Source organism: Bradyrhizobium sp. WYCCWR15520 (assembly GCF_056174665.1).
The window spans coordinates 1-57671 of record NZ_JBWBWM010000045.1 but is presented as its reverse complement, the minus strand read 5'-3'; the positions used below and the strand labels follow the sequence as shown (position 1 = coordinate 57671).

At 57.9% G+C, this 57671-nt stretch carries 44 protein-coding genes and 1 pseudogene; 20 read left to right on the top strand and 25 right to left on the bottom strand.

Features of this window, described 5'->3' with window-relative positions; translation table 11 throughout:
• Positions 1 to 340 precede the first annotated feature (340 nt).
• The 8 genes and pseudogenes from AC0QUY_RS35525 to AC0QUY_RS35490 form a co-directional block, all read right to left on the bottom strand.
• Positions 341 to 1018 carry a 2OG-Fe(II) oxygenase gene (locus tag AC0QUY_RS35525; RefSeq protein ID WP_161855476.1) on the bottom strand — a complete coding sequence of 226 codons (678 nt, stop codon included), beginning with the start codon at positions 1016 to 1018 and terminating at the stop codon, positions 341 to 343.
• 37 nt (positions 1019 to 1055) lie between these two features.
• Positions 1056 to 2234 carry a GFA family protein gene (locus tag AC0QUY_RS35520; RefSeq protein ID WP_161855477.1) on the bottom strand — a complete coding sequence of 393 codons (1179 nt, stop codon included), beginning with the start codon at positions 2232 to 2234 and terminating at the stop codon, positions 1056 to 1058.
• A gap of 584 nt (positions 2235 to 2818) precedes the next feature.
• Positions 2819 to 4120 carry an FAD-dependent oxidoreductase gene (locus AC0QUY_RS35515; protein ID WP_161855478.1) on the bottom strand — a complete coding sequence of 434 codons (1302 nt, stop codon included), beginning with the start codon at positions 4118 to 4120 and terminating at the stop codon, positions 2819 to 2821.
• Positions 4121 to 4597: 477 nt separating this feature from the next.
• Entirely contained in the window at positions 4598 to 5440 is an 843-nt protein-coding gene (locus tag AC0QUY_RS35510; RefSeq protein WP_475390655.1) for an electron transfer flavoprotein subunit beta/FixA family protein, read from the bottom strand.
• A 754-nt stretch (positions 5441 to 6194) separates the two neighbouring features.
• Complete coding sequence (gene nifA, locus AC0QUY_RS35505; protein WP_474417148.1) at positions 6195 to 7949, bottom strand: nif-specific transcriptional activator NifA; 1755 nt, start codon at positions 7947 to 7949, stop codon at positions 6195 to 6197.
• A 288-nt stretch (positions 7950 to 8237) separates the two neighbouring features.
• Positions 8238 to 9017: an SDR family NAD(P)-dependent oxidoreductase gene (locus AC0QUY_RS35500; RefSeq protein ID WP_246738771.1), complete on the bottom strand. Its 780-nt coding sequence runs from the start codon at positions 9015 to 9017 to the stop codon at positions 8238 to 8240.
• Between the two features lie 720 nt (positions 9018 to 9737).
• Positions 9738 to 11573, bottom strand: a complete 1836-nt coding sequence (locus AC0QUY_RS35495) for an NEL-type E3 ubiquitin ligase domain-containing protein (RefSeq protein ID WP_161855480.1) — start codon at positions 11571 to 11573, stop codon at positions 9738 to 9740.
• A 434-nt stretch (positions 11574 to 12007) separates the two neighbouring features.
• A pseudogene (locus tag AC0QUY_RS35490) lies at positions 12008 to 12260 on the bottom strand (IS66 family transposase); the annotation flags it as partial.
• 752 nt (positions 12261 to 13012) lie between these two features.
• Here AC0QUY_RS35490 and noeE point away from each other — a divergent pair.
• On the top strand, positions 13013 to 13966 hold the full coding sequence (gene noeE, locus AC0QUY_RS35485; RefSeq protein WP_475390652.1) for a nodulation protein NoeE: 954 nt from the start codon (positions 13013 to 13015) through the stop codon (positions 13964 to 13966).
• A 388-nt stretch (positions 13967 to 14354) separates the two neighbouring features.
• Here the strand turns inward: noeE and AC0QUY_RS35480 are convergent, their stop codons facing one another.
• The 9 genes from AC0QUY_RS35480 to AC0QUY_RS35440 form a co-directional block, all read right to left on the bottom strand.
• On the bottom strand, positions 14355 to 15470 hold the full coding sequence (locus AC0QUY_RS35480) for a nodulation protein NodZ (RefSeq protein ID WP_371419328.1): 1116 nt from the start codon (positions 15468 to 15470) through the stop codon (positions 14355 to 14357).
• Between the two features lie 262 nt (positions 15471 to 15732).
• Positions 15733 to 17778 (bottom strand): carbamoyltransferase family protein, encoded by a 2046-nt coding sequence (locus AC0QUY_RS35475; RefSeq protein ID WP_161856796.1) that lies wholly within the window; start codon positions 17776 to 17778, stop codon positions 15733 to 15735.
• 94 nt (positions 17779 to 17872) lie between these two features.
• Positions 17873 to 18661 (bottom strand): ABC transporter permease, encoded by a 789-nt coding sequence (locus tag AC0QUY_RS35470; protein ID WP_161855482.1) that lies wholly within the window; start codon positions 18659 to 18661, stop codon positions 17873 to 17875.
• A 3-nt stretch (positions 18662 to 18664) separates the two neighbouring features.
• On the bottom strand, positions 18665 to 19579 hold the full coding sequence (nodI, locus tag AC0QUY_RS35465; RefSeq protein ID WP_161855483.1) for a nodulation factor ABC transporter ATP-binding protein NodI: 915 nt from the start codon (positions 19577 to 19579) through the stop codon (positions 18665 to 18667).
• 9 nt (positions 19580 to 19588) lie between these two features.
• Complete coding sequence (gene nodU / locus AC0QUY_RS35460) at positions 19589 to 21298, bottom strand: nodulation protein NodU (protein WP_161855484.1); 1710 nt, start codon at positions 21296 to 21298, stop codon at positions 19589 to 19591.
• 9 nt (positions 21299 to 21307) lie between these two features.
• Positions 21308 to 21931 (bottom strand): nodulation methyltransferase NodS, encoded by a 624-nt coding sequence (gene nodS, locus AC0QUY_RS35455; RefSeq protein ID WP_161855485.1) that lies wholly within the window; start codon positions 21929 to 21931, stop codon positions 21308 to 21310.
• Between the two features lie 27 nt (positions 21932 to 21958).
• Positions 21959 to 23311 carry a chitooligosaccharide synthase NodC gene (gene nodC, locus AC0QUY_RS35450; RefSeq protein WP_161855486.1) on the bottom strand — a complete coding sequence of 451 codons (1353 nt, stop codon included), beginning with the start codon at positions 23309 to 23311 and terminating at the stop codon, positions 21959 to 21961.
• A 15-nt stretch (positions 23312 to 23326) separates the two neighbouring features.
• Positions 23327 to 23986 (bottom strand): chitooligosaccharide deacetylase NodB, encoded by a 660-nt coding sequence (gene nodB, locus AC0QUY_RS35445; RefSeq protein WP_161855487.1) that lies wholly within the window; start codon positions 23984 to 23986, stop codon positions 23327 to 23329.
• On the bottom strand, positions 23983 to 24615 hold the full coding sequence (locus AC0QUY_RS35440; protein ID WP_305764714.1) for a NodA family N-acyltransferase: 633 nt from the start codon (positions 24613 to 24615) through the stop codon (positions 23983 to 23985). The genes nodB and AC0QUY_RS35440 overlap by 4 nt, the downstream gene beginning before the upstream one ends.
• Before the next feature lie 825 nt (positions 24616 to 25440).
• Between AC0QUY_RS35440 and nodD1 the strand changes: the two genes are divergently transcribed.
• The 10 genes from nodD1 (at position 25441) to AC0QUY_RS35390 (ending at position 38257) form a co-directional block, all read left to right on the top strand.
• A complete protein-coding gene (gene nodD1, locus AC0QUY_RS35435) occupies positions 25441 to 26385 on the top strand; it encodes a transcriptional regulator NodD1 (RefSeq protein ID WP_161855488.1) in 945 nt (314 codons plus the stop codon).
• Positions 26386 to 27181: 796 nt separating this feature from the next.
• Positions 27182 to 28135, top strand: a complete 954-nt coding sequence (locus AC0QUY_RS35430) for a LysR family transcriptional regulator (RefSeq protein ID WP_161855489.1) — start codon at positions 27182 to 27184, stop codon at positions 28133 to 28135.
• A 596-nt stretch (positions 28136 to 28731) separates the two neighbouring features.
• Positions 28732 to 28941, top strand: coding sequence for a hypothetical protein (locus tag AC0QUY_RS35425; protein WP_161856798.1), 210 nt, complete (start codon positions 28732 to 28734; stop codon positions 28939 to 28941).
• Positions 28942 to 29086: 145 nt separating this feature from the next.
• On the top strand, positions 29087 to 29794 hold the full coding sequence (locus AC0QUY_RS35420) for a MerR family transcriptional regulator (protein WP_161855490.1): 708 nt from the start codon (positions 29087 to 29089) through the stop codon (positions 29792 to 29794).
• Positions 29795 to 30067: 273 nt separating this feature from the next.
• On the top strand, positions 30068 to 30286 hold the full coding sequence (locus AC0QUY_RS35415; protein WP_161855491.1) for a hypothetical protein: 219 nt from the start codon (positions 30068 to 30070) through the stop codon (positions 30284 to 30286).
• A 582-nt stretch (positions 30287 to 30868) separates the two neighbouring features.
• Positions 30869 to 31975 (top strand): branched-chain amino acid ABC transporter substrate-binding protein, encoded by a 1107-nt coding sequence (locus AC0QUY_RS35410; protein ID WP_161855492.1) that lies wholly within the window; start codon positions 30869 to 30871, stop codon positions 31973 to 31975.
• Between the two features lie 604 nt (positions 31976 to 32579).
• On the top strand, positions 32580 to 33689 hold the full coding sequence (gene hisC / locus AC0QUY_RS35405) for a histidinol-phosphate transaminase (protein ID WP_161855493.1): 1110 nt from the start codon (positions 32580 to 32582) through the stop codon (positions 33687 to 33689).
• Positions 33690 to 33942: 253 nt separating this feature from the next.
• A complete protein-coding gene (locus AC0QUY_RS35400) occupies positions 33943 to 35034 on the top strand; it encodes an LLM class flavin-dependent oxidoreductase (RefSeq protein WP_161855494.1) in 1092 nt (363 codons plus the stop codon).
• 192 nt (positions 35035 to 35226) lie between these two features.
• Positions 35227 to 35652, top strand: coding sequence for a hypothetical protein (locus AC0QUY_RS35395; RefSeq protein ID WP_065756050.1), 426 nt, complete (start codon positions 35227 to 35229; stop codon positions 35650 to 35652).
• A gap of 2413 nt (positions 35653 to 38065) precedes the next feature.
• Positions 38066 to 38257, top strand: a complete 192-nt coding sequence (locus AC0QUY_RS35390; protein WP_161856799.1) for a helix-turn-helix domain-containing protein — start codon at positions 38066 to 38068, stop codon at positions 38255 to 38257.
• A 494-nt stretch (positions 38258 to 38751) separates the two neighbouring features.
• Here AC0QUY_RS35390 and AC0QUY_RS35385 read toward each other — a convergent pair whose 3' ends face one another.
• On the bottom strand, positions 38752 to 38907 hold the full coding sequence (locus AC0QUY_RS35385; protein ID WP_371419329.1) for a helix-turn-helix domain-containing protein: 156 nt from the start codon (positions 38905 to 38907) through the stop codon (positions 38752 to 38754).
• A gap of 524 nt (positions 38908 to 39431) precedes the next feature.
• Here AC0QUY_RS35385 and AC0QUY_RS35380 point away from each other — a divergent pair.
• The 3 genes from AC0QUY_RS35380 (at position 39432) to AC0QUY_RS35370 (ending at position 41494) form a co-directional block, all read left to right on the top strand.
• Positions 39432 to 39680 (top strand): hypothetical protein, encoded by a 249-nt coding sequence (locus tag AC0QUY_RS35380; RefSeq protein WP_161855495.1) that lies wholly within the window; start codon positions 39432 to 39434, stop codon positions 39678 to 39680.
• Positions 39681 to 39690: 10 nt separating this feature from the next.
• The gene (locus AC0QUY_RS35375) at positions 39691 to 39813 is read left to right on the top strand and encodes a hypothetical protein (protein ID WP_256380288.1); all 123 of its coding nucleotides are present in this window, start codon (positions 39691 to 39693) and stop codon (positions 39811 to 39813) included.
• A 1465-nt stretch (positions 39814 to 41278) separates the two neighbouring features.
• Complete coding sequence (locus AC0QUY_RS35370) at positions 41279 to 41494, top strand: helix-turn-helix domain-containing protein (protein ID WP_161856800.1); 216 nt, start codon at positions 41279 to 41281, stop codon at positions 41492 to 41494.
• A gap of 374 nt (positions 41495 to 41868) precedes the next feature.
• On the opposite strand, the gene AC0QUY_RS35365 is transcribed toward AC0QUY_RS35370, so the two are convergent.
• A complete protein-coding gene (locus AC0QUY_RS35365; RefSeq protein ID WP_161855496.1) occupies positions 41869 to 43464 on the bottom strand; it encodes a hypothetical protein in 1596 nt (531 codons plus the stop codon).
• Positions 43465 to 43619: 155 nt separating this feature from the next.
• On the opposite strand from AC0QUY_RS35365, the gene AC0QUY_RS35360 reads away from it, so the two are divergent.
• Positions 43620 to 43790, top strand: a complete 171-nt coding sequence (locus AC0QUY_RS35360; RefSeq protein ID WP_161855497.1) for a hypothetical protein — start codon at positions 43620 to 43622, stop codon at positions 43788 to 43790.
• Here AC0QUY_RS35360 and AC0QUY_RS35355 read toward each other — a convergent pair.
• Genes AC0QUY_RS35355 through AC0QUY_RS35335 form a run of 5 tightly spaced genes read right to left on the bottom strand, consistent with a single transcriptional unit; the run spans position 43775 to position 50102 of the window.
• The gene (locus tag AC0QUY_RS35355; RefSeq protein ID WP_161855498.1) at positions 43775 to 44884 is read right to left on the bottom strand and encodes a hypothetical protein; all 1110 of its coding nucleotides are present in this window, start codon (positions 44882 to 44884) and stop codon (positions 43775 to 43777) included. The genes AC0QUY_RS35360 and AC0QUY_RS35355 overlap by 16 nt on opposite strands.
• Positions 44853 to 47021: an ATP-binding protein gene (locus AC0QUY_RS35350; protein ID WP_161855499.1), complete on the bottom strand. Its 2169-nt coding sequence runs from the start codon at positions 47019 to 47021 to the stop codon at positions 44853 to 44855. The genes AC0QUY_RS35355 and AC0QUY_RS35350 overlap by 32 nt, the downstream gene beginning before the upstream one ends.
• A complete protein-coding gene (locus AC0QUY_RS35345) occupies positions 47018 to 47641 on the bottom strand; it encodes a hypothetical protein (RefSeq protein WP_161855500.1) in 624 nt (207 codons plus the stop codon). Before AC0QUY_RS35345 ends, AC0QUY_RS35350 begins: the two co-directional genes overlap by 4 nt.
• Before the next feature lie 50 nt (positions 47642 to 47691).
• Positions 47692 to 48912, bottom strand: a complete 1221-nt coding sequence (locus AC0QUY_RS35340; protein ID WP_161855501.1) for a trypsin-like serine peptidase — start codon at positions 48910 to 48912, stop codon at positions 47692 to 47694.
• Positions 48909 to 50102, bottom strand: coding sequence for a trypsin-like peptidase domain-containing protein (locus tag AC0QUY_RS35335; protein ID WP_161855502.1), 1194 nt, complete (start codon positions 50100 to 50102; stop codon positions 48909 to 48911). The genes AC0QUY_RS35340 and AC0QUY_RS35335 overlap by 4 nt, the downstream gene beginning before the upstream one ends.
• A gap of 249 nt (positions 50103 to 50351) precedes the next feature.
• Here AC0QUY_RS35335 and AC0QUY_RS35330 point away from each other — a divergent pair, with 249 nt between their 5' ends.
• From AC0QUY_RS35330 to AC0QUY_RS35310, 5 genes are all read left to right on the top strand, one after another.
• Positions 50352 to 51773, top strand: a complete 1422-nt coding sequence (locus AC0QUY_RS35330) for a tyrosinase family protein (protein WP_161855503.1) — start codon at positions 50352 to 50354, stop codon at positions 51771 to 51773.
• 101 nt (positions 51774 to 51874) lie between these two features.
• Positions 51875 to 52618 carry a copper chaperone gene (locus AC0QUY_RS35325; RefSeq protein ID WP_475390650.1) on the top strand — a complete coding sequence of 248 codons (744 nt, stop codon included), beginning with the start codon at positions 51875 to 51877 and terminating at the stop codon, positions 52616 to 52618.
• A gap of 947 nt (positions 52619 to 53565) precedes the next feature.
• Positions 53566 to 55827, top strand: coding sequence for a DNA/RNA non-specific endonuclease (locus tag AC0QUY_RS35320; RefSeq protein ID WP_161855505.1), 2262 nt, complete (start codon positions 53566 to 53568; stop codon positions 55825 to 55827).
• 8 nt (positions 55828 to 55835) lie between these two features.
• Positions 55836 to 56111, top strand: coding sequence for a hypothetical protein (locus AC0QUY_RS35315; RefSeq protein WP_161855506.1), 276 nt, complete (start codon positions 55836 to 55838; stop codon positions 56109 to 56111).
• 26 nt (positions 56112 to 56137) lie between these two features.
• Positions 56138 to 57457 (top strand): metallophosphoesterase family protein, encoded by a 1320-nt coding sequence (locus tag AC0QUY_RS35310; RefSeq protein WP_161855507.1) that lies wholly within the window; start codon positions 56138 to 56140, stop codon positions 57455 to 57457.
• 13 nt (positions 57458 to 57470) lie between these two features.
• Here the strand turns inward: AC0QUY_RS35310 and AC0QUY_RS35305 are convergent.
• Positions 57471 to 57671: transposase (locus AC0QUY_RS35305; protein WP_474417046.1), on the bottom strand; the 201-nt coding region annotated here is incomplete at its 5' end.

The following is a 57671-nucleotide window of genomic DNA, read 5'->3' as shown; positions in this document are numbered from 1 at the left end:
ACGCTCGTAATGCGAGGTCGATGACGCGGGCTCCGGCGACCTTGACGGCACGCGATCACTGGGTCAGAGCGCTAGCATGCGCGCGAGCGTTGTCATTATTGCTCATCGTCATGCCCGGGCTTCTCCGGCAGGACGAGTTTGCCCGGCATACCGAACCAGCACAATCAACGAATGTGCGATAGCCCTGAGCGACAGGGCAATTGGTTGAGCCAGAACAAAGCCGTTCCGCTATGGCCACGGGCGACGACGAGAATATTTGTGGCCGATACGGCCGCATCCAGTTAGAGCATCCGGCCCGCATCAATATACCTCATCCCGACGCCATTGCAGGCCGTGACATCTAGCTAGCCGACCGCACGCGAGCGACATGGTCTTCGACTATCCGGCGGTTCGCACCCTCGTATTTTGAACAAAAGTAGACGAGTGACCGACGCTCCCCCGCGTGCACTTTCCTTACCTCATGCCAGAACCTACATGTTGTGATAAGCACAGTTCCTAAGTGTGGACGAAACACCTGCAGTTTGCGGTCGGTTGGATACACAACGAACTCACCGCCCTCGAACTCTGTCGTGAGCTGAACAATTACAGAATATTCGAAGTCGGGGTCGCTCTCAGCATCTAAATGGATACCAACAAAGGACCCAGGCGGCATGCGATGCATTTGGCATCGGCGAATCACGTACTCCGATGACGCTCCGAAGATCCTTCTGAGCGCAGAGACCCGCTCTTTTCTTTCCAGTAGTTCGATAATCTGCGCTGAAGCGGTACCATTCACGTTGCTGGGATTATGGCCGGCGTGATCTAGCCGTACTCGTTTCACAAAAACGTTGTGACAATCGCCGGCATCTCCCTTCCGAACCTGTTCTTCTGGAACATCGGACTGAAGCTGATCGATCCTGGTCAACTCGTCCTTGGTGAACAGCGTATCGGGGGCAATCAGGACCGTACCTCTATCTGCCAGCTCTGCACGGTATTCCGCGATGGCATCTTCTGAAAGCAGACCACGTTTATCACTCATTGTGCGCGCCTTTCCGATTCACTCAAATTCGCCTCCTCTAATCCGCGTGCAACGAACGGATCGCCAAATCCCAATTCTCGCCGTCGAAATCCTCTACTTCTATGCTTTCGATCGTCGTTTTATCTAGGCATCGAACATTTACGCTGAATCCTGACGGGTTCGACCGCGGTCGATAAAATGGCTTTACGCCACAAACCCGACAAAACGTATGCCGAGCGATGTGCTTATTGAACTGGTATGTAGTGAGGACGTTTTCGCCGCATTCAATCCTGAGCTTGTCATCGGCAACGAGCATGTGCACAAATCCTGACATTTGGCAGATCGAGCAATTGCACTTCACTGCAGAAATCTCTGCTGGCGCTCGTACGTAGAACTTGACAGATCCACAATGACAGCGGCCGCTGTGCTCCACCTCCGCCCCACTATTTCCGTGAGGCGAACAACTTCCGACTAGATTGCGGCACCACTCTAAGCTGAGACCATACGCCCGATCGAATTCATCCAAGAAACGGTTATTGCAGTCGGCAGGAACCAGTTCGCTAATGAGCCTGGTTGTCATTTCTCCGTGATATTTCTCCGCAGGATCCGCGCCGCCGACATGGGCCTGGAAATACTCAAGATCGTCAGCTCGAGCATCAAACGTCTTCACTAAAGTAGTCCACAGTGCCTGGATCATCTCCGCAGCATGTAGCTCGAAGGCGACCATGTGGGCGCAGCGGACTATGGCATCTCGCGACGACAAGCCATGACATAGCGCACGAAGGTACCGGCTCGTTCTGGTGCTGTAGTTAGGCTGTATTGCGCGGCCAAGTAGGCGCGACGCATCTCTTCTAAAGAGCTTTGAGTGGAAGTTTTCTGTCTCCAGAATACTGGGTAGGGCAGCGTTGCCGCCCTGGAGAACCCGACTGTGTCCTCCCGTTTCATCCCAACAGATAAAGTTTGCGACCACACTGGTCAGCTCAACGTCCTTCGGGAGCCCTCGATTGCGGTGCATTGCCTCGAATACGAGATCCTTTTGCGATCCCGCCTGCAGATATGGGAACGCCTGTGACATCGCGAAGTATTCAGGTAGTAGACTGGCAGCCTGATCTTTGGAGATTTCCGCAGCAAACGGATGGGCGCCATGCAGATCCCGGGCTCTGCGCGCCAAGTGCTCGCCGACCGGTATCTCTGAAGGTTGATCCAGGTTAGAAGAAGAAGGTTGGGATAGCGTCATTCGAGTTCGGGCATGCAGAGAGAGAGAGAGAGAGAGAGAGAGAGAGAGAGCTTTCTTGCGCTAGACCTCGGAGCGCAACCGATACAGATCTCCTCAGATCGAGAGACTCTCCATGTTGTCCTGCGGTGCGTCTCCGGTTGGAGACGCGAAGTCGGAAACCTGACAACGTGGCACTATCATTCCACCTCGTCGTCCGGACCCAGAGCCTTTTGCTCACCTCAAGCAAGGCCCGTACCAATTCTCGCGACGCGTCCGGTTGGAAACGGCCTGAGCGGAGTCCGAAAGCGCGCGGTTATGCCTTTTTCAAGCAAGGCTCACGCAATCACTTTCGCGGCGGGCCGTTGCTGGGAGACGGGCCGGATCGATTAATTGATTTGTGCGATTGATTCAAACCGATGCCATCGCCGGCATGGTTGAGTGATGGTTCGCCGATTTAGGCTTCGTAACGGCACTGATGGGGCCTCGTGGGGTCGCCCTTGATGTAGCTGTTTGCGACGCATAACGGGATATAGAACAGCTTGTCATTTAGTGCACCGAATGCTCGAAGTACATTTCCGGCGTCTCGCTCGAACTTGAGTGCTGATTCAGCGCCAGGCGCGCGGCAAGCGGAAGCCATCGCCGAAGAGTCCGGTCCACGACCACATATCACAAAAGGATTTTGAATCCGGCTTGCCCTCCGCCGCCTTGGGCCCGACGCCGATGCGTGCGAAGTTCACGATGGCCTTCGAGACGAGCTGCGGATAGCTGAGGAGAAAGTTCTCCGGCTGGGTATGGATCAGCGCGGGCATATACTTGTAGTTTTTCAGATCCTCATACGCTTCATTCAGCATCTTCTTGTACAGTAAAAGAGTACTCGACGTGCTGCGAGCACCGCGCGACTTCACACGGAAGATCGCTTCCGCGGCAATTCTTCCAGAAATAACCGCAAGGTTCAGACGTCCACAATCGCTGGTATTGTTGAGTTCGGCGGCATCCCCAACCACCACCCAGCCCTTGCCGTAGAGCTGGGGTATGGTGTTGTAGCCGCGTTTCGGAATGAGGTGCGCGGAATATTCCTTGAGCTCTGAGCCGTTAATTAGCGGCAGAATCGACGGATGACGTTTGAAGCGTTCGAGTAGCCCGTAAGGCGTTTCGCCCGTTCGCTGGAGGTCGGAGACGAGGCAGCCGATGCCGAGCGAGATGCACTCCCTATTCGCATAGATAAACCCCATGCCCGTCATGCCGCGCGAGATGGTGCCGGCGGCCTCGATGATGACCCCTTCGTCGCGCTTGAGATTGAATCGAGATTCGATGATCTCGCGCGGCAAGAGGTGCATTTCCTTGAGCTGCAGCGCAATCTGGTCGGGCGTCAACCGCTCGCGCAAGCCCGCGCGCGTCCCGAGCCAGCCATTGGCGCCCTCGGCGAGCACCACTACATCGGCGTGGATTATGCCATCCTGGCGGTCGGTACGCACACCAATGACGCGGCCGCGACAATTCTGCACCAACTCCGTGACTGTAGTCTGGTACAAGACCGTGGCACCGGCCTCCCTCACCTTCCGGGAGAACCATTTATCGAATAGGGCGCGGATGACGATATACTGGTTCGGTCGCTTGTCATTGCAGTCGTTGAAGCGGTAGCGCAGCCCGACATGGGAGCGGCTATCCAATAACCAAAAGCGCTGCTCGACAAGGCGGCGCTCGAGCGGCGCGCCCTCGCGGAAATCGGGGGCCAGCTGTTCCATGATGTCCCCATCGAGAATGGCAGCCCGCACGTTCTTTGATCCGGAATATTCGCCGCGCTCCAGCTGCAGGACCTTCATGCCACGCTTGGCCATGGTCAGCGCCGCCGCGTTGCCGGCCATTCCGGCGCCAACCACGATGGCATCGAACCTCTCTTCGATCATTGGCCTCTCCCCTGTTCAGTGGCGCATGTTCTCAAAACGTACGCTCGCTTTCGACGCGGTCGCGTGAGCGCGGCGAACATCGACGGCGGCACAAGATGGTGACTCCCAACAGCAGGATCTCCGCCTGATGGCTGTTGACGAGATCGGTCGGCGCCATGCTGTAGGACTCGTCGCGGTAATCTGCGAACACGTTGACGGCTGGGACAAGCTCGGCGGGCGTAGGAGTAAGAATTCGACCGCGGCGCTGCGTGTCGCCTCGGCCACGGGACCGACAACCGACGCGAGATCAATCTTCCGCTTCTCGGCGACCTTGCGGCCCGTGCCAGGAGATTGGATGCACCTGCCCGCACCCCTGTTCGAAACGACCCAGACATGCTTGTCCGCCTTATGCCCCGGCAGCGCCTTCTTGGCAGCGCGCCCTTTGCGCAAGAAACGCGGGAGCACTTATCAGATAGCTCATCGCCAAGCCCCTTCGGATCAGGCATCGCGAGCTAGCGCCGCAAGGTCGGCCTCTAGCTTGGGCTGGTGCTTGAAGATGGCGTCGATCAATGCTTGCGCCGGCTGCTCGGCGGCCTCTACCAGCATCGCCTTCTCAGCGCGCGCGGACGGCGCGAAGACACGCTTGACGACGGTTGGCGAGCCCTTGAGACCGCATTTGGAGATGTCCTCGACACCAGCTTCCTGGGCGCTCCATTTCACAATCGGCGCCCGGGCGGCACGCAATGCATCGTCCATGGCACCGCGGCGAATCTGGTTGGTTGCCTCGAGCATGGTGATGAGACACGGTAGCCTGGTGCGGAGCACCTGGACGCCACCTTCGGAGCGCCGTTCTGTTTCTATTGAGCGCGCAGCGAGATCCAGCGCCCTGATCTTTGCGACGTAGGTAAGCTGCAGCACACCGAGCCGCTTCGCGACGCCGGGCCCAACCTGCGCGGTGTCGCCGTCGATGGTCTGCTTACCGGTGAAGATAAGGTCCGGCGGGCCGTATTCCTTGCCGATTTTGCGGATCGCGGTCGCGAGCGCGTAAGTCGTTGCCAGCGTATCGGCGCCCGCAAAGCAGCGGTCGGTGAGCAGTACGGCGCGATCGGCGCCAAAGGTCAGCGCTTTGCGTAATGAGTCCTCCGCTGATGGCGGCCCCATTGTAAGGACAGTGATCTCGCCACCGAACTTATCGCGCAGCTCCAACGCGGCCTCGAGCGCGAAGAGGTCGTATGGATTAATGATGGTGGGCACGCCCTGACGCATGATCGTGTTGGTCACGGGGTGCACGCGGATCTGCGCGGAGTCGGGAACCTGCTTGATGCAGACGACGTTGTGCATGTGCTTCTCCAGACGTTGCGACGGCTGGCGAACAGAACAGCAAGTGTCGTACCATTGCGTGAATTTCAATATCGGGCAGAAATACAACGGCTTTTGGGAAGCAATGTCACTGTCGCCTGACGTTCGCCGACGCAATTGCGACATTCGTCGTGACTACGACAGCCCGGCTCTCGCGGCGTGATTAGTTCTTGATCTCTCAATGAGAGCGGCCCCAGAGACAGGATGCGCTTTGCCGGAGTTGATCCACACGCGATTTTGGGTCTCGTAGCGGCCGCTGCGCTCACGAGAGGGCGTAAGCCCTGAGCCGAGTTGCACTGGACGATGCTTCGCGTCGAGAGGAGCAAGGCGCCGCAATACGCTTGCGGCGTCTGCGACCGCAAGGCACACGGCGGTTTCTTTTGCGCAGGCCCCGCATCGCGCAGCGGTCGCCGCATACGATGCCGCGCGAATCGAACGAGGTCGAACAGCCCCCGATGGTCTCACTGACGGTATCAGGCCGTGAGCTAATGGCCGATGGCGACATGGCCAACGGATTCTTGCTGACAGCTTCGCGTTCGCACGAGCGTAGAAGGCAAGGGACCGCCTGTGCCGGGCGGTTTATCCGATGATGCCAGAACCGGCGCTGACGGGGGGGCCGCATCCTATCGCGGCTCCAGGACCGCCCCAAACCATCACGCCTCTATTTTGTTTCGCCAACTATTCGCCATAAGCGGCTATAATCACGGCCCCGACACACCCAAAGTCCGACACTGCTTTAGAAGCGCTTGATCTCGACGCCATATTTCCTCAGGGCATAGCCAATTTGGCGCGGCGTAAGTCCGAGCAGGCGCGCCGCCTTTGCCTGTACCCAGCCGGATCTTTCCATGGCCGCGATGACACGCTCGCGATCTGCCATCTTCGCACCACCTACGAGAGCTGCGCCGACCGGTGCCAGCGGGGCGAGCTCGCTGCCGAAAGGCGGGATCGATGTAGCAGCCTCGGCCGGCGGCGCGGCGGGCTTAGCAGTCACTGGCCGGATCGGCCCCGACTGCAGCGCCGTCTCTTCCGATCCGCTCTTCCACAGCATCGCGGAAAGGCACTGGCCGTGGCAGCAGGCAAAGTCGTCTCTCACGATCGATGGTCCTGGTGTCAGAGTGGCGGTACGCTGCACGCAATTCTCAAGCTCGCGGACGTTTCCGGGAAAACCGCAGTTCGTCAGTACTTCAACCGCGCTTGCATCGAAGGTAAGCGTGCGGCCGTTCTCTCTGTTGAAATTCCTGAGAAACTCGGTCGCGAGGAGCGGAATATCACCGCGCCTTTCGCGCAACGGCGGCAGCAGCAAGGGGACCACGCTGATGCGATAATAGAGGTCGGCGCGGAACTCGTTCCTTGCCACCGCCTCTTCCAGGTTCTTATTCGTGGCGGCAATCACGCGAACATCGACCTTAATGGTCTGGTTGCCACCGACGCGCTCGAATTCCTGCTCCTGCAGTACGCGCAACAGCTTTGCCTGGAATGAGGCCGAGATCTCGCCGATCTCGTCCAAAAATAGCGTTCCCTTGTCGGCGAGCTCAAAGCGGCCTTTGCGCGCAGTGAACGCGCTGGTAAAGGCCCCCTTCTCATGACCGAACAATTCGGATTCCAGTACCGTCTCAGGCAGCGCCGCGCAATTGAGTTTTATGAAGGGCCGCTTGGCGCGTGCCGACCGCTCGTGAATGGCCTTAGCGACCAGCTCCTTTCCGGTACCGGACTCGCCGCGCAACAGCACCGTGCTGTTTGATTTGGCTACGACGGCGATCTTCTCGAGCAGCCTGCGCAGCGCCGGGCTGTCGCCAATAATCCCCTCGACATGGACCTTCTTGCGCTCCCGCGCAGGCTGTTTGAGCTCGGTCAATTCCTTTTGCAGCCGGTCCTTCTCCGCCATCAGTCGCTCGCGGTCACACGCGAACAGCCGATGCAGCTTCACTGTCTGCCCCGCTAGGTTGGCGATCATTGTGAGCAGCCGGACGTCGTAATCGAGCCGGTCGCTCGACGCGTTGTCTAGGATGCGATCGATCGTCAGCGTGCCCACGACATTCGCATCGATGCGAATGGGAACGCCGATGAACGAAACTGGCGTATCGTCGGAGGCCCCGAGCACCTCCTTGTCCGCAGCACTAAAGCTCGGATGCACTGCTACGTTTTCGGCCACGAGCGACTTGTCGGACGTCACGATCTCGTCGATTACCTTCTGCGGCAGGCGCATCCGGAAGTGCTCGTCGCTCCCTTCGCTCCAGCCGGCGCCCACGGTAATGTCCGGCACGCCATCATCGTGGAACAGAGAGACGATGCCGTGCCGCATCTGCACAAACGATTGCAGAAGATCGACGACGTTGGCCAGCGTGACTTCTAGCCGGCAGGGTGCGGTGAGCACTTTCGATATTTCGAAGATCCCGATAATCGCGCTCTCGTACAACGGCACATTAGGGAGCGCGTCGTCCGTCTCGGAGTTTGAGTTAGGCCTTTCGCGCACGGAAGGGATATGCAGCATGACGACGTCTCCGTTGTTATGACCATCCTCCCTGTCATCCTGTTCGGATTTTCGAATATTGTGTTGCATGTCATCCTCGATCTCGCCCCATTTTAGGATGACGCAAGAGATAACTTCTTATTATGGCACGATGGTAAAACTGCATCGCGACACGACGGTAAAATTACAGTGTGCTTTGACTTGCTTATTCTCTGCTCTTGCGAACTCGTCGCGCGCGTTCCGTGGGAACACGAATTCCGTTGATGTAGATCAAATCAGCTGCGACTTGTTTCTTGCAGGTACATTCGATCACAGGTGTTGGCCGCCATTAATCGGCACCTCGGTGCCCGTGACATAGCTTGCCGCATCCGAGCATAGGAAGAAGATGACCTTCGCGACTTCTTCGGGTGTGCCCACTCGGCGCAGCGGAATATTTGGTACAAGACGCGCTTCCGTGTTCGGCGACAAAATATCGGTCTTGATCTCGCCGGGCGCGATCGCATTCACGCGAATGCCGTGCGGTGCATAGTCGTGCGCCATTTCGCGCGTGAGACACGCGAGCGCGGCTTTCGATGTCGCGTAGGCGGAGCCGGCAAACGGGTGCACTCGGGACCCTGCGATTGAGGTCACGTTGACAATCGATCCTGACGCTGCTTTGAGCTCTTCAAACAGGCCTTGCGCGAGCAGAATCGGCGCCACCAGATTGAGGTGGAACACCTTCATCCAGGTTTCGACTGACGTCGTCAACGCCGTCAGTCGAGTGCCATTCGGCGTCTTCGGTGAAATGCCGGCATTGTTGATCAAGCCGTGCAATGGCGCGCCTGCGAGGCGCTCCTTGATCTCGGCGATGGCGCGCGGCAGCATGCGATGGTTGCTGAGGTCGACCTGGATATGGTTGTCGGCCCCTGACTTCCACGGGCAGCGTCCGCTATCGAATGGTTGGCGCGCGCAAGAAATGATGCGCCAGCCCGCTTCCGAAAACAGCTTTCCGGTGGCGTGACCAATGCCGCGCGACGCGCCGGTTAGCACCAGCGTCTTCTGTTCTCCCTGCTGGATGCGGACTCTATCGGTGTGAAACGGACAGCCCACGTCGGTCGCCGACGGTGGACTAGCGACCGCTTCGTCGTTTCTCAGATCGAGACTCAAACGCGCCTCCCAATTCTCTTGCCCTCGCCCGTGAACGCGGTGCAGGATTTGGGCCAGCGCGATGCGAAGGAACGCTCACGCGTTTTGCGGCCCAATGTCGCGCTCGCAACAGCTTGGCGGGTTCCCCACATCGGGCGCGTTTGCTTTCGGACAATAGCAAACGCAGGTGCACAAGCCGATTTTCGAGTCTCGCGTAATGTGCGCGGCACGACCAGTTTGACTCCGTCTTGCTCCATGGCCCTTATGCGCGCTGCTTTATCGCAAGTATTGTCAATGCGGTCGGGCCAGGTCCGTCAGCTAAATTGCTGCGCAGATCAGAACCGCCGGCGATTAGTTCGCTCTCACACCGTTCGATGCGCTGGAATGAGGTATTGCTGTTGAGCAATCCGCCACTCCGCTACCGGCCACGTCATTCCAATTCATCATTTCGTGATCGAACTGGTCTCACGATAGGCGGCAGCAAGCTCTCCCTTGCAAGCGTTTCTCGACGGCCTTCCGTCATCGCAGTCCTTCTTGAGCGTGGCGATGGCTCACGGTCGGCTAGCTCGGCTTGCTGCTGCGGCCGCGGAGCTGCCAGGCAGGCATGATCTCTCATCTCGATCGCGCAATCGACCGCGGCGACGGCCGAAACAGCGAGTGACAGTCCTCGCATGAACGGCCGCTTCACAGCTCGAGCCCGTGCTTTGCGAGCACCTGGCGCGTTAGCGCACCCGTGATCTCGCTGGCGATTTCGTTGCGGATCTGAGCTCCGAGCTCCCGCTCGGCATCGGGGTCGCCTGTCAGACCATGCTCGGCAAGACGCTGGTTCAGGCGAGTTTGAAACTCATCTCCCATCGCATCGATGAGCCGCTCCTGCATCGCTGCATGATCTTCGGGGGCGATGCGTCTCACCACGCTATCCCAAGGTTGCCAGCCCCTTGCCAGGTAGTCCGCGAATCCCGTCGCCTCTTGGTCCCGCACCGTCGTCGCGGCCCTGGCAACATCGTCTTCTGTCACGTGAGAGATGTTCAAGAAGCGCATGTCTGGGGCGACGTGCCGCAGCTCCAGAGGGTCGCGCAGCTGGGTCTGGTAGGCAAGATAGACCTCAATCTCGTCGATGTCGGCGTCCGGGTCGGCACGGCGGAGCGAGTTGACCGTCTCGCGCGCGATCCCGTCCAGCGCCCTCAAGCGGAACATCACACGGCCGCGCTGAAGCAGTTCGTCGAGCCGCCTGTCATACGCTCCGCCCTCGACATCAGCGTTCAGGCGTGCGGTCTGCATGCCGTTCCAGGCCAAAGTGATGCGATCCTCGCACCTCTCGCTCGCTCCCAAAGCCGCGGCGAAGTACTGCTCGCGCAATCGCGGCCTGACCGCCGCCTGGCGCAGATCCTCGACCACCACCCGCCGGAACGCCTCATTGCCATAGTTCACCGTGCCACGGAGCCTGTCGAGGAAGCGTGCGTAGTCCTGAGCACCTGGCTCTTGGGCGAAGCGCTGCCAGGCGGCCACTGCCTCAGTGTCGCCCGCGAGCCAGTGCGCGACAACCTCGTGCAGGGCCTGCGGCTGGACTTGCACCGCTCCCCCGGCCATAGACAAAAAGATCTGCGGGCCGTCATAGCCCCCGGCATGCATGGCTGTCGCCAGGTTGGTCAGTACCCCCTCGGGCAGCGGATTATTCTCCAGATTGACGCTGGACTCACGGCCCAGCTGCGTCAGCAGGGTCTCTGGCACGCTGGTCAGCTGGTTGTTGCTGGCGCCGAGCCATAGGAGCTCCGCGGGAATCGTCTCGGGCAGGCTAGTCAGCTGGTTGTGGCTAGCGCTGAGCCATTCGAGCTCAGCCGGGAGGGGCTCGGGCAGATTGGTCAGCTGATTGTCGTCGACGTTCAGGCGCTGGAGCCCGGCTGGAAGGTCGGGCAGACTGGTCAGCCGGTTGCCGCTGGCGTCGAGATCCTGAAGCGTTGCCGGAAGAGTATCGGGCAGACTGGTCAGCTGATTGTCGTCGACCCTCAAACGCCGGAGCCCGAGCGGCAGGTCTGCGGGCAGGCTGGTCAGCCCATTGCCGATGGCGTAGAGCCGCCGAAGCCCGGCCGGAAGGTCGGGCAAGCTGGTCAGCCGATTGTTGCTGGCGCGGAGCCGCTGGAGATCGGCTGGAAGGTCGGGCAGGCTGGTCAGCTGATTGTTGTCGACGTTCAGGCGCCGGAGCTCGGGCGGTAGGGGAGCGGACAAGGCGGTCAGGGACAGGGACGACAGATCCAGCGGCTGATCGACATCGCCCGCCTCCCGCCAAGCCCTCGTTCGACTTACCGCCTCTTGCCGATTCTCGTCTTCGCCCTGCCCCTCTTCGGCAGCCCGGCCCGTCAGGACCAGGTCCTGCGACGAGGCGGGGCCGGCCGCGGACGCCTCCGCCTCGGTCAAGGCCTCGGCCCACTGCGCCGCGGCCGGGGACCCTGGTTCGGAGGTTTCTGATTCGGAAGTTTCGGAAGGAGTGCCAGCGCCAAGCTGGGCCCGTTCTGCATTCATCGATCCGTCTTCTCGGTAGCCAAATGAAGGGAGTGCGCCGGAGCCGCGCTTCTCGAAGCCGGTAGCTCTCACCAGGGATGGTGATCACCGACTAACGAGGAAGCAGGCGATCACGGAGCGCGGTTGCAACCACAGAACCGCCGAACACGCTGCGCCATTCGCCCACAGGGCAGTTGCAGCAAGACCAGCACGTCCGGACGGAATCGACGGTTAACGAAAGGGTACGGGGGTTGTTTCGTTAGGGCAATACATCCCCCTCTCCTCTGCAGCAGATCAAGCCTCACATCGCAGTCCAGATAGACAGTATCTCAATGCTATAAGACTTACCTGTCCAAAAACTGACGAGTTTCGGAAGACTCATAATGCGGCGGTGAAAGCCCATCGACTCTCGAAGCTGCAGCGTCAATGGGGTCTACTGAAGAAAAACCGGTGACGGTCTGGCGTTCGGGACGCCTTTCGCGCAAATACGCGCACACTCGTCGTCTTGGCTACAGCCTGCTGCGCAGACAGCTCGTCAGTCGCGCCATCCAGCTCTTCGAAGGTCAGCGCCAACTGGTCGATCAGCCGCGATGATCGCTCCGGTCGACCGCCGTAGATCCTCCGCTCGAGCTTGGCGATCCTAAGCTTCTGATGGGCGATCAGCGCTTCGTCTTCCGAGACTTTTGCACGGGCAAACGCGAGCGGCGCCCAATACCTTCACCAGCATTCGCATATGACCTCAAAGCTAGACTTAAGGCCAGATCCGCACAAAGACGACCGAACTTCACAAAGCTGCCGCCACCAAAGCGATACCTCGAGCGCGATGAGCAGATTTAGATGATCGAGGCCCTCAACGCATGATCCGGACTTATCTAGCGCGTGGATGCATTCCATCAAAAAAAATCGATTTTAACAATTGGAAGAAACGGATAGCAAAACGTCAGTTGGACAAATTGAATTCAGGCATCCAGAATGGTTATCGATGTTCACCATGGCTCTGAGAAGATCTCTCCACGTGCGGCGGCGAGTCAACCGAACCGCATGCCCATTGCGGCCACCTTCTCCGGCGGCGACGCAAGCTGCACCGCGCCGGCTTAACGCGACAAGTGCCCCCCGCGTCGCGTAAGCATTTGCCTCCGATAAACTTCCGTATAGCTTTTCCAACCTTTTTTGTATCACCCGCCTATCTACGTACAAGTGAACCCACTCTCGACGTCGCCTTTGCTTTGCGAGCAATCAGGAGCTGCCGATTGCTGGTGCCAAATGCTTCTGCGATCCGGCCAAATGGATCGAATTCCATAGCTCGCAGATCATGCGGAAGATGCAGGCGAAGTCCTCCTCATGTCACGATGCTGCGCACGCGGTCACATGTGGAACAGCACGGCTGCTGTTATTTCTTTCAACGGGACAAAGGGAGGCGGGCGGCGGCTCGCGTCGTCCAAGCATAAGGGGGTGGAACCATGAGCCGAGATGCCAACGATTTGCCTGCGGTCTGCTTTCTCCTCGGCCTTCCCCGGTCGGGGACGACACTGCTGTCGCATTTGCTCCAGCAGCACCCAGATATTGTAGCGCCGCCTGAGCCCTGGTTAATGCTGGCACTTGAGGCATTTGGCCGAGTGGACCACCGTCACCCGGCGGGGGCATCACTGATTCAGGATGCCACCTCCGAGTTTTTGGGCCGAATCGATCGTACTATCGTCAGTCGCGCTTTTGCTGATGCGGCTTACGGCCAATATTTGGCAGCATCGGGCAAGCGTACCTTCGTAGACAAGACGCCGCGTTATTGGATGGTCCTCGATTTCTTGGATTCTCTCTATCCAGAAGCGCCACACATCCTTCTATTACGTAATCCCTACGCTGTTGCCGCTTCACTGAAATCGACGTGGGGCATCCCGCTGGTGCCAGAAAGTTGGCCGCCCGCCAGCCTATCTGATCTCTCCGATCTTGTGCTTAGCCTGCCTCCCGATATCACATCTTCTCTCGCCGATCTCGTTCTGGGCCTACCTGCGCTCGCCGCGCACCGAGGTCGACGGCAGACGCAGGTGGTGCGGTACGAACATTTGGTGGCGCGCCCCGATGAGGAAATTCGGCGCGTCATCGCTGGGCTCGGTTACGATCCAACGGGCATTGCATCGGCGACGCTGCAGCAGCCGGAATATCTTCGCTCCAGTCGCTTCGGGGATCGAAAGAGAAAGGCAGTCGATGGCCGCTCAGTCTACACTTGGCAAATGGAACTGAGCATTCAAGAGATGCAAGCAATAACGGACGCAATCGGCGATGAGCTTTTGATAGAGCTCGGTTATGAGCAGGAACCTCGGCACGTTCAGCAAGCCGGGATCGTGGATCGAGGTCGGGCCGTAACCGAACAATATCGTCAGATATTTCAAACCTGGTGGGATTTACGCCGCGCCTAGCGAGGAGCTCGTGCGGCATCTGGCGGAAACCGGTGCGCCAAACAGGCAAGCTGAAGAGAACTCCTCCTCGGCTTTCGACCCCTCCATAGCTCGGAACGGCAACGTCTAGCCGAGCCCGGAAGCGTTCTACACGTGCGATGTGAGCGGCAGTTGATCGAGCAGCTCGACCACTATCTTTTTCCGCTAATTTGTCGGACTGTCTATCGATGAGTGGGATGCCACCGTGTTCCACACGAACCGTGATCGGCTGCTCGATGGCGACAGTGCGACGACGCTCTTTGTCGCAGTTCTGAACCTTAACGAAAGACGCATCCGACATCACGAACGGCGATGCTGCGCAAATGGAAGGAGGCGTCGATATGATCGATGACGGTGCGGGTTGCAAGTTTCATAAAGCCAGGAGATGTTCGGAGGATTCATCAATCAAGATCAACCGACTAGGATCGTTCAAATCGAACTCAATAATGCGCGGCGCGAAGAGACGGGCATAGCGCGTGAAGGCGCTAGTCGGTGGAAAGCGAATCACGGTATCGCATCGCCCGAGAAGATACATCTCGATGAGAGCGGAGATCCCGCCGTCGGCTCCTAGTGCCGCACTATGTAATGGCCCGGCCTGATCCGCTTGGAAGCGTTTTGGGATCGTGAAAAGATCGGGAAACAGACCCGACAACTTGTGAAGCACCTGCGCGCTGTCCGTACACAGTAATACCCTTACAGGTCCTCGATGTGATAGCGCTTTGGCTGCATCAATGGCAGTGCATACTTGCCGCAAGGCGAGCTCCGGATCCGCCCAGTAGGGCGTGTGCCCCATTATATCTTCGCCGTTGCCGTGTCGAACATGAACCCCGATTACGCTGCGCCCTTCAAAGTGCTCTTGATATAGCGCGTCAATCCGAGCTTGAATTTCAGGCCTCGGTTTGATGCTCCGAAATATCTGTCGTTCGGCATCCTGATCGCAACGCCACATCAAACAAGCATCGCACACCACGGTGTTGGCTTCACTATCATATTCGGCTTGGAAAAGCTCACTCAGCTCGTCACGTTCTCGGAAAATCTGTTCATCTGGGCGGTAAACGCAGTCAATCGATGGCTGATTCCACCATGACGGGAAGAAAGGCCCCGGGAATGAGAGCTGGTTGATCTTGTCATCGCAGATAACCCGTACGCCAGCGATGTCTCGAATTGGCTCGAAGAACACGGGAAAGGCGTTCGTGAAGGGTTGATCGAGATAACAGGAGCCACGCCAATCAATGGCTAGAGTCCGCCCCGTCCGCTGCGCATAGCGCCAGGCTGACGCCAGCGACCACAGGCAATCACCGAAACCAGTACGTCGTCGAGAAACAACGAACCGATCGTTCGTCAAGCCGCCAACAAGCATTTGTGTTTTCTCGTTAAGGGAAGACCGCATGGAGATAGGGTTTACGGAAACTCTAAGTATGGTTTCGCCCGATGCAACTGTCGTCAGCGATGGTGATGTTAGCCAACTTGGCTGATAGAACTTCATAGCCTGCTACCATGGAGGAGCAACGCGAAACTATTGCAGTCGACATGCTTGATTTCCTATCCGCCTTGTTGCAGCAGCTCTTCGAAGCACTTTCCGGCATGTACGATGTCGAATAGAACTGCTGTGCTGGGACGCTTGCAGTCCTGAGCTCGTGCTTTGGCGCAGCGCCCAAGACTACTAAGCATGAGTCCAGTCACCGGATATGCCCGCCCGCGCTCCCTCGCATTCGGAGACATGCACACCGAAATATTCATGGTGGGCGTTATACTTTCTCCAGCATTTGATCATTGTTTTGATGCACGCGAGCAGCATGTGAAGGATGCAGCCGGAGGCAGCGTTTCTCCCATAGCCGCCGGAGCTCCTTAACGACAGTTTCACGCCTAGCCTGATCGAACGTATTAGTATCCAGGAGATCCCCAAGTACGGCTTCGCCCTCGATCTGCATCAGTAGATCGAACACGTCCTGTGAAATACGCACACTGTCACCGCTGGAGCGCCCTTTACGGATTTGGTACACCGTCTCCTGGCGATCTCGCGCTGTATAAGCGCGGACTCCTTGGAGTCGTGCATAAGGCGGCAATGAAACCGCGAGCGCGGTCCAATCCTCCAACGTTGCCACCCGCTTTTTGACGAGGAACGGGCCGACCACAAGTCCATCCAGCTCTGTCGTCAGAAATGTGGTAATCGCATCTGCAACCGAATCCACGATCGGCTCGGCATTGTTGTTAAAGGACGTGTTGAGCAGAACTGGGATGCCCGTCCGCTTCTTGAACGAATTAATAACCTCCCAGTAGGCGGGATTTGTCTTGCGCGATACTGTTTGCAGTCGCGCAGTGCCGTCGACGTGCGTTATGGCACCGAGCACGCTTTGCTTGGAGTCGCGCACGCGAACGACAAAGTTCATAAAGGGAAATTCGCGCGTGCCGTCGGGAAGGTCGAAAAATTCGCTCGCATCCTCCTCCAGTACTGATGGCGCGAACGGTCGATAGCCTTCGCGCTTTTTGACCATCGCGTTGATCCGGTCCTTGTTTGCGGCAGGCCGAGGATCGGCAAGAATACTGCGGTTGCCAAGCGCACGTGGCCCGAACTCCGAACGACCCTGCACCCAGCCGATCACGGCGCCATTTGCCATCCACTCGGCTGCACTACCTGCCACGTCGTCGCTACGTTCGACGTCAAGATGTCCACCCCATGCCTCCAGTTCCTGCTGCACGGCGCTCTCGCTCCCGAGATCAGGACCCCAGTAGACCTCCTGCAGCCGCTCGCGTGGGGCGGGCCGGCCCAGCTCATTAGACATCATTAGTGCAGCACCCAACGCGCAGCCAGCGTCATGCGCCGCGGGTTGCACGAAGATGTCTTCAAAAAGCCCTGAATACAGCAGCTTGCCGTTCATAGTGCAATTGTGGGCTACCCCTCCAGCCAGGCACAACCGCTTCATACCGGTGGCTTCGCGATGATGACGGAGAATGTGAAAGACGATCCTCTCCAAGGCTTCCTGCAATGAAGCACTCACATCTTGATGCTGCTGTGTGAATGGCATTCCCTTTCGCCGGACCTGGATGCTCCGGCGCAGCGTCGGACCAATTCGGTCGAGATAGACGCGGTAGCCACCATTGTCTAACAGTTCGTAGAACTGCTCAAAAAGCTCCCGATAAGGAGCCGGATCCCCGTACGGGGCGAGCCCCATTACCTTGTATTCATCGAATAAGCCGTAGCCGAGATACCGGATCGTCTCGAGATAAAATAGGCCGAGAGAATTATTCTCCGGGAAGGTCGCGAGTTGGGTCACTTCGGTTCCAGACCCCAGAGCTAACAGGCCGGAGAGAAAATCACCAGCGCCATCTATCGCGAGGATCAGACTTTGCTCGAAGCCAGACATCGCAAAGGCGCTTACGGCGTGCGCCTGATGGTGACTTACGAAAGAGACACGCGACGGATCGACCTCCGTACCAAACTCCTGCGCTAGTAAGTTACGCATCACCAGTTTGGCATCCAAAGGAATGGAAGCGTCCGGTTGGGACCCGAACAGGCTTTCGAGCATGGCGTTGCAATAGGTCTCGGTCGCGTAGAACGCGATACGATCGACGTCGCTGAGTTGGATCCCGGCGGCTGCAAGGCAGTATTCTATCGAACGGCTTGGGAGTTTGTTAGAGTGCTTAATCCGATTGAGGCGCTCCTCTTCAACGGCCGCTATCACGCGTCCGTCCCGGACCAGCACCGCAGCGCCATCGTGCAGAAATGTGTTCGAAAACTCACGTGTGTCTTCATGGACTTTGTCTAGCCCGCCGCTCACCCCTAGACAGAACATCTCATTCTCCATTTATCGTAACACGAGGCCCAATTGGCCTGCCGAATTCGCGGTACTGCATCGTGTCTCAACATTGCGTTTGCGGAATATCGGGCTAGCGCATCAGGCGCCGGCGAAACAGCGCGATCGAGAGAAAGAACGCCAGCACCGCGTAAATGCACAGTGCACCGATATGAAGGCCTATGCCGCCTGCCGGGACCCCAAGCATCACTGGGCGGATGAGGTCGACCGAATGTGCCAGCGGCAATAAGCTCGCCACGCGCTGAAATGCGCTGGGCATCTGGCTCACCGGAAAGACTGCGCCACACAGGAACACCATGGGTGTGACGACGAGAGTCTGGTAAAACACGAAGTAATCGTAGCTTGGCGCAAGCGATACGACGATCATCGCTAGGCTCGCGAAGACGAAGCCAGTGATTGCGATTGCTGGTATCGAATAGAGGATGGATGCCCACGCTGCGTAGCCCAGGGTCGCGGCAACCACTGCAATTGCCGTTCCGGCCAGAACGGATTTGGTGGCTGCCCAAGCCAATTCACCGAGAACGATGTCGCCGAGCGTGAGCTGTGTGCACAGGATTGCTTCCCAAGTGCGCTGAGCACGCATGCGGGCAAACGCCGCATACATCGTTTCGAAGGTGGCGGCGGTCATGGCGCTAGTCGCGACCATCCCACCAGCCAGAAACGCAATGTATGAAGTGCCGTCGATGAGCCCCACAATTACTCCAAGGCCAAAGCCCAGGCCAAACAGATTAGTCATGGGATCGGCGAGATTGCCGAGAACCGATGCAAGCGCGACTTTCCTCCACGCCAGAAAGTTGCGACGCCATACAGCGACCCAGTTGTACGCGTTGGCGGGCATGACGGCAGCGTAACCTTCGCGCATCGTTCAACTCTCCATTTCCCGCCCGGTCAGCCGCAAAAAGACATCCTCGAGATTCGCAGGACGCTGCAAAAGGCGTAGACCTGCGCGCCCGCGCAGATGCACGAGCACCTGCTCCGGATCTGGCGCATAGCAAAAAAGCGTTTCGCCGCTCACTTCGACATGCCGGGCATAGGGCCTGATCAGAGAAGATAGCTCGTGCGGATCGCCGCCATAGATCTCGATCACTTGGCAGCCGATCTTCTCATCGATCAACGCGCGAGGCTCGCCTTCTGCGATCTTGCGTCCTGCCTCAAGCACGCACAGCCGATCGCACAACCGCTCGGCCTCTTCCATGAAGTGGGTGGTCAAAAGAATCGTCTTGCCTCGTGCCAGCAGCAATCGTAGGCGTTCCCAAATTAGGTGGCGCGCGTGCGGATCTAGACCGGTGGTCGGCTCGTCCATCACCAACAGATGTGGGTCGTTGATCAGCGCACGCGCCAGCGTCAGCCGCCGCTTCATGCCGCCAGATAGTTCGGCGACGCGAGCATCCGCCTTGCCCTCCAGGCGAGCGAACTCGAGCAGCGCTGGCACAACTGCCTCGACCTCGCGTGCGCTCATGTTGAAGTAGCGGCCAAATACCAGCAGGTTCTCGCGGACGGTGAATTCCAGTTCGAGGTTATCGAACTGCGGCACCACGCCGATGCGCGCACGTGCCAGGCGAGCACGCGCCGGTACGGGCTCGCCGAGCACAGTCATCTTGCCGGTGTCCGGCGCTACCATGCCGAGAACCAAACGTGCAATCGTGCTTTTGCCCGCCCCATTTGGTCCGAGGAGGCCAAAGCACTCTCCCGACGCGACAGCAAGGGACAGCCCATCGACGACGATTTTATCGCCATACGACTTCCTTACGCAGCTAAGGTCGATTGCTACGGTGGACATATGTTCATCTTAGACTGAAAGAAGGCGTTCGGCCGGCGATCGCTCACTTACGGCCGTTTTGGTCCATAGCAGGCCGTCGCACCAAATGTGTTCGACGCGTCCCCACTGGCAGGCTGCTGCGGCATCCGGAAAAAACCCACGTCCGTGGTGGTTGGCACTCGTATTGCACAGCAGCGGAATGCCCGTGAGTTCTTCATATTCGATGAGGAGCTCCGCGATTTTGTGCGGAGAGGTTCTGGGAACGGTCTGCAAACGCGCAGATCCGTCGAGGTGCATAATAGCGGGGACTTTGTTCCACCATTCTGTCCGTGTCTGGTGATCGAAAAGCATGTAAGGATCCGGCGTTCCGGGGCTGAAAATTTCCGGCGCACGATCCTCCAGGCATATCGGCGCGACTGGCCGAAAGAGTTCACGGAGCTTGATGTCGTTGAGATGATCCTTCATTGCCGGCGAAGTCGCGGCTGCCAGAATGCTTCTGCCACCCAATGCTCGCGGTCCAAGCTCCGCGCGACCGGCGAGGAAAACCACGGGCTTGTTGCTCGCGAGGATGGTCGCAAGTTCACGCATACTGCATGGCGCAGCGTTCCATTCGGACGACACATCGCTGGGTATTAGTGCCGGGCCACTGTAGACCGACCATTGCAGCGGCACGAATCCATTGGCCGCCGCCACTTCGGAGCAAGCGGCACCGATTGCTGAGCCGCTGTCATTCGGAAAGGGCGGCACCCAGACATCATCGAAAAGGCCAGTCGCACGTAGTGCACTGTTCCATTTGATATTGAGACCGCAGCCCCCGGCTATGCACAAATTGCGCGGTCCCGGAAAACACGAATGCCGCTCCAAAGCACTGGCCATTTGGCGGATAAGGAGACGCTCGAGGAAACAATGAAACGATGCAAGCACATCTTCGGGCAGCTTATCTTCCAATCGGAGCTCGCTCGCCTCGAAGAAGTCGTGCATAGCCTCCAGTGAGGCCTCCTCGCTATTGACCTCCGCACGATGACGAGGAGCATGCTCCGTGCCGCCCGCAAAGCGCTCCTCGTAGAGCTCCTGAAACACCGCCACGATGCCTTCATCAACAGACCCGAGTGCGATATAGGCCATCAGCTTGCCGGCAACACCTAGGTCCCAGCTAGTACGGCTCGCCTGCCTATAGGGTCCGAAGTGATGGCCCGCAACAGCATAAGCATGGCCTATGATCGGAAACAGGCATTCGATGAAGTGCGCGCCGCGGGGTTCTACGTAGTAGAGCCGGGGAAAGATGCAGCCGTCCCATACCAGGCAGAACGCGGGGTGTCCGGCTTTGGCAAAAGGGCTCGTGCAGTATGCGGAGGCCACATGGCCTGTGACGTGCGGATAGCTTTTATAAGGAAAGACCCGGCCGTCGAGCATCAGGTTAAAGCCGTCGCGCGACGTGAGCAGGCCATTGGCAGTCCGTTCAACATACGGCGCCCCTTTGAGAGTGATAGGCGCGACCCCGCTGAGGACTTCGAATTGCGACTCGACCTGCCCGTCCCAGCCGTCGATGACGAACTGATCAACATCCTGCGGATCCAGACCATGCTCCGCCAAAGCGACAACAACTGCGTCAAGATTGTCGATGGTTTGATACCGCGGATTGTTGCTCCGTTTCTCCTGCTCGATGCAAAAGACCAGCCGTCCGTCCTCAACCAGAGCAATCGCCCCGTCATGCGTCAGCTTGATGCCGCAGATGCGCATAGTGTCTCCTCAGCAATTGGATTTAATGGACACTCGAACTGGATTCCGAAAGTAGACGAGCAAGCAGTCTTCGTTAGTCGATTCGCCCTGGCAGTGTACGCGCTCGACCTCGATCAACGTTTCATTGAGCACGGTGATGACCGCCTCGGCACCAGCAGCGTGCCCCCAACGCCTGCAGGCGGCATCACGGGCCGATCCAAAGAGCAGATGCCCACCTGGCGCAAGCATCTGCACCAGATTGCGGATGGCCGCGCGTATCTTCGTTAAGTCGTCGAGGTAGTAAAGAACTTCCGCCACGACGATCAGATCGAACAGCTCTGGGGTCGAGAATTCTTGGATGTCGGAAGCTATCCACTTGATGTGCGACCACCTCTTCGTCCGTTGGCACGCTCGACCGATCGCTCGCGGCATAACATCAACCACCGTGAGCCGTTGACAGTGGGGTGCCAGCTTTTCTGTGAATGCGCCGGCTGCGCACCCGACTTCCAGACCATGTGTAATAACCCCTTGGGCAAGCGACAGCCGGAGCATCTGTGTGTGACGCTCCCGCTCGAACGGATTACCGTCGAGTCGCCACGGATCGTCGCTCGCCAATTCGAGATCTAACGATTGATAATTCTTGTTTCGACTCACGATTTGTGCACCTAAATCGCTTTCAACTCACTTGCCGCTGCAAATATTGTTCGACGCCACGAAACTCGAAGACCGGCGCGAAAGATCCTTGCGAACTGACCCAGCAATGACCGAACCTCCGTTAGCGTTTGGTCCAGCCATCGGGTTTGGGATGACGACCTGTGTTTCACCCTCGTTTGGTAAGTTTGAAGACTTGCGTGACAGCCAATCGCTATTGCTCAATGTGCACAGTGCATAGGCTTTCACGGGGAGTAACAGAAAGATGTTGATGAGTGTGTGCAGAGAAAAGCCGAGAAAGCGCAGTTCGCGAGCACGAAAGGCTGCGACGCTGCAGCGAACTACGGTCATTGATGCGATAATCAGTCCTGTCCACCATGGTACTGTGGCTGTGATTGCGAGCTGCGCGAGCGCCGCCAGCGCTGAAACGGCGAGAAGTAGCGGGCCGAGATTCTGTCCGACTACATCTAGCGTTAGATAGCGATCAAGTTCGGGTAACAGGCGCAGCGCGAGGAAGGTGTCACGGAAAGTGCTGCGTGCCCAACGGAGTTGTTGGCGCAGATACGGCCCTAGCCTATCCGGAACCACTGTTGCCGCGACGGCGTCGGGAACGTACTCCGTTCGAAACCCTGCTTTCAACATGAGGATCGTGAGGTGGCGATCCTCACCGAAGTCGCTTGGCTTTCCGCGAAAAAACTGCGTCTCGTACTGATCTAGCAGCAAAAGGAGCGCGGAACGGCGGTACATGGCACATGGGCCGCAACAGCACATAACGGCGCCGAAGCGAGCCTGTGCCGCGCGCTCTTCGTTGCAAGCCAACCAGTACTCCATGTCGATCAACCGGGTTAACCAGGTGTCGTTTCGGTTACTCGCCGTCAACTGACCCATGGCCGCCCCGATCGCCGGATCTTGCATCTTTCGTGCAAGTTTCGTGACTACATCGGCGGCGAGTATCGTGTCCGAATCGACGTTGAGCACCAAATCTCCAGACGACCTTCGTATCGCAGCGATCTGCGCCTTCCGCTTTCCGACATTCTTTCGCAAAAGAATAAAGCTGAACCTCGGGTCGTCGGCGTAGGCGTGGTGAACGGGTGCTACAGCTTCGAGATTTGCGGAACCGTCATCAACCACATAGACCTGCAGTTTCCCGCCGTAGTCTTGGCCTGCAATGGATCTCAGACACGCCGATAGCGTGCGCGGGTCCTCGTTGAAGCAGGGGACGATGACATCCACGCTCGGCAAAGCGTCGGAAACGACCACGTCATCCGAAGCCGATGAAACGTTTGTCGGCAGAGCATAAAGCACCTGAGCGCTTTTGTAGAAAGTCGAGAGCAGCGCATACAATGAAATAGCAACAGTGCTGGTCGTAGCAAGAAGATTCATGAGTGTGTCGATTGTTTAGTGAGGTTGAGGAAGCGAGCGAATTGAGAATCCGCGGCCATGCAATGCTGGAATCAGGTGGGAAAGCGCCAAGACGGTCTGGTCGCGAACACGAGCATGACCAGCCCGTCCCAACTCCTCGGGAGGACATCCATCGTGCAAGAGCACGATTGCACCCGCCCGGACAGAGGCCAGCACAGCGTCGACAATCGCGTTAACGCCGGGACGAGACCAGTCTCGCGGATCTACCGACCAGTGCAGGGCGGCCAGTCCAGCCCTCGCCGACGTGGTGAGCACCTCTTTGCTCCACATCCCATAAGGCGCACGCATGTGCCGCAGCTGGGCCTGGGGGCACGCCATTTTGATGACCCTGCTCGCCGCTCGTATTTCATACTGCACTTCGGTGAGTTCGCATCTGGACAGGTCCGGATGCGTCATCGTGTGGTTTGCGACCTCGTGCCCTTCTGCGATCATTCGTCGGATCAGCTTCGGCTGGTCCGCCGCGTACGCCCCGATGACGAAGAACGTTGCGGGCACTCGGTGTTCCGCGAGCACATCCAGGACATCCGGAGTGCACAGTGGATCGGGACCGTCGTCAAACGTCAGATAGACGCCGCGATCTTCAGTGCGGTCAGCGTATTCGCTGCGCACTTCGCATAAGCGTTCGAGGTATGTCACAGCTCCGGCCCGTTCCGATCAATCACCGTACCAGCCGGCCACTCGCTGATCGGCTGACCAATCGGCAGAACCAGGACAAGCACGTCCTCAACGCGCGTGGGCGATAAGTTCAGATACACATCCGGAAGGGTGGACCGCACGCGAACCCCCGAGATAATGGTTGCCAGACCGCGGCGGGCCAGCAACCTTGTAAGATGTTCCTTCAGCGCATGCCGAACCGTGCCGAAACCGAACGGAACGCCCAGCTTCTGCAGTACTGGATACATCACGCGCATTGAGTGCGTGATTCCGAGTCCCTCGAGATCCGGACGTACCCCGTACAATCCTAGCTCGGCCACTAGTAGATCGATGTCTCCGATCTTGATGAAGCGGCGTAGCGCGCCGATATGAGCCGCTACGCCGCGTGCGTCGTAGCCGATTACACGGAGCTCAGGTCTCGCGCCGGCCCAACTTCGATAGTCTACGAATGGTTTGGCATTGAATTCTCCGGTGGGACCATAGGTCTTTCGGAAGAAGTCGGAGAGTTCGATATGGTCGGCGAGGCGCAGTTCATTTTCCCAGACCACTCTCCACCGCACCGGCGAGCGCATGGAAACACCTGCCGTAGAGCTGGACACGGCAATATTCATAGTTGCCTCGCATTCACTGTATGGCGTTTGACGATGGATCCGATGCACGCGCGTCGTTCGCTTTCGATGAATGGCTTCACCGGGGACTGGGAAACGCTGGCTGCGGCCAGATGCTGCCATAGCAGGGGCCCGGCCACTCCAGCCCACTGAACATTCGCTATCAAGCAGGACGGGCTGAGAGGACGGCTGGATTGCAAGAGCTCATCCGCGCACTGGACTGATTCGCACTTTTCGCTGCTCAAGCAGAGTGCGCCTGTCAGCGCTTTACGGACCGATGCGTCGCTATCCATGACGGAGATTACATCGAGCGCATGTGCCATTCGCACCAGATCCACTGGGGACTTCTCCTGCATTTTGCGCACGATTTGACTGCTATCGACACGCGATACATTTGGCCGGGTCGCAAAGGCATTTGGCGCCTGCAATCGGCAACTCCTGACTGATCGCCACGTTAGAGCGCAGTTGCGGGCCGCATCAATTCTACGGAGGTAAACGGCCAATATAGAAGCGACTAGAGAAGCTATACGAACGTTTACCGGCAGTGAGCGGTGAGGAGACCTGCGGCACATCTGTCGCGTCGAGCCGCGGCGACGCAGTTTGCACAACCCATTGAAAACCCTGCCTCCAATGGACATGCGCTTCGATCGACACTCGGAGTGCAGCTGAGACTTTTTCGCGGAGCCAGGGCAACGACTGATAAGCATTCCTGATATGCCTGAAATTTTTGTTTGTCCCGACCGACGGCTTTGCTATCCGCCATTCGGCAACATTGGTAAAATCGATTATTTTTATTGAACTCATCCAAAGGATGGATAACTCCACGCCATGCGCTTCAAAGGACTTGATCTAAATCTTCTCGTCGCGCTCGATGCTCTGATGACCGAGCGCAATCTCACGGCGGCGGCACGCAGCATCAATCTGAGCCAGCCGGCCATGAGTGCGGCCGTCGCCCGGCTACGCGACTATTTCCGCGATGAACTATTTACGATGAGGGGCCGGGAGCTTGTCCCAACACCACGAGCCGAACGGCTCGCAGCACCGATTCGCGAGGCTCTGGTCCACATTCAGCTCTCCATTATTTCCCGCGACACGTTCAACCCAGCCAAATCGGACCGCCGCTTCAGGATCCTGCTTTCCGATTTCATGACAGTTGTTTTTTTTCGAAGAATACTGGACCGTGTCGCGCAGGAAGCTCCCGCCGTCCGGTTCGAATTTCTGCCCTTTATCGATGAGCCCGATGAGCTTCTGCGCCGCGGCGAGGTCGACTTTCTTGTCTTACCGGAATTGTTCATGTCGAGCGCGCATCCTAAAGCCACACTGTTCGAGGAGACACTCGTGTGCGTAGGCTGCCGCACTAACAAGCAGCTGTCACGGCAGCTTACATTCGACAAATACATATCAATGGGACACGTTGCAGCGAAGTTCGGACAGACGCTTAGGCCCAATATTGAGGAATGGTTTTTGCTTGAGCACGGTCTTAAGAGACGTATCGAGGTCGCTGTGCAGGGCTTTACGATGATCCCTCCCATGCTATCGGGGACTGAGCGTATAGCGACGATGCCCTCAAGGTTGGCCCATCATTTCGCGAAGACGATGCCCCTGCGGATCGTCGAAACTCCTCTCCCACTTCCCGCATTCACCGAGGCTATCCAGTGGCCCGCTCTCCACAATACTGATCCGGCAAGCATTTGGATGCGGCGGATAATGTTGCAGGAGGCGGCCCGCATGGCTTCTCCGCGTGAGCCCCCCCGAAATCGCAGGCGCTGCTAGGTTTTGCTCGAGGTCTCTTAACACCTGGTCTCGACCATCCAGATGCTTCAAGATCACCTGCTCGCTCGGGCCGCTCTCATTATGCTGCAATGTCTCGGAAGCCCGCACTGCAAGAGGCACGTACGCCACTCCTGCATGCAGAAGAACCCCTGCAATTCGCTGACAGCCGCAGCGCGCGCCCGAATTGGCGCGCTTGAGTTGCCGCTTGATCAAGTAGCGCTTTAATCTTGTTTTTTGCGCCCCCCACCTGCCAGCCCCCCCGCAAGATGTTCTTGGAAGTAGGAAAAGAGTGCAGCGGAGGGATTTTACGCGATTGTTGCGGGCTGCATTTGGCACCTGTGCTCGCGACGTAGTTCAGATATTGCGCCAGACGCATTTTGTCGAATGAAATGATGTTCAGCTACATCACTGAAATTGCTTGAATCGCACACTGCGTCAGGTTGTAGGCTCACAGACGAGCAAAGCTATGCCACGCGGGAGCGTCGATAGCGGATCTGCGGTACTATTGGCGTAATGGTGGGCAACGGGCCCTACTCTCAGCGGTTCATAGTGATCGATGTAGCGCTGGGAGCGATTGCTGAGCGCACCAAAGGCCCTACTTCAAGCCGCGGGTGACTTCCTCGCCCGCTCGCATTCTCCGTTGCGCAACCAACATGCTTGCGTCGAGTACGAGAGCCTTCTGTGCGATCGGCGCGGTGACCCGGAAAGAGCCTAGCTCGGGGGCGACTGGGACCTTCATCGAAGGAACCATTGTTGCTCAATGTTTACAACGCAAAGGCTTTCAACGGGAGACGGTATGCGTTTTAAGGGCCTTGATCTAAATCTTCTTGTTGCGCTCGATGCTCTGATGACCGAGCGTAACCTCACCGCGGCAGCACGCGGCATCAAGCTGAGCCAGCCGGCCATGAGCGCCGCCGTGGCCCGACTACGCGCCTATTTCCGCGATGACCTATTTACGATGAGAGGCCGGGAACTTGTTCCAACAGCGCGTGCCGAAGGGCTCGCCGCCCCTATTCGCGAGGCTCTGCTGCACATCCAGCTCTCCATCATTTCCCAGGATGTGTTCAACCCTTCCAAATCGGATCGCCGCTTCCGGATCCTCCTGTCTGACTTCATGACAATCGTATTCTTTCGAAAGGTCGTGGACCGTGTCGCACGGGAAGCTCCCGCCGTCAGTTTCGAATTGCTGCCACTCGCCGATGCGACCGACGAGCTTCTCCGGCGCGGTGAAGTCGATTTTCTTATCTTGCCGGAATTGTTCATGTCGAACGCTCACCCTAAAGCGACATTGTTCGAGGACAGACTCGTATGCGTCGGATGCCGCTCGAACAAGCAGCTACCACCGCAGCTTACATTCGAGAGATACATGTCCATGGGGCACGTGGCGGTTAAGTTCGGGCTTACGCGCAAGCCCTCCATCGAGGAATGGTTCTTACTCGAGCACGGTCTCAATAGACGCATCGAGGTCGTCGTGCAGAGCTTTGGCATGATCCCACCTGTACTATTGGACACTGGCCGCATAGGTATGATGCCCTCAAGGCTGGTTAAGCACTTCGAAAACACGATGCCCCTGCAGACCATCGAACTTTCGCGATCGCTTCCTGCATTTACCGAGGCTGTCCAATGGCCCACTTTTCACAATAGTGATCCAGCAAGCATCTGGTTGCGAGAGATACTGTTGGAAGAGGCGTCCCGGATGAGTCCTTTGCCGGACATCACGAGGGATCCAGATGCCCCTAAATTCACCTAAAGCGCCTCCTCTTCCCGGTACTCCGCTTACCCTTGGATCCCTAATGCGAACCGATTCCCATTCATCGTAAGCGCGGTTTCGCAAAGCGTGCTACGTGTCTTATATCTAATGCGCTCAGCGCACTGGTCATTTGGTATGCCAGCGAAGCCGAACGAGCACGTCATCACTTACCGCTTTGCTCCAAGTCTCATTACGGTGGCCGGATCCGTTGCGACGGGGATCAAACAGCGTCCACCACCTTGCGGTAGATATTGAGGCAGCAGAAAACTCCGGGATTATTGTTGTTGGATCAGCACTAGCCGCCGACCAAATGCTCGGTATTGCGCCTGCGCAATCTTGCAGCCATGACTCAGAATAGCGGCGCATGATGCGCGATTCCTTTTCTTCGTCCCCCCAATCCGGCTGCAGATAGCTGCGGTGCTCGCCAATTGTTCCGAGAAAAGTTAGTGAATATCGCCTGCACGGCCTATGTTGCGCGACAGCATCACTTCAACGTATACCGCATCTTCGTCGCTGCACGACCGGAGGTCTGTCTTTTTTTGGCCAAACGTCTTAGCCACGTGCGGCCGCCTTAGCGTTAACCACGGAGCCGAATGTTGCAGCAATACAGTGGTGTCTACGATCCGGAAGACCTCTCGGTCTTGGGAAGGATTTTTGATGAAGCAGTCGCGGCTTTACCGGCCTCTATGCGAACTCCTGAAAATCGAACGGCAATCGCCACGCTTGTTCTACAACGTGCAGCAGCCGGTGAGGCCAACTTAGCATCCCTGATGAACTTGATGGGCGCCATTACTTCTGCTGCTTGATCAGGCGACTCTCTGACCGCAGCAACGTTGCTGGCGACAGAAGAGCCGCTTCGCTTGCGCCTGACAGGAAGCAGGTTTCAGGTAGACCATTGAAATAGCTTGAATCTCACGCGACGTCAGGTTGTAGGCTTGAAATTAGAGAACCATGACAAAAGCTACACCACGAAGGCGTCGATGGCGCATTGGCGAGCTTGCAGAGGCTACCGGAGTAACGGTACGCACGCTGCATCACTATGAGCATACGGGTTTACTAAGTGCGTCGGAACGCACCGACGGCGGTCACCGCATGTACGACCGCGAAGGCCTCAAACGGGTACATCAAATCCGAGCGCTACGTGAGCTTGGCTTCTCGCTTTACGAGATCCGTAGAGCGATTGAGGGTAGAACGTCACTTACTGACCTATTGCGCAAGCATTTGGAGAGAATTGAACTTCAAGTCGCGCGTGCAACCCTGTTGCGAGATCGTTTGCGCAACATGACGACGGATAGTGAATTGCAAGTCAGTGTAGATGAGCTACCTGCCACTTTAGATGCAATGTCGCGGGTCGAGGAAGAACGCCCTCAGCCGCTCCCATGCACATGCGTCATAGACCCAGATCGAGAGGAGCGGTGGCAGAAAATCCGCGACGAGCTGCGCGATTGTGTGGATCGGGGCGAGCATCCCTGCAGCGAACGGGCAAATGCTGTGGCGCTTAGAGCGCGCTTGCTGCTCACAGAAATTGCAGGAGCTGATTCGACCGTTTCAACGATACTGAAAGTTCTTGCGCGGTTGAGCGCGCCACGCAGCATGGCTGGCTGGGATCCCTGCCTAATGCAATATCTCGACCGCGCACTTGCCGCCTTGAACGGATGAACTGCGCTGAACCTGCCGCGCTCCTGCTGTGTTCTCCCTCTATGAGAATGAATTGAGCTTTTTAGCGCCAGGGACGCAACGGTTGTGGTTTGCGTCAGATGGTTGAGGACTCCTGTCGCTCTTCTCTACGTTTTGCAGCGATGCTCCCTTGTCGAGACGTGACTTTGACAAATTTATCGAGACGAGCCCCCGAAGGGGCTTGAATCTTACGTGGCGTCAAATTGTAGGATCTCAATACCACCTAGAGACAACTCCGCCTAGGCGGGAGGACGCATGGACCTGCAGTCCGTTCAGAGTTTCTGGGCAATAGCTCCGGCATTCTCGACGCACTGGATGATCATCGTGGCCTTGCAAGCGCTTGAACGGCGCGAGCCGTTCCCGTCCGGGGATCGCGGGGTGTACTGGATACTGACGCAGCGTTCGTTACGACTAGTCGGGCTTCGACTCGACATCATTGTCGTTGGCTCATCGGTTGCTGCTCCAAAAAGTTAAGTTAAGGATTACGTATGTCTCTAGCTGTTAGGCTCACGCGCCACGAGACGGTCAGAAGGCTCGAGCACTTCCGCAAGGAGCGGATTGTCAAGGCGGTCTATGCACTGGATGCGGTGCTGCCGTCGGCATACTTGCAGCTAAAACAGGACGACCAACTAGAGATCAGGGCGGGATGTATTCACGTCGCCGTTGCCGGACACGAACAGAAGCTCGGTCCGAGTTCGGCATGTGACGTCACAGGCGCCGGTCCTCACAAAGTATGGAATGCAGGCGACGAACCCGCAGACTCCACATCGTGACGCCGCGGCGGGGATGGACATGCGAAGCGTTTGCAGTGTTCGATCGATTGCAGCGTCAGGAGCGCGTCGGACATGTTGGAATTCCGCTTATCGCCGCGCCTTTCGAAGGCGAACCAATAGTTGTTTCGCTCTCGCACGGCAGCACCGGAGGGTCGGCCGGCCGCGGCATATGCGCTGCCTTGAGGGACCCGAAGCTGGCGCTATCTCATAACCAAGCGGCGCCCTCACATGCGCAGGAACGGCGAGGCTGATAGCAAACTCAAGCGAACATCCGGAGCTCTAAGTGTCAATTTCCCGAATCACTTCAGCTGCAAGTGCAGCAATCCTCTCTTGTGCTTTGGCTTCGGCCGCGCCCGCTGCCGACGTCAGTATCGCCGTGGTCGGTCCGATGACCGGAAGTACTGCTGCGCTTGGCGTACAAATGCGCGATGGTGCTACTGCGGCTGTCGATGCGTTAAACGCTTCGGGCCTACTTCCCGGTATCAAGGTCATATTGAGCGTCGCCGATGACGCGTGCGATCCCAAGCAGGCCGTCGCAGTTGCCAATCGGCTGACGATGGATCAGCCGAAGTTGGTCGTTGGCCACTTTTGCTCGTCTTCCTCTATCCCCGCTTCCGACGTTTACGCCGAAGCGAACCTTATTCAGATCTCACCTGGCTCAACGAATCCTCAGCTAACGGAGCGTGGTCTCAAGACGGTGTTTCGGATCTGCGGCCGCGATGATCAACAAGGCCTCGTGGCCGCCGAGTACATCTTGCGACATTATCCGACCAAAAGAATTGCCGTGCTTGACGACAAGAGCACTGCCGGCAAGGGCATTGCCGATGTCGTTGCGTCACGCCTTCAGGAAGCAGGCGAAAAGGTCATTCGACAAAGCTATGTGGCCGGTGAAAAGGACTACACGGCCCTGGTCTCAAGAATGAAACGAGACGGAATCCAGATCGCCTATATCGGCGGCTATTACAACGAGATCGGCTTGATTGTGCGTCAGGCCGCAGAAGCGGGCGCAGGTCTCACTGTGATGGCGAACGATCCGTTGATGGCCAGCGACTTTTCGGCGATAGCCGGCGAAGCAGCAAACGGCACACTGTTCACCTTTATGCCCGACCCCACCAAGAATGCTCAAGCGGCGGACGCCGTAGCTAGGCTCAAGTCTTCCAACATGTCAGCGGGAGGCTACACGCTCTACGCCTACGCCGCCGTTCAAGCGTGGGCGGACGCGGTCAAGCGCGCCGGGACCTTCGATGGTCCGCAAGTAGCAGCTGCGCTTCGTTCGCAGCCAATCCAAACAGTAATCGGGCCGGTCCGGTTCAATACCAAAGGAGACAATGCCGCTCCCGGCTTCGTCGTCTACCGGTGGCATGACAACATTGTCGAAGCCGTCGAGTAAAACTCATCGTTGCGACCGCACACGGGCCTAGGCATTCAGCGAAGTAATGGAAATGATGAAACGTAATTCCGGATATGACGTGCTACTCGGGTCCGTCCTCGCGCTCGCGGTACTCGCGTCGTTTTTCGCGCTCGCGGTACTGATCGTGCAGCTAGCCAATGATGCCGACGCACCCGCGGATGAGTTTATGCCCAGTGGAACAGCTCGGCCGATGTCGCTGCGTAACCTCTGTTTAGCTCTTTGCCGCACTTCCAGTGTGCGATTTCAGGACGAATCGTTAAGGACCAATACTTGGTACCTGGACGAACGCAGAGTGATATTGCGGCCAACGCAAAAATGACAGCAATGCCACTCCGTGATCGAGGCGACTGATTGCTGCACGACACTTGATCCGCTCGACGATTATTCTCTCGGGTGGCGTGGAGCGACAGGTTCATCCCAGCTTAAAAAATTGGGCATTCCGAACTGCCGTAGGCAAACTTTGCTGGCGGCCGTCCTCGCTGTCCCCACAAACACTCGAACTCTGTCTCCGGCCATCTACGGGACTGACCGACCGGCATGCTGACAACCGCAAGCGCGCTCGGCGGTTCAACGGGAGAAACCTATGTCCGATGCCAAATTGCAAAATGTGCTCTCTTCTCTTACGCAGGAAGCGCGACAGTTAGATGCTCTGCCGTCCGGCCGGCCTGCGCCGGCGGCAAATTACGTCAAACTAAACACGAATGAGAACCCATTTCCGTTGCCAACGATCGTACGGCAAAGTGCAATTGCGGCGCTTGAGCGGCAGTATCTGTACCCGGAAGATGACAACATTAGCCTGAGGGAAGCAGCGGCTAACACCTACGGCGTCGCCATCGATCATGTGATTGCCGGCAATGGATCATCTGAGCTCCTCGGGCTCATCTACAGAGCATTTCTTGCCCCCGGCGACAGGGTCGCAATGCTGTCTCCGGGTTTTTCATTCAATCGCAAACTTGCTATGTTGCAGGGTGCTCAACTGCTTGAAATCAGATGTAACGAACCTCAGTCGTTGCCGATAGAGCAATTGCTCTTTGGACCAGCAAACGATGCCAAGTTCATTCTGTTGGCTAATCCGAACAACCCGACAGGAACGTTCATCCCTATCGCCGATATCGAATGCCTCCTGGCGCAATCGGACCGCCTCGTCGTGTTGGACGAAGCATATGTCGATTTTGCGCCTGATAATGGCCTGCGGCTCCTCAGCCATTATCCGAATCTTCTGCTCTTAAGAACACTTTCGAAAAGCTATGCCGCCGCTGGCGTTCGAGTCGGCTTCGGGTTCGGCCACCCGCAGCTTATTGGACGGCTTCGTAACATCCAGAACGTCTTCAACATGAATGTAATTGGGCACGCGGTCGGCATCAGCATTCTTGCGCATCGCGCCGTCTATGAAGAAAACCATATGCACATCAGGCATGAACGACAGCGGGTTGCGACCGCACTGTCGCAACTTGGATTCTCTCTAACGCCCTCCCACGCAAACTTCTTGTTAGCGCGCGTGCCTGCGGGACACGACGGTAGATGGTGGCAGGCCGCTTTGGAAAGGCAAAGAATACTAGTTGCCTTCGTTTCCGATGACGGTCTTGAAAATTGCATCCGCGTGAGCATCGGGACAAAAGCGCAAATGGATGCGTTTCTGGGAGCCGTCACAGACATTTCTGACAGCTTAAAGCAAGGAAGATCGGCCAGTTGAGCCGCGCTAAGTCTGCTTCTGCGTTACCCAGGCGAACGTATCACGGCGGTAGATAAGAGCGGCTACTGCCAATGGCGAAGATCTGCTGTGAGTGAGCGCGAACGGTGACAACGGAACTATCCTCCTTGGCATCGGATGCTTAGGCGTCCAAGAGGGACGAACAATCGTCTCGTGATCAGCGATGAAGACAAAAGCACAGGAGAGCAAAATGTGTGGCCAGAATAGGAGGTGTCGGCGTCTTTGAGCCGCTCAGATGCCGAAAACAAGCGAACTTCCTGCCTTCACACCTAAAATTGGAGACAATCCAGTGAAAGACGTCTTTTCTTCTTCAAAAATAGCGTTCGGCATCTTCGATCACTTAGACGAGGACGGCCGCGACATCGCCCGACAATACGCAGATCGTCTCGTCCTGGCAGAGGCGTACGACCGACTGGGCTTCTTTGCATATCATGTTGCAGAGCACCACTGTACGCCGCATGGCAGAGGTCCATCGCCAAATTTGTTCTTGTCGAGCGTCGCACAGCGCACGCGGCAACTTCGCATCGGGCCATTGGTGATGCTGCTTAACCTCTATCATCCGCTGCGTGCGTTTGAAGAGATCTGTATGCTTGATCACTTGAGCGGTGGCCGGCTTGAGGTGGGTATCGGACGCGGTTCTCTTCCGCTTGAATTGGGGTACTACGGCATCAGAGCTGACGCGGCTCCAAGCCGTTATGAAGAAGCCAGCGAAATTCTCATCAGTGCTATGAAAGGCGGGACGCTATCCTATCAAGGCAAACATTTTGAGCTAAACAGCGTTCCGTTGACGGTAAGAACTTATCAACGTCCAAGGCCGCCGACATGGATTGCCACCAATCGACCCGAGTCCGCAGCTTGGGCCGCTGCCAATAGCGCAAATCTAGCGTGCGTAGGCCCCTCCTCTGCTGTACGCAAAGTTACTGACGCCTTCCGTGCTCATCGAGAGCCCAACGGCCGGGCTAACGATCAAATGCCATTTCTTGGATTGCTTCGCATGGTCGTCATTGGGCGTTCGGACACAGATGCCTATTCGCTCGCGGCATCTGCTTACGAACGATGGCTCGAGAGCTTTAAGTTCCTTTATGAGCTCAATGCCATCCCTACACCACCACACCTGCCGCTGACCTTCGATGCGGCAATCGAGCGCGAATTGTGCGTCGTCGGAACGCCAGCTTCTGTGCGACAAATTCTTCTAAATCAGCTGGAAGAGGCAGGTGCCAATTACCTTCTTTGTCAACTCGCATTTGGCAATCTGCCATTAGATGCTTCCCTGTGCACCGCAACCGCAATCCAATCCGAAATCATGGCTGGACTTGGCCGACAATGATTTTCCCGTCCGGCTTTAAAGATCAAGCGTTGTGGCAGCGCTGTGCCCCCTCCCGTACCGTTGGCGGGCAGCATGCGCTCACGATCAGCGGCTCCTACTTGCTCACCACGACGTCCGTGGGTCAACGAAGTGCGCTGTTGCAGCGATCCAGCAGACTCACGTTTTTCTAACCATACCTACGAGGACTGACTAATGACGAAAGACCGATTCGCCATGGGCTTTGCCCTTGCATTCATTCTGATGGCGAGCTTTCCTGGAGCCGCCGGCGCGGAGGAGCCTACGTACGCGGGGCTGAACGGGGGCGTGCCGATCAACGTCGGCGACGTGTTGTCAGGCGAGCTCTACGCGTTGCGCATACGCGGTGCCAAGCACGGCAAAAAGGTCGCCTACCAGATCATCTCCACGCCGCGCCGGCTGCCTGAGCCGGACGGGCTGTGCAAGCTAGAGACTGGACCGGTAATGTTTCACCTCCTTACAACTGGCGAGGCGCAAGCCAATCAGCTAAAGCCACTAGTCGGCAAGAGGATCTCGGTGAAGGTCGATGAAATCGCCTGTGCCGACGCTGAGCAGATGAGCGAAGCGGTCATCAAGAAGTGGAATCTGGTGAAACAGCGTTGATTTCTTAGAGCCTCCGCTGGCGATATTCCATCGGCTGCCAACTCGACATATCGGTCCCGTAATCACTCTAACGAACTGCTTGTGACCTACGAGCACCCTGAGCTGCGCTGCGCAGCATGCGTGCTGGGCAAGCTGCCAGCGCAGCTGCCTTTTCATCCACAGAGTCTGATTGCCATATCGATGCCATTAACCGGGCTATCAGGAACATAATGCAGCATCATCATTCGCTGAAGGAGAACCGTAAGTGCGCGTTAGTCCGTATTTCGAGGAGATCAAGGCTCGCGCGCTGCAACTGCTTACTAGCTTTCGGCCCACCGAAACCACATTCCCTCGAACCAAAGGGGAACTCCGACATGCCGTGCGCGGCGCACTCAGCCAAGCACGCGACGAAATGTACAAGCGCGAGAGACCCCGCGTCATGGGGTCGCGAGCGGAACGCGCTGCTGCGTATCGGCGCACTCACTTCAACGTTGGCAACTTCACGCGAGCAGAGCGGGAACTTTGCAAGCTCATGTGGACGCGGCTGTACCACTGACACTGGCGCCTTTATTTGCCTAGCGCTCAGTATCGGCGGCTCTCACATACATTGCGCGTTTTGGCGTCGGATCAAATCGCGCGCGAGCCTCACGCAACTCATCGTCTGAATGTTTTAGACGTGGCACTCTTCGGCCGCATTTGCACCTCAACCACGGAGTTGAAGCTAAATGGGCGTAGATACAAATGGCGACGTTTCGTCGAGAGACTCTGCAGGCATCGCAAGAGACAGAACAGCCGGGCTTAATCAAGCTCGTCCGCTGCTTCAAGCGAGAGCGGAATGGACGTTACCTGCTCAGCGACTCTGTTCCCGACCAACTAAAGCGCGTCAATGCGCAGAAACGCGAAGAAGACGGGTCCCGCCTCATAGCATCTGCTCATCGCCGGCGCCGAAGAGCGTTAACGGTCGGCGTCGGCAAGCCATCCAGATTAAGCAACACTGCGCAATCCTCAAGAAGATCTGCGGCTTCTCAGGTAGACATCTCGCGATCCCATCGATAATTGCAACGGGATCCGGCGTTACGTCGATGCGCGCCGCGATGATGTTCGAGCGCTGAACAAACGTTCACACGATCCCGTTCGGCTCGCCAAGAACGCAGGAATGCCAATCCCAACCTACTGACGACGAGAAGGAGGATCACCGTGTCTGAACAGCGAATAATCACGGCAGGCGATTCGATCGCGAGAATCGATCGTGTATGTCAGAGCTTTCGGCACATGATCGATACTGAGAGCTCGATTTTCCCATGCGTTCGAGGCGCGATGCACGCATCGCTCGATGAGGATCCTCTTTTGGCAAGGGCGCGAATTCTCGACTATATCGCGAAGCATGAGGCGCACCATCGATGAGTATGCCTGCGGCCGTTTCAGGTGCTGAGGCTCTTGCCCTCGCCAAGGAGCGCTTCGCGTGCGCTCGCGTGATAGTTGACCCTGATCCCTAATATTTGCAACCTGACGCTGGAGTTCAGGATGCGGATCATCCCGCAAGCGCGGGCGTCATGACGCGGCATCGCGCGAAAGCTTGATATGTGGTGGCGGAGCTCGCTTTGCTTTCGAATGCTGCTCGCAACGAGCGGCATAAGGCGCCGCACCTGTCGATGACGATTACGTTGGTATTCCAGCGCATCAACCTAAAGATGATAATAGGCAACTCATGGACAAGGTTTCACAAATCGAGGCGGAGCTTCGACAGATGGCAGTAGTGTATGCCCGTAAATGCAGCGCGCTTGCCAAGCTACAGGAGGCGTACTGTAGCAAATTAAACGAGTTGCTCGAGGCCAAGGCGGCGCGTGACAGACACCAGCACCGCTGGGACCCGCGAAAGAGATGATCATCACCGACGCCCGTGCTGCGATCGACCAGGGTTTCCGAAAAGCTTGTAGAGCCCCGATAAGGGCACATTGACTATCCCGGCTTTCTTTAGTGGGACCACGGCCGCGGTGAGAGAGTTGCGTCTCGGCCTGTCGTAAGTGGTTGCCATTTTCAGGTACTTCGTAGCTTTTTTAGCGGGTTGTCGTTGCTGGCAACATCAGCGACGGTCGCCAGCCACTCTGAATTCAAACGAGCTGCGCTTGCGACTTCACGACAACAAGGGCTCCTCAGTTAGCGGCTTCTTTCATTTACGTTGCCGAGGTTGGAACGCGCTCATGAGCGAAAGCAGACGCCCCATTTCCTTCGGAATTCGGAAATTACTTGCCCGCTCTTCGAGCGCGCGTCCCGCGTATAGGGTATGTGCACACAACCGCCATATTGTTATCAGGTCGAGCATAACGTTACTTAGAACGAGTAGCTATTGGACGAGCTGCGTACGTCGCTTGTCGACCTTCCCGCCTAATGTACCACGTAGCGCCAATATACGCGATTGCTTCCTATCCTGCGGATGGACATCCGCAGGGTCTTTGGAGCAGATCCGCGTCGATTTCGCTTGGCCCTAGGCCTAAGCCAGGAAGCCGTTGCAGGTCGTATGGGCGTCGACTGCGCCTTCATCAGTAGCATGGAGCGAGGGCTGCAACCGCGTGCAGCACAAAATCTGCAACTTCCAGAGCCGGATCGTGCACGGGCTTGGGAATGAAATTGCATTCGACGGGGATCGGCCGTCCGTCTCCCTCGATCCGGAAATCGGCGAACGCTTTGCTCAATCAGTTCGTCCGCGCGGCCGCAGACCTCGAAGATAACATGCAGTTCGGAAAACGGCGTCCACTGCGCGATGTCGACGATGCGCCGCTTGAGCATCTCGGCACTGATGTTGAGGAGGGCAATCCCATGGTCCCGTTTGGTTTGGTTCGAGATGATACCGCGGATGCGGGCGAAGGGCTCAGCGCCGGAAAAAGTTCGCTACGGCCTCGATGCCCTCCATGCGCGACGGATGGCCGAGCGTCTTTGCGAAATCCTCATTCAGCGGATCGGCGGGTTGCCCCGCCGCCTGCCTGCCCAGGCCGCGCCCTTAACGATGTTTTCCTGCTCCGCCTCATTGAGATCGTGGCGATCCGTGATCCAGGTCTGCAACAGCGCATCGCGTTCTCCCGGCCCGCGCGGCGTGGCAGTCGGGCTCTTCGAGGAGATCGCTCACGGCTCGTTGCATAGGCCGCGCTCCTTGATCTGATCGCGGATATACGCCTCGATGCGCGCTTCAAGATTTGCATCGCTGGTCGCCTGGGCTTCCAGCTTCATGATGTGAGCGACACGGCCAAGGTCCCGCACGGCGATTTTGCGCGTGCGCACGGCATGCTGCAGGAAGCTGTTCGGTACGAGGGCACGGACGAGCGTGCAGTCGAGCGCCGCGGGCGGCGCGGCGCAGCGTTTTGAAGTGAATTGCGTCGGTTGCCTCCGAGCGGTCGAGCGCCTCGACGCTTAGGAAGCCCATTTGGAGCTGGCCGGCGAATTGCACGCCGGTCATGCCCAAGGCCTCGCGTATGGCCCGGATCCAACTTTTGGCGGCATGCGGAACCGCTCGGCTGGTTTGAGCCCGTCTAGTCGTTCATCCAACCGCTGCGGGCGAGAGTCTTGACGTCGTTTCTCATCTTACAAACCGATTTCCTCGATCTTTCATCAGCCTATGACCTGATTTTGATTCATGAAATCAGGATACAATGACTCTTCATCAGGAAAGATAATATGGCAAATTTTGCCTGTAAAACCAATGTCTTGTGGCGGACAGTTAAAGCACAAATCGCGGTCATTCGCCTGCGTTGACTGCCGATGACATTGCCACGCCCACGGAGACCCAGCCTAGCGCGGCGGGTGAAATGCCGCGGCCGACCGCGCGCGAATATTTCGACAGCCTTCGCGGGTTCGACACCGAGGAACATGCGCGCGCATTTGGCAACCTAGCCACGACGTATGTACACACTTTCAGCCGCTATATCGACTTGGCCGAGCTTGACGGCATCGCCATCGCCCCCGACTACGCGCTAGCGCTCCTTCAGCTCAACCGCGGCTACGAGACCAAGCACAAGCTCACCCCGTCCGAAGGCATCGTATGGGCGTCGCCATGACCCGACCGTCATGCGCGACGTCACAGAGCAACATGCTCTTTATGCCGGCGTCCTGCTTCTGCTCGAAGACGAGAACGAGTTCTACGAGCAAGCACTCCACACCCTGGCTAATGAATGCGCCATGTCGAAGTGACAGAACGCTTCAATACGGCCCTCCGAGCCTGCCTCCTGCAGAGCAAGCACCCGAATGCACATGCGCAATACCTGATGGGAGATCATTAAGGCGTGTTGGGACGAATATGCGGTGACGCAGATTCACGCGCCTTTGGGCAGCGCCTAACCGACCGTTACGGGGAGACGTTCGTCACCGCACTTGGTGAGACGCGGCGCGCGAACGCGCTCGTCAAGGCCTACCCGCTCCATGCGAATTTCGAGCAGATCACGGCCAGTCCATGACGAGCGGGCTCTCCTAAGCGGCGCCCCATTATCCCATTATAATGTCTGTGCGGGTTCGATGTTGAGCGGCGCCATGATCTGAGGACTTCATCATAGGGAGCACAGCACTCGACGATGACGCGCCGACGCGGTGCGCTTGCGGCAATCACTTGGCCCTGTCCGGCTCGGTATCAGCGGAGCCGACGGACTGGCGATGTTTGATGTTTTCATGCGCCTTGGGCAGTCAATTCGATCCGGACATGAATGGCCCCGAGGCGCATCGACTGAAGAAGGTCAAGAAGCTTCCGTTCGGATGGGTGGTCGAATGCCAATACGTCTTGCCTTCTCGATTTCGGCTTCCGCAGTTTCGTGCCCCGTTTTGGGACGCAGACCTGGCAAGAGATTGAGCTGGAATACAGAAACCATCTGCCCGGTTCCAGTCTCATGGACGAGAACGTGACATAGTCACTGCTTCACCCGCCAAGCCTCCGCCCCCGTATGGCCGAGACCGGCCTTGTTCACATCATGGCCGCCATGGCCTGCTGTCGGCGGTTCTCGCAGAAGAAGCGGGATTCGATGGCATGTGGGCTCCCGCTGGGGCTGGAGATCGAAGAGCACCCGCAGCACTTTTGCCGGCTCGCGTGTCCACTTGCGAGAAGAGCGACCGCCTCGGCAATGGTGCTTCGGTTAAGACGCGGTCTGCAATTAGAAGAGGCCATTGGCGTGCAGTGAAGTTTCGTTCCCGATCGTACGAATCGCACGCTCTCGAAAACAAGAAGCCGTTTTTCTGCGCAGGCCGTGCCAGATCAGCAGAAACTCGGCTTCGATCATCGAATATGTAGGTATCTTTGCGATGGGATTAGCGTGAAAGCTGAAGGCATTTGCGGAATGTGCCGGAGCAAAAGATGGCCGCGCAGAGCGCTGAAGTGCGGCATTGCACGCGAAGAGCGTAGTGCGCGGCTAAGGGAAAGAACCAGTTCGGGGGGCGCTCTACGCCGCTGGAGTGAACCAGCAGGTTCACTTTGCGGATGCTAACAGCGTTGTCCCAGCCATCCAATTGGACGATTCAGTTGTAACAAGGGCGCGATTGGGTTAATCATCCTGAGAGCGCATTTTCGCCGGACTAGACTTGTCAGTTGCACAGAGCCATTTTGGACTTCAATTTTGGAAGCGTACTCCAGCAATAATTTCGTGCAGAGGCATAGCATGACGATTGTCTTGGAATTTCACCAATCCCGACCCTACGGACTGACGTCCAGGAAACTCAATGTCTTGAATGGTGCAAGGCGGGAAAGACCAATTGGGAGATCGGAGAGATACTGTCGATTTCAGAGAAGACCGTCGAGTTTCATCTGGGTAATGCAATGAGGAAGCTCGGCGCCGGTAACCGGATTTCGGCGGTGATAGCCGGTATAAAGTGCGGCCTGATCGGGCTTTGAAGAACCAGCAAAGGGCGTGGACGGTCCCGCTCGCAACGCTTGAGCGCAACCCTCGAGCGCGCATGGGCGTTCGGACGCCTGAACTCGACATCATCGACTGCTTGGTTCAGAGCGAACATGAACTGGTTGCGTTGGTGCTGCAAGCATTCGGCCGTTTACTCCAACGGCGAAGTTTGCTCAGGCAGGCCGGCGCCGGTCAAATCTAGCGTCGATGCGCACAAGTGCTCAGTTGCTAGCGACTGCGGCCGCCGAAACCAAGTTTCCTGATCGCGAAGGTCAGCTGTGCGGCGGAGTTGCGACTACAGTTCTGTCGGCTCAAGGATGGGCAAGAGAGGAGCGGCTCTCGTCGTCACGAGACAGTTAGCGAACTCGCTTCAAGGAGTCTGCGAATCCATTCCTGTCGGCGCGAGCAGGTAGCCTGCACCATTTCGCCAGACCGCTCGTGATGGCAAACGAATGGCCAGAATGCCGCCGGAAAGATCTCGCTTTCGCGAGTCGATCAATATCTCTCCTAGCTTTTTCCGATTCCCCCCATACAACTGAGGCATGGAAATCTCGCATATCCAGAAGTTTGCGGGCAGGCTATTCATGAAGCTCCTGAACGAGAGCGGTTCTCCGCCGCCGGGAGATATCCAGGTCGCGACCGATTCGCCCCTCGATTGAATCTTGTCGTCGAGCTTTTGCAGATGGACCTGATAATCCTGCGACGAGATGAAAGTCGTCCTAAGAACGACGTTGCTTCCGTTCTGGCAGAGATAATCCCACCAGCGTCCGGTGCCAGCGTTGACTTCAGCGACGCGCCTGACCCAGATGTCGAGATACTGGCCTGCCAATTGCTCAGCGTAGACAGGAGAAACCTTCACCTGCGGTGTCCAGATTGGAGCGATGACCAGCCGCGGCTTCATACCTGCATTGGCGGCGCGAGAGAGTTGTTCCGCAAGCCAGGCGCGGGACATGCAGAAATACGGACCCAATACGGTATCGTGAATGACGACGTGATCGATCCACTGACTGCTCGAGAACCATCCGGATTGCCGCTTGGGATGCGACATTGAGCCGTCCGGATGCCATTCGTCTGTGTTGAGGGTATAGCCAAGAACAGGAATGATCCGGCTTTGGTTTCGTTTGCCGGAAACGACAAGCAATGGCGGGTTTCCAGACTCAATGAACGAACAGATCGCGGTCCAGACTTCGTCGGCGCTCGTGACACCGTCGATCTCATACAAATTATATCCGTAACCGCGGTTCTTGAGCGTCTTGACGATGACGTCGACGATTCCCTTGGGATGCGCAGCCTTTGACAGCTTGTCGTCATCGACGGAGCTGATGCCCTCAATCGATCGGATCGCGATCCTCAAGGCCGCCTGCACATTGCCTCGGCTCACATCGTTCTCTTGGCAGTAATAGGCCCTGGCGACCGCGTAGCGGCAACCTCCGGCGCGCCGATAAAAGGTCTGCGCCTTGGGCACGCAACGGTTCACCAGCGGGATTTCGTGTCCGTCCTGCCAACGAGCCGGCACGCGCATAATCGCATCGAAGACATAGCTCTTTGGCCCCGAGGCCGAAGGATAGGTGAGGACGACGACCTGACCGACCATGTGATCGGGTGGGCCCTCCATCTGACCTGCTGAGGGCAAGGCGCGCAAGAACGAGATTGAGGCGGCAGTGACGACGCCGCCAGTCGAAAGCTTCTTCCTGAGTGCATCGATCTCTCGGCGGACCTCGTCGCGTTCGAGCGCGTCCTCGATGAGTACCGCCGCAACACCCATTTTCCGTGCCAACGTGCAGATGCGGTTGAGAGGCGCGGCCCGCTGCTCGCTCGCCCCTCCGGCCCAATAGCGGTGCACGACATCGAAATAGAACGAGAATTCCCCCTCGATCCTTGCCGTTGGCGTCGTCCTTTTCACCCATCGCTTCGCCATTCCACCCCAAGCCCCCAAAAATGCAAGAAAAACAAACAGGTTAACCATTTACTAACACTGATCCTTCACTGTAATGTGCAGGATATTGGCCTCGGCGGACAGGTTGCGCCGGGCTGCGGCCGCGTTTATTTCGGTGCGGCCTGCCTTGGACGGGCTGTCCCTTTGCGATTCGAGCGGTTAAAGTCGCGTATTCGGAGCGAATCATGACTTTCAAGAGCATTAAATCGGGCCAGTCGCGCGATTCCAATACCTCCGCATTCGACAGCACGCCGGTCAAGCCACCCAAGCTCAGCGGACGAGCCGCACAGCAGGTGCAGCGCATTCAACGCTGGGAGGACGACTCCGCCAGGAAGTCCGTTCATCTGGAAGATTGATTTTTCGGCTTTCTCGACGGCGGTTCGCCCCCGGGCCCCTGCGGCCACCAGCAGCATTCGCCTTCTCCCGCGAGCGCCCTGTCCCATGACGCCAGTGCGGACCTTACGCGCGTGAGCTTCTGCAGGTTCACGGCGTCGGGCACCGCAGCACTCAGTATTCCCATTAGGACGCGCGCCTTATCCGCGAATTCGACCAGAAACAGAAACGCACTTTTGGGATCCTGGGCTGCCTGCGAAGCGAACCAGTTCGGAGCGAATTCCCTGGGTTTGACCGAGAACAAGCTTTGGATGTTACCCATGTATGTCCTCACCCGATCCACGTAGTTCTGATCGCTGTGGCCTGCTGGCCCGGCACCAAGCGCTTCAACGAGTGCTTCCCGCGCCGGCCGGTGCAGTTCGGGTGTTTGACCACGCAACAGGAGAGCTTCGAGGTTCGGATCGGAAGAGGCGTGCTTTCCAACGCGGACCGTGGCTCTGGTGCTGCCGAACGAGAGTTTCAGAAATTCGTCGCTTCCGCGACCATCGAGCCGGTCTATCGACATCTGAACAGATTTGAGAGCGCTGGAGGTCGGGGCATGTGACTGAGAGCGGAATACGGTTTGGGCGCCGATGCGTATGATATCCTGATTGGCCGCACCGATCCGTTCGGCGAAATCGCGCTGAAGCGTCACAAGCGATGCTAGGTCGACGGTCCACTCCAACAGCCGCGATCCCCAACGCCCGCGTTGGAGATGGAGGCGAGTGATGGAGGCGAAGGATGAGGACGTCGTGAACACGGCGCGAGGCAGGATCTCGCTTTCGGACAGGCCCTCGACGATGGCAGTCAGGGAGACCAGATCGTCGTATGGGCTGGATCTAGAGTTCGTTGTGTGAATTCTGCGCAGCACTCTTATCAAATTGCCGAAGGCGGGCTTCGCACCGACGAATCCATCGGGGTGGGACATCAACGCAAGCGCCGTGGTCCAGTAAATGCGCCGGTCTAATTCAGTGGAGCGGATGTCTCTTGCTCCTTCCTGAGGCACGGCCGAGTTCAACTCGTGCGCGATTGATTGAATGTCGGCCTCACCTGCGTTCCATTCCGCGCTTTCGGCCAACGCCCTGAGAACAAACGTGGGGGGCCGCCCGGGGGAGCCGACCCGCCTTCTTCGCCAAAGACCTAAAGACGACGGCCGGATCGCCGGTTTCCGTGAGCCGGTATCCTTCACCTGGGCGACCGGGATCGCCGGCGATGAAGCTTTCCCAAAGATCGTCCGGCAGTTCTTTCAACGCCTGTTCGGTCGAGATCGAGTTGCGGATCACGGCCTTCCTGCCGCGCCTTGTGCCGCTTTCGAAATCGAGCACGGCAACGAAGGTGCGCGCGATATCCGGATAGTCATTGAGATGCCGTCGCAAAAAAGGTCCCGTTCCGGAGAAATTATATCCGTCCAGAAGCGCTAGATCCTCCTTGGTATCGACGCGCATAAGGAGATGGTAGGCCAGCTCCGCCCTGTCGGCGACCATTCTTGACTTTGCATGATGAAGCATCGCCGCCAGGCGAACGCGCTTGATTTCGGCTCCCCGCTCCCGATCGGCCGACATCAATCTTAGCATCAACCGTCTGACGTCGGGTCTCTGCACCAGGGCTCCTTTTTCAAGGTGCACCAACCAGGACGCGGAAGCGAGTTCGTCAAATATCTTTCTTGCCCTTTTCTCCGACATGCGCGCCTCGCCCTTGAGCGGTCCGAGCACTCGCCGGATCAGCACAGGCGTGAGTTGCGGCAATACCAGGCCCGGGTGGGCGTACGATCGAGCGTCCTCAGACTTCAAGTGCTTCAAGAAGCGGTCGTAGAGCACTCCTTGCAGAAGCTCCTGAGGTATCACGTTCGACTTGACGTCTTCGGCGATGGCTTGCACCTCGCCGATGCCCTCCCCCATCTTGACGAGCTTGCGGATCAGCGAGAGCACTAGAGGGTTTCCCCCAAGCGCCTTGTGCAACGAAAGCGCGACGTGCGTTGGAATACCGGCCACCGCGAGCATTTTGCAGGCGTCTGCTTCTGATAACTCGTCAAGATACATGACCATTGGTCTGCGCCAACCTAAGATCTTGTCGAGATTGCGCGACCTCGGATCACTTCGCCCGGCGACCACCAGGCGCACGGCGTAAGCGCCGGCAATGCTGATCAATCGATCCACCCAATGCCGCAGCCCGCGCAGCGTCGCATCGCCGGCAGCTTCCACATTTTCGAAAGTATCGAGAACGATGAGAAGAACGCGCCGCTCCATCTTCAGTCTCGCCAGAGACTTGGCGAGAAGCAGCATTCCGTCCCGAGAACTCCTCTCGTGTGAACCGTAGGCAGGATCAACCAGACGTCTATGAAGTAGGCCTCGCAACTCCTCCCGCTTGGACTTGAGGTCGGCATCCATTTCCTGATCAATGGTGCCGACCTGACGCAGGAGCTCCATTGTCAGCGTCAGCGTATCTACCACTGACAGATCGCCACGATCGAAGTCCAGGTGCCCCGGCACAATGCGCGAATCGCGCTCGCGCATGACACGCGACAGGAGCGCCGCAATCAAAGTAGATTTGCCGATGCCACCGGTGCCCCACAGCAAGGCGGTGGAAGCCTTGTACTTGCGGTGGTCCGACGTGATGAATTGAAGCAAGCTTGTGAGCTCCGCGTCGCGTCCGATAAACCCCTCGTTGACGAAGCGGTCAAACTCCTCAATGCGTGTCCGCAATGCGAGGTGACGCCTTATCTCCGCTCCTGTCGGAATGCTCGTGGTCAGGTCGACCACTGCCGGCTCGATCGCGATCAGCGCACGAAGCTCGTCCGAGGTCAGGAGATCGAGCGAGAAAGGCCCGCCGAAGACCCTGGCGAGGGCTTTGGTCATCTCGTCGGGTTCGCTAATTGTCTTAAGCGCAGATGCAACGATGTCGGGCCCGTGGCTTGCGAGTTGCGCGCGCCTGGCGGCATCCGAGAGGAGCCACAGCCCCTGTTCGTTGCCGGCGCCCGCGTCGCATTCTTCTGCGACCACATCGAGCACCTCGCCCCAACGTGTCCTTTCGATCTTAAGCTCTGAAAGCAACAGCGCGGGGTCGCATCTGCCCCGCAGCGCCAGTGCAAAGCGCAAGCGGTCTGCATCGGGGAAGAGCGAGGACGAGATCGTCGGGTCAGCCGGAGCGAAGGCGCTCTCCATCAGGCGCTCGAAGGATCCGTCCTGGAGGGCGCGCTGGAAGGCGGTCGAGGTCATGACGACTTCCCTACGATGTTCATAACCTTCAGAAAACTCAACGTCTTGGCGAAGCGGGCCCGTCCCGATGTACCGGCGACGGCGCCCTCCCAGAATTCCTGGGCTGCCGACACATCCGCCGCTTGGTTTTCGACGCCTCCGAGGTTCGCTTCAACGAACTCCTGCACCTCGGCCCATCCGAGCTCTGCGATCGTCTCTGGGAACGGAACGGATTTGTTGGAGAGGATCGCATGAAATTCGGCCTGGCGCCCTTCCGAAATTCCGGCGACCACCACCCTCATCCAATCCCGCTGTAGAGCCTGACTCATGAAGGCCATCCAATCCTCCTGGCGCCCGGTCAACCAGCCTTCATCTCGACCGAAGTCGACAATCAGCCAGAGGCGGCTCTTCGTGCCCTCACTCTTCGTCAGCAGACGGTCGAGGGTCTCCAGGCCTTGCGGGATAAGATCATGGCGCAAGAGGCCGATGTCGGGACGGGTGGCTGCCCGAAAAGGATCATCCTCGGAAATGCCCGCGGCAACTGCCAGGCGCTCGAAAAGGTTCGGAATCGTTGTCAGCCGCGCCACCTCTGGCGCGATCTGGACAAGTATGTCGGGCGCATCCGAAAGTTTGGCGCGCATCAAGGCTCCTGTGAACGTCTTGCCCGAGCCCTGGGCCCCCGAAACCAGCGCTAGCCGCTCGGTGCTGCCGCCATTGCGGCGCGCCTGACCCAATCTTGGAACGCGGTTCGCCCCACAATTGGATGATCCGACCTCACATCTGGAAAGCCAAGACTCTTCCAGGAGTCGGTGGCTTGTGACGCAGGTAGCCAGCGCAATCGCCGCGACCGGGGCGATAAGGGATCTTCGGTCAGCTGCTTGATCTTGCGCCTGATGGGCAGCATGTGCACCGACCGGTTGTAGCGGCTCCCGTTGGATTGAACAGTACCTTCATGAATGCCAACCACACGCGCCAATTTGTCGAGGCAAGCGCCACCTGACATTCCGTCAGCGGTATTCGCCTTATGATGCAACCGTCCGGTGCGTCTGCGATGTTCCAGCAGCGTTTCACTATGAAACCAGCAATCTGTGCCACCGGCATGACCGACGACGACCAATAGGGTGTTCATTTGAGCATCGGCGGGGTCATGAATGTCCAGAATGCCGATTTTATCCCCGATCTTCTCATCAATGCGCACGAGCGCGAAATCGTGATTTTTGGCGGCGAGCTCTAGATTTGTGCAATCGAGGTCACGAGGCGGGGTGCCGCACGGTTCACTGGCGGCCACTAACCACTTGCGGGCGAATTTGGCCACTCGGGGCTGATTGGGAGCAAAACGGCCCCCGAGATTCCAGAATTCGACCTGAACTCCATCGGTGGCCCCGGGGATCTCCTGTGGCGGATTTTTTTCGAAATCGATCATGCCCCAGATGACGTGGGCCGCTGTCATGATCAGGTCGGCTCCCACGAGGAAGCACGTCCCAATGTATTCCTGATTGCATCTCTTATCTCGGATGACTCCGATCTTTGGCTGCACCTTTCCGACCACGTTGACGATCTCGACGCTTTGGAGGCCGCCACTGTCCGGAAAGACGGTCTGATGCAGACCCTTTTCCGCCTTCAAGATGATGTCGGTTGGCACGACCGTTCTGAGATCGTCCTGATTGGGAAGATTGAAACTGATTTCCGCCAGCAGCTTCTCGACGAAGCCATTGTCGGCGGCGATGCGAAGACACTCCTTGATGGCGAGCAGGAAATCCTTGTCGCTTAACGCGTAGACGGTGGCAAAGACACGGCTTTTGCTTTCCCGCCCTACCGTGTCGAAAGATCGCCCGAACACCTCTACCGTCATCCCGCGGTGATCGTGAATCAACTGCGCCGCTGAGGCGATATCGTCCGCCGACAGCGTCATGCGCGCCACTTCCGCAGCGCTTGCATGGCACAATTTAGATCCTCTCCGTTCGAGGCGAGGAATTCGGCCTCGTTCGTCTCGAACGTCATGCCAGACACGTGCACTCCGATCGCGGGCTGATGCTGATCTTTCCAGGCGATCACCGGTGAGCCGGAGTTTCCGCCGGCGGTCGTGGCATCATGACCGAAGGTGCGGCCGTCGGAATTCGGATCTGGCTGCCGCAATGGAAGTCCCGGCGCCAGTCGTTTTACTCCCTGCGCTGCGCCAGTCAGGTGATGTCTCACCCACTCCCAATCGACCTGATGGCCGTCCGGCTGAGACCGCGGTGGCGCAAAGCGGGCTGGGAATCCGATCACGCAGAGTGATCCGGGGACCGGCTTTCCCCCCGGAGGCACGACCAGGCGAGTGTCGATCGACGCCGGCACTTCGGCGTCTGCGTGATCTGGGTCCTCCTTTTCGCTCAGCGGACGCGCTGCGAGCAGCGCCATGTCTGCCGACTTGCCGACGCGAACCCCGGCTTCGACCTTCAAGAGACGCTTTGCAGCGCTGTCAGCCTCGCCATCGAAGTCGATCCGGACTTCATCGCCGAGCTTAAGGACGTCACCTGACTTCGACCCGTTGCGGCCAACGCGCTTCACGATCTGGTCCAACACGTGGCCGGCGGTGATGATGAGCATGGCCTTGCAATCGAAGATGAACCCTGTCCCGAAGAAATCGAGCGGACCCCCGCCACTTGGTTCGAGCCGACCGACCGAGCTCGCGCACTGACGGATTGATTGTACACCGCCGCCGATATCGTTTGCCCATCTGCCCAGAAAGGGATGATGCGAGTCGACGGCGCCCTCGCGGAGGACTAGAGCCGGTCTTGAGCCGTCGAACTGCACAACGGCTTCGAGAGAACCGACCTCGTCGTCAGAGAAATTCTCCGGTCCGTCGCCGGCCGACAGCTTTCGCAGGGCTTGCGTCCCATGCCCGATCAAGAGCGACCTGGCCTTCGCAAACTCAGATCCAGCAACGGCACCGCGACGTTCGGCTTCAAGGTCCAATGAGGTCGACACGCGCTGCAGGATGGAATCCGCCTCGAGCGCGACTGCCTCGTCTGTCGCCGGGGCGCTGCTTTCGTGCCCGGACGGAACGGAGCCGGCCAGCACGGCGCGGATGGCGGACAATCGATGAAGCTGGGAAGTCATGGTACGGATCAGATCACCCTAGTGACGGACCTTCGCAGGGCATTTGCCAACTTGCCGGTTCTTGGCCGACAATCACCGAGTCCAAGTATCGGGAGAACTGGGGTTTTCCCCAGTGTTCGTCAAAACGGTATCTGGTCCTGGTGCCGGGCGGCTTAGGTCTCGTATTCGCCAGCGCCTAGGGATTCTCCTAGTTTCGCTTCTCCCGCGTGAGCGCGAGGACTCTCAGGCTTGCAAGACACGAGGTGCGACATGGCTGCAAGGATCCGCAGGAATGTTTGGAAGCTCGACCGCAGCGACGCGACCCTAGCCTGGTATGCTCAGGCCGTCGCAGCTCTCATCAGGCGCCCCATTGAGGATCCGTCCTCGTGGCGATATCTCGCCGCCGTTCACGGCACCCCACAAGGTATGGCCACCCCAGCCTCCGCGCGCGGTTACTGGGATCAATGCCAGCACCAGAGCTGGTTCTTTCTCCCATGGCACCGCGGATATCTGGCAAGCTTCGAAGCGACCATCGCCAAAACGGTCAAGGATCTGGGCGGCCCCGCTGATTGGGCGCTCCCTTTCTGGGATTATAGCGAAAGCCTGTCCACCGAGCGCAATGCGAGATTGCTGCCGAGCGCCTTCGTCGAGCGGACCCTTGGAGACGGTAGTCCCAATCCACTCTGGTCGCGACGAGCGCGAGCTTTCGGTGGAAATTTCGAGCTCGACGACACCGCCGTTTCGACCGGGGCCCTGCGCTTCACCAATTTCACAAACTCAAGGCCGGGAGTTCCGTCCGGCTTCGGAGGGCCAGAGACGGGCTTCAATCCCGGCGGCGGCGATAATGGCGGCATCGAAAGCGTTCCGCACAACCGTATCCACGTCAAGATCGGCGGCGATTCCGGCTTTATGTCAGACCCATCCACCGCAGCACTTGATCCGATTTTCTGGCTGCACCATGCCAATATCGACCGGTTGTGGGAGGTTTGGCGCAATCAGGGGCCTCAGTTTCAAGACCCAAGTGACGAACGATGGCTGACTTCGGTGGTATTCCAGATGCACGACGGAGACGGTCGGCCGATCACATTCCGTTGTGCCGACATGCCGACCAAGGTGCTCCACGGCTATACTTACGAGGCGGTACCTGTCGCGCAGGAACCGGAGCTCGAGTCGGTGGAGATGGCAGTGGCTAGCGGAGCGAGGCCGGAATTCGGCGGGGAAAGCGAAGGACCAGTCGTTTTGACGGGACCCACAACCAAAGCTGACGTTGTCCTGGTGCCGCCGTCAGGCTTGGAGGCTGCCACGGCGCAGCCACGTCATGTCTATCTCAATCTGGAGAACATCACCGGAGCCGGAATCCCAGGCGACTATCTCGTCTATATCGACGTGCCAGACGACGATCGGCCAACGGCTTCATTCATCGGCGTGATGACAACCTTCGGACTCGAACGGGCGAGCGACAAGTCGCTTAGCCACGGCGGCAGCGGACTTAGCCAAGTGTTTGAGATTACCGAATTGGCCAGTCAGCTGAAGCTGTCGGAAGCCAATGTTTCCCGCCTGAAGGTCACGTTCGTGCGAGAGGGTGTTGCAAAGGCCGATGCAGACGCTCCCGCCGAACTCGCCGACTACGCCGCCGTTCAGCGCAAGCCTGCGAACGTCACAGTCGGAAAGATTTCACTGTTTTATGACTAAAGCGCGATGAGATTGGGAATGAATCGTCATCGCGCTTTAGATTGTTGTTTGAGCATAATCTTTTCCGAAAACCGCCTCACACTTTTCCGGGTCATGCTCTAATGGGGGAAAACCTTTCCATTGGCATCGATCGTCCGCTAGCATTCTTGCGAGGCGGACTCCTTGCATCGGACGTCGCGCGCTTCGCGATGCTGCCCGCAGCGTCGGCTTGGGCCATTATTCTCGCTCTCCCCTTCTTCGTCGGACCAATCGACGTCTGCACGGCTCGGCCGATCGGCCAGGATCTGGTGTCCCGCTATCTGGTCCCGCAATTGCTTTGGATCCTGATGGTGACCGCAATGATGGTGCCGCTCGCCGCGCCCCAGATAAAGATTCTGGCAGCGAGAAGCCCGACAGTTCGACGCAGCCGTTCGGTGTCGCTATTCCTCTTCGGTTTCCTGCTGCGGTGGATCTGCGTTGGTGTCGGGATCGCTGCAGCCAGCGATCTGATCGGATGGCCGCAATCCTCCAATCGTATGAGCGTATCGGTGCTCTATCTGGCCGCGGCAACGTGGCAGCTAACAGAATTCAAGAAACGCGCCCTCAACAGATGCCACCATATCGCACCGGCACGTGCGCTTGGACGGGCTGCCGACCGCGACGCGATGCGCAACGGATGGCTGCACGGCAGATATTGCGTATCATCTTGCCTGCTGACCATGCTGCCGGTGTCCACCTCCAAGTTGGGGCCGGTCGCGATGGCCACCGTGTTTGCATTGCTCTTGGCCGAGCGGGCGGATCACAGGCCAAAACTGGGGCTATCGGCTTTCGTCCTCTTCCTCCTGTGGATCAACGAGATGGTCTAAGTCCTATCGCTTCCGACCAGGTCCCCAAGCGAAGCTTTCGATCAGGTCGATCACTTCCCGCCGGGCTTTCCGATTGACAATCTTCAGAAAACGCGGTGACCAGCCGATCAGTTTCAGCGCCGCTGCCGCGGTCGGGACGAGCGGAACTGAAGAAGAAGCAGGCGATCGGAGTCTCGAGGGACTTTACGATGTCAGCCAGCCTGCTGCAGCCACCCTGTTTTTACCTGTCTCATATTTCTGGAGCTACTGAACGTGACACCCAGCCGTCCCGCGAGTTCGCGCCTTCGGAAGGCTCCATCCTCCGTTTTTCGGATTCTGGACGCCCGTGATCTATCTGGCGCTCGAGCGCACAACCGCCAGCTCGAACCTGCGCTGCCGCCGGAGGCCACGTCGACTGGATGCGGTTTCATCGCCGTTACTCCTGCTTTTTGTGCGAAGGCACTTCCGGCCATCGCAAAAGCGCATTGGGACCTCGGCCTTTCCCCAGCTTACTTTCATGGATCACATCGGCCACCATCCCCCGCCACGGCTACCGCTCGACGCAGGGATACAAGCTCATGAACGGCTCTTTCAAACACCGCGGCAGGGAAGCATCCCTCCTCGCAGCGATAGGCATCTGCCACCGCCACGACCCGGGCGCCAGGCATCTTGAATAGCAAAACTTCTGGAGTCGTCACATGCGGCATCTGACATTGCAGCTGGGATCGATGCATCGATGCAGCTCTGCGCATGTTCGCCCATCTGTGACCTCGCACCGGTCGAGTGGCGAACAAGCGAGCCAGGATCGACGCATGCATCGAGGAAATATGCTCGCGCATGGCAGCATGCGAAATGTCTCATCGCTATCACGACTCGCTCACTGCGTGCGACTACCGCGACGTCATCTGTGTTCAACCCATAATTGAGTATTATGGAACCCTAGGATTGGAAAGTTGGGGGATATCCGCATGCCCGATATCAAACAGGACAGGTTGAGAGATTACGTTTCCTTGCTCAAACGAGCCCATGGCGATCTCCAGCCGCACGTCCAGGAGGCTGCCGAAAGGCGTCGTGAAAGCGCATCGGGTCTTGAGGGGGTCGATCCGACAGTCCATGCGGAGGAAGCCGTTCGCCAGGTCGATCGTGGCGCTGATCTTTCATCCGAGCAAGCCTTTGGGCTTGAGGCGATAATCGATGCCGACATTCGGCCCGCGATCGACATCATCAATGGGACGTTCACCTCGACACATCCCCTATGGACCAAGCTGTCACAAGATCAGACCATCAAGATGCGGATCGAGAGAGTCATCCCGTCTGTTGGCCGCATCGGACTGCCCGGAAACAGGAGATATCCTTACGCTGGTACGGGATTCGTCGTCGGCAATGGTCTTCTGATGACAAATCGGCACGTTGCGGAAATTTTCTCCCGCGGCTTGGGCAGCCGGCTGATCGAATTTCTCCCTAACGCCAAAGCCGACGTGGATTTTCTCCGCGAACTGAACGGTCCGCCGAATCCCAAAACGCTGGCGGTCGAGAAAACAATAATGATCCATCCGTATTGGGATATGGCGATCCTCAAGGTCGATGGACTGGACCACGATCACCCAAAACTCGAGCTTTCGCTTCAGGATGCGCGGCAACTGCCTGAGGGACACGAGATCTTTGTGATCGGATATCCTGCCTTCGACCCGCGAAATCCCTCGGACGAGCAACAGGAGCTGTTTGACGGAAACTATGGCGTCAAACGGCTGCAACCTGGCGCACTGCATGGAAGAGTGGGCGCGGCAAGCTTCGGAAAGACGGTCCCCGCCGCAGCTCACGACTGTTCCACGCTGGGCGGAAATTCCGGAAGCGCCATGTTTGATCTCGGCACCGGGCAGGTGTTGGGTCTTCACTTCGGCGGCCAGTATCATCAGAAGAACTATGCGGTCCCCTCGTTCGAACTCTCGAGAGACACCCGCATCGTGGACGCTGGCGTGAAGTTCTTTGGAGACGGTGCCCGTGGAGGAACCGGTGACTGGGCAAGCTGGTGGGCAAGAGCTGATCAGACTGAAACAACAGCTGAGCCGTCCAAGCCGACTGCAGGTGCACCGGTTCAAAAGCCCGCCGCCCCGGTCGCGGCGGGCCAGGGTCCGCAGACGGGCGTGACGGATGGCTCGGTGAGGATTGAGGTACCTTTGATCATTACCGTCTCTCTTGGGCGCCCGGGCGAGGGAACGCGGGTGGAAGCGGCGCCCCCGCAAACCGAGGCGGTCGCAGACTTCACCGAAGCGATGCGCGAGCCGTTCAGGGACACGAGCTATGACAGCCGGACCGGATATTCTGCAAGCTTTCTCAACGAAAACATCGCAGGCGAAATCCCTCTGCAGATTCCGCTACCCGGCGCCGCCGACCCGACGGTTCTTGCCAAGAGCGATATCGGCGAGAACATTCTCAAATATGAGCACTTCTCGATTGCGATGCACGAGAAGCGACGGATCGCACTGTTCACGGCTTCCAATGTCGCCGCCACACCCGAGCTGAAGAAGCCGGAGCCCGGAAAGGACTATACAAGACGCGGATTGAGCGGGCTTGGTCCGAACGATCAGGAAAAATGGTTTTCAGATCCTCGCATCAATGCGCGGTTTCAACTTCCAGACGTCTTCTATAACAAGGACCGTCAGGCCTTCGACAAAGGACATATCGTGCGGCGGGAGGACGTCGCGTGGGGCAAGACGTACGACGAGCTCCGCCGCGCGAATGGTGACACATATCACGTCACGAACTGCTCGCCCCAAGTGAAAGAATTCAATAGATCAACGCTCGGAGACGCAAATTGGGGCGACCTTGAAAACAATGTCCTGTCGGAAGCGGCGAGCGAGCGGCTGTCGGTGTTTGCCGGGCCCGTGCTGACCGACGACGATCGGGTCTTCACCGGCGCAGGAGATCGAGGAACGGTGTTAAAGGCGCGCATTCCGGAGAAATTCTGGAAGGTCGTCGTCGTCCGAACCGACGAGGGTTGCGCAGCGTTCGGTTTCATCCTGGAACAGGATCTGTCGGACGTCGAGTGGGAGTTCACCCCCGCAGACGAGTTGGTGCCGTTCATGTATCCAATCTCCGACATCTCGGAGATGGCCGGCGTCAGATTTCCATCGATCATCTTAGAAAATGATCAGTATGCCACGACCCGCGGGGGCAATGTGGCGTTGCGCAGCGGCACCAAACGAAAGCGAAGGTCAAAACGCTCCTAAGGTGCTTAATGAATACTCTGTTGGTGGCCATTCTGACCATCTCGGGAGCTTTCATGGTTCTCGCCGGCACCGTTATGTTGGTGGCATTGGCGGTTCAGGCGCTGGCAGCCTCAGTGAAAGCGGCTCGAAGCACAGAGGCGGCCGCCGTTGATGCCGATGGCGTAGCCAAGGTGCTTAAGATGCTATCCAAGCTCCCACAGTGGTTCCTCGCCATACTGACAGGTAATTTTCAGCTGTGGCTTGCCCTGCGCACCTTCGCGGGGCAGTCATGGTGGCCATCCTGATCCGTCAACGTCTTTAGGTAAGCTCGATGGGCGACATACGAACCTTCCGGGACCACTTCCTGTCTCTGTATCAGTCCGCTGCGGCCGACTATGTGTCGCAGAAGGCCAAAGAGACGACAACAGAAGGCGCAGTCGAAGCGGACGATCCGCTGATGGAGGCGGTAAACGAGATTGCAGAGCTGAGATCAAAAAACGCAAGCGAGATTCCTGACACCGAGGAAGGGATCGCCGATATCCCGAGGATCTGTGCCAGCCTGGGACTGAGATACCTGGAAGCGCTGGTCAGCGGTGACGACGCGCGCGCTGCACGTATTCAAGAGCAGATGACTGGCGGCACATGCGACCTGAAATGGGCCTCGACGCTCTCCGAATACGCAGAATTCTTCGGCGCCAATGGCAGTAGAGGCAAGATCCCGTATGTCCGCGCGGCAGAAGTCGGTGCGCACACGATCCCGATTGCAGCGGGTGCGCGCATCGCCGTCTTCGGCGACTGGGGCACTGGCGCGCAGCCGGCACGCCGAATATTGACAAGGATCAGAGAGCAAAAACCCGATGTGCTGCTTCACCTCGGAGACATCTACTATTCCGGCACTCCTGCGGAATGCCAAGCGAACTTCGTCAATCTGATCCGATCGACGTTTGATCCTGCTATTCCGACCTTCACTCTGGCGGGCAATCACGACATGTATAGTGGTGGGCTAGGTTATTACGATCTCGCCAGGACGCTTAACGCGGGCGAGCAGGCGCAGAAAGCAAGCTTCTTCTGCCTGCGGTCCGCGGACGCCGCGTGGCAAATACTGGCTATGGATACCGGCCTGCACGACTATAGTCCGATTTCTGTGACAGACGCGCTCACGTTCGTCGAGGAAGACGAGCAGCAATGGCTAGAGCAGCGTGTCGCGGAATTTCCCGGAGAGACCATTCTGGTATCGCATCATCAGTTGTTCTCGGCATTTTCCCAGATCGGCAAGCCAAGAGGCGATGGGACCCTTCTGCCCTATAATCCGAACCTGCTCGCGCTCTTCGAACGTCTAAAGGCTAGAGGCAAAATCGCCGCATGGCTCTGGGGCCATGAACACAATCTCTGCGTTTACCAGGGCTATCTCGGCTTGGAGCGCGGGAGGTGCATTGGCCACGGCGCGATTCCGATCTTCGAAGAAGAGAAACCATACGATGTGCTCAAGGGCATCGCCGACCCGCCCGCGCTTGTTGCAGGGACACAGTTGAATGTGAGCGACGGCGCCTACGAACACGGCTTCGCCATGGTTGCGCTTGGGACGGGCGGAGGCAAGACCAAGGTGGAGTATTTCACCGAAAGCGGATTAAAGTACGCCGAGGAGCTCTAGGTGGTGTGGACACTTATCGCATCCATAGGACGATGGCAGCGAGAGTGACGACGGCACGGTAATTTCGAGCGGTCTTTTCGAAGCGGATTGCGACGCGGCGAAACTGCTTGAGTTTCGAGAAGCAGCATTCGACGAGATGGCGCTGGGCATAGAGATGCTTGTCGAGCGGATATTTGAGCGCCCGTGACGGGTTGTTGGGGATGACGGCAAGCGC

Excerpts from the sequence above, each read along its gene's own strand:
- AC0QUY_RS35525 (WP_161855476.1), bottom strand. The coding sequence starts at position 1,018 with ATGAGTGATAAACGTGGTCTGCTTTCAGAAGATGCCATCGCGGAATAC.
- AC0QUY_RS35520 (WP_161855477.1), bottom strand. The coding sequence starts at position 2,234 with ATGACGCTATCCCAACCTTCTTCTTCTAACCTGGATCAACCTTCAGAG.
- AC0QUY_RS35515 (WP_161855478.1), bottom strand. The coding sequence starts at position 4,120 with ATGATCGAAGAGAGGTTCGATGCCATCGTGGTTGGCGCCGGAATGGCC.
- AC0QUY_RS35510 (WP_475390655.1), bottom strand. The coding sequence starts at position 5,440 with ATGCACAACGTCGTCTGCATCAAGCAGGTTCCCGACTCCGCGCAGATC.
- nifA (WP_474417148.1), bottom strand. The coding sequence starts at position 7,949 with ATGCTGCATATCCCTTCCGTGCGCGAAAGGCCTAACTCAAACTCCGAG.
- AC0QUY_RS35495 (WP_161855480.1), bottom strand. The coding sequence starts at position 11,573 with ATGAATGCAGAACGGGCCCAGCTTGGCGCTGGCACTCCTTCCGAAACT.
- noeE (WP_475390652.1), top strand. The coding sequence starts at position 13,013 with ATGAGCCGAGATGCCAACGATTTGCCTGCGGTCTGCTTTCTCCTCGGC.
- AC0QUY_RS35480 (WP_371419328.1), bottom strand. The coding sequence starts at position 15,470 with ATGAAGTTCTATCAGCCAAGTTGGCTAACATCACCATCGCTGACGACA.
- AC0QUY_RS35475 (WP_161856796.1), bottom strand. The coding sequence starts at position 17,778 with ATGTTCTGTCTAGGGGTGAGCGGCGGGCTAGACAAAGTCCATGAAGAC.
- AC0QUY_RS35470 (WP_161855482.1), bottom strand. The coding sequence starts at position 18,661 with ATGCGCGAAGGTTACGCTGCCGTCATGCCCGCCAACGCGTACAACTGG.
- nodI (WP_161855483.1), bottom strand. The coding sequence starts at position 19,579 with ATGTCCACCGTAGCAATCGACCTTAGCTGCGTAAGGAAGTCGTATGGC.
- nodU (WP_161855484.1), bottom strand. The coding sequence starts at position 21,298 with ATGCGCATCTGCGGCATCAAGCTGACGCATGACGGGGCGATTGCTCTG.
- nodC (WP_161855486.1), bottom strand. The coding sequence starts at position 23,311 with ATGAATCTTCTTGCTACGACCAGCACTGTTGCTATTTCATTGTATGCG.
- AC0QUY_RS35440 (WP_305764714.1), bottom strand. The coding sequence starts at position 24,615 with ATGAATATTGCCGTGTCCAGCTCTACGGCAGGTGTTTCCATGCGCTCG.
- nodD1 (WP_161855488.1), top strand. The coding sequence starts at position 25,441 with ATGCGCTTCAAAGGACTTGATCTAAATCTTCTCGTCGCGCTCGATGCT.
- AC0QUY_RS35430 (WP_161855489.1), top strand. The coding sequence starts at position 27,182 with ATGCGTTTTAAGGGCCTTGATCTAAATCTTCTTGTTGCGCTCGATGCT.
- AC0QUY_RS35420 (WP_161855490.1), top strand. The coding sequence starts at position 29,087 with ATGACAAAAGCTACACCACGAAGGCGTCGATGGCGCATTGGCGAGCTT.
- AC0QUY_RS35415 (WP_161855491.1), top strand. The coding sequence starts at position 30,068 with ATGGACCTGCAGTCCGTTCAGAGTTTCTGGGCAATAGCTCCGGCATTC.
- hisC (WP_161855493.1), top strand. The coding sequence starts at position 32,580 with ATGTCCGATGCCAAATTGCAAAATGTGCTCTCTTCTCTTACGCAGGAA.
- AC0QUY_RS35400 (WP_161855494.1), top strand. The coding sequence starts at position 33,943 with ATGCCGAAAACAAGCGAACTTCCTGCCTTCACACCTAAAATTGGAGAC.
- AC0QUY_RS35395 (WP_065756050.1), top strand. The coding sequence starts at position 35,227 with ATGACGAAAGACCGATTCGCCATGGGCTTTGCCCTTGCATTCATTCTG.
- AC0QUY_RS35390 (WP_161856799.1), top strand. The coding sequence starts at position 38,066 with ATGGACATCCGCAGGGTCTTTGGAGCAGATCCGCGTCGATTTCGCTTG.
- AC0QUY_RS35380 (WP_161855495.1), top strand. The coding sequence starts at position 39,432 with ATGCCGCGGCCGACCGCGCGCGAATATTTCGACAGCCTTCGCGGGTTC.
- AC0QUY_RS35375 (WP_256380288.1), top strand. The coding sequence starts at position 39,691 with ATGCGCGACGTCACAGAGCAACATGCTCTTTATGCCGGCGTCCTGCTT.
- AC0QUY_RS35365 (WP_161855496.1), bottom strand. The coding sequence starts at position 43,464 with ATGGTTAACCTGTTTGTTTTTCTTGCATTTTTGGGGGCTTGGGGTGGA.
- AC0QUY_RS35360 (WP_161855497.1), top strand. The coding sequence starts at position 43,620 with ATGACTTTCAAGAGCATTAAATCGGGCCAGTCGCGCGATTCCAATACC.
- AC0QUY_RS35350 (WP_161855499.1), bottom strand. The coding sequence starts at position 47,021 with ATGACCTCGACCGCCTTCCAGCGCGCCCTCCAGGACGGATCCTTCGAG.
- AC0QUY_RS35345 (WP_161855500.1), bottom strand. The coding sequence starts at position 47,641 with ATGCGCGCCAAACTTTCGGATGCGCCCGACATACTTGTCCAGATCGCG.
- AC0QUY_RS35340 (WP_161855501.1), bottom strand. The coding sequence starts at position 48,912 with ATGACGCTGTCGGCGGACGATATCGCCTCAGCGGCGCAGTTGATTCAC.
- AC0QUY_RS35335 (WP_161855502.1), bottom strand. The coding sequence starts at position 50,102 with ATGACTTCCCAGCTTCATCGATTGTCCGCCATCCGCGCCGTGCTGGCC.
- AC0QUY_RS35330 (WP_161855503.1), top strand. The coding sequence starts at position 50,352 with ATGGCTGCAAGGATCCGCAGGAATGTTTGGAAGCTCGACCGCAGCGAC.
- AC0QUY_RS35325 (WP_475390650.1), top strand. The coding sequence starts at position 51,875 with ATGGGGGAAAACCTTTCCATTGGCATCGATCGTCCGCTAGCATTCTTG.
- AC0QUY_RS35320 (WP_161855505.1), top strand. The coding sequence starts at position 53,566 with ATGCCCGATATCAAACAGGACAGGTTGAGAGATTACGTTTCCTTGCTC.
- AC0QUY_RS35315 (WP_161855506.1), top strand. The coding sequence starts at position 55,836 with ATGAATACTCTGTTGGTGGCCATTCTGACCATCTCGGGAGCTTTCATG.
- AC0QUY_RS35310 (WP_161855507.1), top strand. The coding sequence starts at position 56,138 with ATGGGCGACATACGAACCTTCCGGGACCACTTCCTGTCTCTGTATCAG.